Source organism: Aeromonas sp. LsrichE-8G (assembly GCF_022869435.1).
Taxonomy (GTDB): Bacteria; Pseudomonadota; Gammaproteobacteria; order Enterobacterales; family Aeromonadaceae; genus Aeromonas; species Aeromonas caviae.
In genome coordinates this window covers 1-53,250 of sequence record NZ_JALIHH010000006.1, presented here as the reverse complement: position 1 = coordinate 53,250, position 53,250 = coordinate 1, and the positions used below count along the sequence as shown (strand labels likewise).

Here is a 53,250-nt window from a genome sequence, read left to right as displayed (position 1 = left end):
ATCCTGCCCAATCTGGCCACGGCACTGCTGGCGGGGGGCATGCTGGCGTTTGCCCTGAGCTTTGACGAGGTGATCGTCACCACCTTCACCGCGGGCCAGCAGACCACGCTGCCGATCTGGATGTATCAGGAGCTGATCCGGCCACGGGACAGGCCGGTCACTAACGTGGTGGCGCTCATCATAGTGGCCTTCACCACCATTCCCATTCTGCTTGCCTACTACCTCACCCGCGACGGCCAGGACGTTGCCGGCAGCGGCAAATAACGACTCAACGCGTGCGCAAGGATGCAACCATGAAACTCTCTACCCAACTTTTGATCGACGGTCAGTTCGTCACCGGTGACGGCCAGGCCGAGCCCATCCTCAACCCGGCCACCGGGGAGCTCATAGCCTCCGTGCCAGAAGCCTCGTTCGAGCAGGTGAACCGGGCGGTGAACGGCGCCCAGCGCGCCTTCGCCCAGTGGAGCCGCACCACCCCGGCGAGCCGCAGTACCCTGCTGCTGCGCCTGGCCGATGCCATCGAGCGCTACGCCGAGGAGTTTGCGGCCCTCGAATCCCTCAACTGCGGCAAGCCCTATCTGGCGGTGTTCAATGACGAGCTGCCGGCGGTAGTGGACTGCTTCCGCTTCTTCGCCGGCGCCGCCCGCTGCCTGCAGGGGCCGCTGGCGGGGGAGTACATCGAGGGGCACACCAGCATGATCCGCCGCGACCCCATCGGTGTGGTGGGCAGTATCGCCCCCTGGAACTATCCGCTGATGATGGCGGCTTGGAAGATGGCCCCGGTGCTCGCCGCCGGCAATACGGTGGTGCTCAAGCCCTCCGAGCAGACCCCGCTCACCGCCCTGCGCCTGGCGGAGCTCGCCAGCGAGCTGTTCCCCCGCGGCGTCATCAACATCGTCTGCGGCCGGGGCGAGAGCGTGGGGGCGCCGCTGGTGGAGCACCCGCTGGTGCGCATGGTGTCCCTCACCGGTGACATCGCCACTGGCCAGAAGATCCTGCAGAGCGCCGCCCGCACCATGAAGCGCACCCATCTGGAGCTAGGTGGCAAGGCGCCGGTCATCATCTTTGACGATGCAGACTTGGAGGCCGTGGTGGCCGGCATTCGCACCTTCGGCTTCTACAACGCCGGCCAGGATTGCACAGCCGCTTGCCGCATCTATGCCCAGGGCAAGATCTACGACAAGTTCGTCGCCGCCATGACCGAGGCGGTCGCCTCCATCAAGGTGGGCGGTCCGCGCGAGGAGGGGGTGGAGATGGGGCCGCTCATCTCGGACCGGCAGCGCAACCGGGTGGCCAGCTTCGTGGAACGGGCCCAGAGCAGCGGTCACGTGGAGGTGACGGCGGGAGGCAAGATCCGCCCCGGCAACGGCTTCTTCTTCGAACCGACCCTGATCGCCCATGCCCGTCAGGAGGATGAAATTGTGCGCCGGGAGGTATTTGGCCCGGTGGTGTCGGTGACCCGCTTCAGCGACGCCGAGCAGGTGGTGCAGTGGGCCAACGACTCGGACTACGGCCTCGCCAGCTCGGTCTGGACCCGGGATCTCGGCCTTGCCAGCAAGGTAGCCAGCCACCTGCAGTACGGCTGCACCTGGATCAACACCCACTTCATGCTCACCTCCGAGATGCCCCACGGCGGCATGAAGATGTCCGGCTACGGCAAGGATCTCTCCCTCTGTGCGCTGGAGGACTACACGGTACCGCGCCATATCATGGTCAAGCTCTAGGCTCCACTCCGTCCCCCTGAAAACAAGATGGCCCCAAGGGGCCATCTTGTTTTGCATCAGGTCTGTGCATCCCTGCTGTGCACCGACGCAGCGTCACCATTCACCCGACCTCGACCCGCATCAACGTCATGACAACCGCCACAGCCAGTGGTGATCCAGAATCAGCAGACCAAACAGCAACATCAGGTGATAGATGGAGAAACGGAAGGTGCGCATCGCCTGGCCGGGCCGATCCCCGTACTTCAACAGCCAACCATGCCAGCAGAATCCGAGGTTCAACCCAAGGCTGCCGACCAGGTAGACAAGCCCCGACATACCGATCAGATAGGGCAGCAGACAGACGAGCGTCAGGATCAGCAGATAGAGCAGGATGGCGGTCTTGGTGAAATCGGTGCCGTGGGTGACGGGCAGCATGGGAATATCGGCACCGGCATAGTCATCGCGCCGGTGGATGGCCAAAGACCAGAAATGGGGCGGCGTCCAGGTAAAGATGATCATCACCAGCAGCCAGGGCTCGGCCGAAAGCTGCCCCGTGATGCTGGTCCAGCCCAAGAGCGGTGGCATGGCTCCCGCCAATCCGCCGATGACGATATTCTGCGGCGTGGCCCGCTTCAGCAGCAGGGTATAGACGACCGCATAGCCGAACAGGCTGGCCAGGGTTAGCCAGGCAGTCAGGGGATTTACGCCCCAATGGAGCAGAACAAACCCCGACAGTGCCAGACAGATCGCGAAACTCATCGCCTGCCCCGGCGTGATCCGTCCCGTGGCGACCGGGCGCCAGCGCGTTCTTGGCATCCGGGCATCGATGCCGCTATCCAGAGAATGGTTCATGGCTGCCGCCCCGGCAGCGAGCAGTCCAATCCCCGACAGGCCCAGTATCATCTCGTCCAGAGAGGCGCGTGTCGGCTCGGCCAGCAGCATGCCCACCCAGGCGGTCAGGAGCAGCAGGGCGACCACCTTTGGTTTGGTCAACTGACAATAATCGTGCACCCGGCGGAGGGCGAAGCGCTGTGCCCGCCCTCTCCCATTCATGTCCGGCTCCTGACCATCCCAGGGGATGACAAGGGGTCGTGATGATGCAAAGAGAGGCTCCCGCGCGCCAGCACACAACAGGCCAGCAGGTGGGCGGCCACCAGATTGTGTGCAAGGGCGTTGGCCAGCGGCAGGGCCAGATGGACGTTCGCCAATCCCAAGGCAATCTGCACGGTCAGCAGACCCAGCAACAGCCAGCCAAACCCTCTCAGGGGGGTCCGCTGGCAGAGCAGCGCGAGGGCGAAAGCACCCACCAGCAAGGCCGTGGTCAGCGCTCCCAGGCGATGGGCGATGTGAATGGTCTGGCGCGCCTCCTTGCCCAGCACGCCGAACTCATAGCTGGCGTGCCCCAGAGGGAGATGAAAGGCTTGCGCCCAATTCAGCTCTGCCTGCCAGTTGCCCTGGCACAAGGGAAACTCCACACATGCCATGGCCGCATAGTTCGCCGACGTCCAGCCCCCCAGCGCGATCTGCAGCAGCAACACGCCACAGGCCATGCTGCCAAGCCAGGAAACGCCCTGGTGTACGGGCGGGGGTGAAGGGAAACCTGCCAATTCGGCCCGATAGAGCCATAGCAAGGTCAGGATGGCGAAGCCGCCCAGCAGATGAGTGGTCACCACCAGGGGATGCAGGGCCAGGGTCACCGTCCACATACCCAGTGCCGCCTGACCCGCAACCAGCACCAGCAAGATGAGCGAGAGGTGGCGCAGTCGGCCGCCTGTACGCCAGCCCAAGCCGGACAGGAGCACAATCACGCCTCCCAGCACCCCGGCGAAGTAGCGATGCACCATCTCGCTGCGCGCCTTGTGAGGAACAAGCGGGCTGGCCGGATAGCGCTGTGCCGCCAGTTCCGCATGCTCGGCGCGGGGAATGGCCAGGGAACCATAGCAACCAGGCCAATCGGGGCAAGCCAGCCCGGCATCCGTCAACCGGGTATAAGCACCGAGCGCGATGACAAGAACTGCCAGCGCAATGGCCACGGAGGCCAGCCTCTTGTGCATCTTCATATGCCGCCTCGCTGACCGTGCAGTAGCCAGAAGATGCGAGTTCCATGCCGGCTGCATCGTCACTGCACCCCACGCTGATACTTGAGCAGTTGCTGCAGATCCGACAGTACCGCCTTGCCAAGCAACGGCCAGGTCGTCGTGCTGCCGGGTACCTCGTAACGCAAGATGGCCAGCCCGCAGGCGTCCACCAGCAGTATATCCCCCTCCCTCATTTCACTGTTTGCCTCGTGAGGTGGCGTCAACTGGACCAGCTCCAGCTTGTCCAGGTTGCGGCCAAGTGCAGCCTGGATGCGCGCCATCAGCACAGGGACCTGCCGGCATTGCCCCTCGCAGCGAGGGGCCACCAGATAGACCAGTCGCCATTGGTGCTGATGGGCAGGAAGCGGTTGCAACAGGTAGATCTCCTGGTGCAGCCAGTGCCCCTTGCTGTGCGTGCCGGGTTCATACCAGCCCTGGTGAAGAGTCAGAGCCGCCAGCACCACAGGCAGCAGGATCACCGCAGCAAAGAGCGCTGGCACCCGCCAGCGTCGCCATCCACTCATGGGGAGCACCTCCTTGTCAGCATGACCCCCCCTGACAGAACCACCAGCGCCAAGCCGAGCCATTGCACCCCATAGGCCCGGTGTTTTTCAGGAGGCATGACATTGTGCTGGTAGTGATAGAGGAATGGGGTTCGTCTTTGATAGAACACGGCGTCTGCAAGCGGGGCTCCGATTGCCTGTCGCAGGGTCTCGACCCTGATGGATTGCAGCCGGTTCGGGTAGGGGCCTGGTTCTATGTTCTGTCCCAACAGGAAGCCGCCGGGAGCCATGCGCAGAACACCTTCAAGGGTCATTGCGGCGGGGATGGCGGGATTGGGTAATTGCGACCTGTCGGATGGCGCGGGCACCCATCCCAGGTTGACCAGCAACAGTGAGGATCCCCCCTCTGCGCGTACCGGGATGAGCACGTCATAGCCAACCTCCCCGTTGACGATCTGGTTGTCCAGCAACCAGACATAAGGGCTGACCCACTCGGCTTTCCCTTGCAGAGGCTGGCCATCCAGTGACTCCGGGTGTTGCCAGTCGATCTGGGCCAATGTCCTTGGCCCGGCCTGCTGCATCTTTGCCATCTGCGCCAGCCAGGCCGTTTTTTCCATTCCGCGCTGCCACTGCCAAAACGCCAGCTTGCACAAACCGGCCGTCACCACCAGAGTGAACAACAAGACGAACCAGCGTCTGTGATGCCATGGTCGTCGCTTGTCTCGTGCAGCCGAATCGCGCATATCGAGGAGGATCCCAAGATGTTGATCAAGGTCGTGCTGGTACTCATGCTGCTGCTCATCATCGGCCAGCTGTTTCACGCCCTCTGGCTGATGCTCAGTGCAGGCAATACGCAAAAGATGTCGGTACCTCTGGGCCGGCGCCTCTTCTTCTCCCTGCTGGTGGTCATCATGCTGCTGCTCTCTCTCGCGATGGGCTGGCTGGAGCCCAACCCGCGCCCCTACTGAGCACGGCATCAAAGCAGGTAGACAAAGACGAACAGACAGAGCCAGACCACATCGACGAAGTGCCAGTACCAGGCCGCAGCCTGGAAAGCGAAATGACGCTGTGGGGTGAAATGATCCCTCAGCATGATACGCAGCCAGATGATGGTCAGGAAAAGGGTGCCCAGCAGCACGTGCAGTCCATGGAACCCGGTCAGAATGAAGAAGGTATTGCCATAGATGCCGGAATCCAGCCGCAGCCCGAGATCCCGATAGGCATGCAGATACTCATAGCCTTGAAACCACAGGAATGTCAGCCCGAGCACCACGGTTGCCAGCAACATCCCCTTGAGCCGCATGCGTCTGCCGTTTTCCAGACCCATGTGTGCAAACAGCAGGGTCACGGAGGAACCGAGCAGGATCAAGGTATTGATGAGGGGGATCCCCTGCCAGGGCATGGCCTGGGTCGTGGCCCCGCCGGGCGTCTTGAGCAGGGGCCAGTGAGCGGTGAAATCCGGCCACAGCAGCTGGCCCGTCATCACCCTGTGGCCCGCACCATCCAGCCAGGGCACCGCAAGCTGGCGTGCATAGAACAGCACTCCGAAAAAAGCCAGAAAGAACATCACTTCAGAGAAGATGAACCAGACCATGCCCTGCCTGAAGGATCTGTCCATCTGGGCGCTGTAGAGCCCGGTCATGGACTCCCGGATGATGTGACGGAACCAGCCAAACAACATGAATGCCAGCAGGGCGACACCGGCCATCATCATATACCGGCCGAAACCGGTCTGCCCACTCGTCACTTCATTGACCAGATGTCCCGCCCCCAACGCCAGGAAAAACAGTGCAATGGCACCAATGATGGGCCAGCGACTCTGGTCCGGGACATAATAGGTCTGGTTCACCTTGGCCATGGTCATTTCCTCTGTGCGAGTGCCGGTGCAGGTACGGACTCCGTGATGTCATAGAGCGAGTAGGAAAGCGTGATGGTATTGATACTGTCCGGTAGTGCCGGATCGATATAGAACTTGAGCGGCATCAGCTTGCTCTGCCCTGCCCTCAGCTCCTGGCGATTGAAGCAGAAACACTCCACTTTCTTCAGATAGGCTGCGGCGGGACCGGGAGAGACCGACGGGACCGCCTGACCCACCATGGCCCGCTCCGTGGGATTGAACACCCGAAAGTTGACCATCTTCACCTCCCCCGGCCGCACCGACAGCCGAGCCGTCTCACCGCTGAACTCCCACGGCATCCGGGTATCCGCATGAGCAAGAAACTCGATCTGGATGCTCCGCTTGCTGTCGATCACCGCCCGCTCCGTACTGGCCGCTTGATCAGACGTCTTGCCATTGAGGCCGGTGATCCGGCAGAAGACGTCATAAAGCGGCACCAGCGCAAAGGCAAAACCAAACATGACGAGCACGACCAGAGCCAGTTTTCTGAGCAAGGGGGCATGACTGACCTGGGTCATATGACCTCCCTAACGCTCTTCCGACCGGATATCCGGCGGAGTCTGGAAACTGTGATAGGGAGGGGGAGAAGAGAGCGTCCATTCCAGCCCCTCGGCCCCCTCCCATATCCGATCGCTCGCCTTGGCTCCGCCTCTGATGCATTTGACCACGCCCCAGACAAACAGCAGTTGGGACAGGCCGAAGGCAAAACCCCCCAGGCTGATCAGCATGTTGAAGTCGGCAAATTGCAGGGCGTAATCGGGAATGCGGCGAGGCATGCCCGCCAGCCCGACAAAATGCATGGGGAAAAACAGCACATTGACCGAGACGAGCGAACACCAGAAATGCCATTGGCCGAGCCGCTCGTCATACATGTGCCCCGTCCATTTCGGCAACCAGTAGTAGGCAGCGGCCAGGATCGAGAAGACGGCACCGGTCACCAGCACATAGTGGAAATGGGCCACTACGAAATAGGTGTCGTGATACTGAAAATCAGCCGGTGTCATGGCCAGCATCAGCCCGGAGAAACCGCCAATGGTGAACAGAGTGATGAAGGCGATGGCAAACAGCATGGGGGTCTCGAATGTCAGAGAACCACGCCACATGGTGGCAAGCCAGTTGAACACTTTTACCCCTGTCGGCACCGCTATCAGCATGGTGGTGTACATGAAGAACAGCTCCGCCACCACGGGCAATCCGGTGGTGAACATGTGGTGAGCCCAGACCATGAAGGAGAGCAAGGCGATGCTGCTGGTGGCATAGACCATGGAGCGATAACCGAACAGCTTCTTGCGGGAGAAGGTCGGAATGATGCTGGAGACGATGCCGAAAGCCGGCAATATCATGATGTAGACTTCCGGGTGCCCGAAGAACCAGAAAATGTGCTGAAACAGGACAGGATCCCCCCCACCGGCCGCATCGAAGAAACTGGTCCCGAAATACTTGTCCGTCAGCACCATGGTCACCGCAGCCGCCAGCACCGGCATGACAGCGATGAGCAGAAACGCCGTGATGAGCCAGGTCCAGACAAACAGCGGCATCTGCATCCAGCCCATGCCCGGCGCCCGCAGGTTGAAGATGGTCACGATGACGTTGATGGCCCCCATGATGGAGGAGATCCCCATGATGTGAATGGCAAAGACAAACAGGGCCGTGCTGTTGCCGCTGTACTGGGTGGACAGGGGGGCATAGAAGGTCCAGCCAGAACTGGGGCCGCCTCCCTCCATAAACAGGCTCGACAGGAGGATGAGGAAAGCAAACGGCAGGATCCAGAAGCTCCAGTTGTTCATGCGGGGCAGCGCCATGTCAGGGGCCCCAATCATGATGGGGATCAGCCAGTTGGCGAGGCCGGTGAAGGCGGGCATGACGGCACCAAAGACCATGATAAGGCCGTGTACTGTGGTCATCTGGTTGAAAAACAGGGGTTCCACCAGTTGCAGTCCGGGCTGGAACAGTTCTGCCCGGATCACCATGGCCATGGCGCCACCGGTAAAGAACATGGTGAGGGCAAAGCACAGATAGAGGGTACCGATGTCCTTGTGATTGGTGGTGTAGAGCCAGCGCCTCAGACCGGCCGCCGGCTGGTGAGCATGTTCGCTGCGCAGGGTATCCGTGATTCCATCACTCATGCCGACGCCTCACTTGTCCTTGTCCGGGTTGGCCGGGTTGAGAAGGGACTGCACCTCGGCTGGCTGCACAAGGTCGCCGGTCTTGTTATCCCAGGCATTGCGTTCATAGGTGATGACGGCGGCCAGTTCCTGCGCCGTCAACTGTTTGCCAAAAGGCTGCATCGCCGTGCCGCTCTTGCCATGCAGGACGATGTCCAGATGCTGGGCCCGATGTTCCGCCTGTGTGGTCACCTTGCTGCCATTGAGCGCCGGGAAGATGCCGGGCAATCCGGTACCCGCGGGCTGATGACAGGCCGCACAGTGGCCCAGATAGACTTTCTCCCCCTGCGCCATGGCTTGTGGCAACGTCATGGTCTCCGCTGCCTGCGCCTGTTGCTGTGCCTTGGCAGTTGCCTGCTCGTCTCCCTTTCTGGCAATCCACGTCTCGAACTCCTCTGCGGATTTGGCCACCACAACCACGGGCATGAAACCGTGATCCTTGCCGCACAGCTCGGCGCACTGCCCACGATAGGTGCCCGGCTTGTCGATCCGGGTCCAGGACTCGTTGATGTAGCCAGGATTGGCATCTTTTTTCACGGCGAAGGCGGGAACCCACCAGGAGTGAATGACATCGTCCGAGGTCATCAGGAAACGGATCTTCTTGCCGACCGGCAATACCAGAGGGTTATCCACCTCCAGCAGATAATTGCCGCCCTTGGGGGCATCACCGGAGATCTGCTGTTTGCTGGTCGCCAGCAGGGAATAAAACGCCACCGGATACTCGAGGTATTTGTAATGCCATTTCCATTGCGAGCCCGTGACGAGGACGGTGAGATCGGCCTTGGAGGTATCCTCCATCTTCAACAGGGTCGAGGTTGCCGGTGCCGCCATCGCGATCAGTATCAACACGGGGATGGCCGTCCACAGCAACTCGATGCGGGTGCTTTCGTGAAACTGGGCGGCTTTGGCACCGCGCGATTTTCGATGGTGCACGATGGACCAGAACATGATGCCGAAGACGAGCAGACCGATGACGCAACAGATATAGAAAATCGTCATGTGCAGGTCATAGACCTGCTGGCTGATGGCGGTCGCCCCGCGCGTCATGTTGAACCGGATCTCATTGGCAAAGGCGCTGCTGCTGATGAACCACATCATCATTCCGGCACCTGCCTGAGCTGCATCGTTTCTCACATTGCACTCCCTGTGCACGTTGGAGAAGATGGCCTGCATTCAATACGCCCAACGCTAACCATCTGAAAATAATGCATTTATTAAAATTCATTTCACATTCAAGTATTAGTCCATATTCAGAAAAAACCAAAATGCAGACAGCCCTGACCAGGCTCATCAGAGCAGTGGCAATAGGCAAAACGCGAGCAGGGAAGAGGGAGAAACGGGTCCCGGGGTGGCCGCGCCTTGAACGGGGAGAGCTTCAGCCATGGTGAGTCGAATCGATGTGCAGAACCCGGGAGGGGCCATTGGTTCCTCCTGGGCTCCGTGGTTTTCTGCCGTGCCAGAGGTGGGGTCAGCCCGCTGGGGCTTGCTGAGCCAGCAGTCTGGCCAGCAGGGAGCGCAATGCTTTTATCAGCGCGGGTTTGCCCGCGACACCCTGTCGGGCAGCCAGCTCGGACCAGGACGCATATTGCCAGATGGTGGCAATCAGCAACCGTCGTTCATCCTGACTCAACGCATCCAGCATCATCACTCGCCGGAGCAGCCAGCGTTGCAGTGTCGCCTGGCACAATTCGAATGGCTTGTGATGGTGGGCAAAACAATCGAGTTCCCGATGCTCGAATTCATCCAGATCCGGCACATGAGTGACAGGTCCGCCTCTGAGGGATAGCCAGACCAGTTCGGTATCCAGCCTCTTGAGTTCACCCGCCAGCAGGGCCGGCAACTGGCTCATGAAACGCTGTCGCCATTGCGCCAGCTCGGCGTGATATTCCGATTGCAACGGCATCAGCAGCAAAGCTGCATGACTGCCGCTGGCCGCATCGCGCTGCAGACCAAGACGCAGCACCTTCAATCCCGCCTTGAGCCAGAATGGCAGCAGATCTGGACTGGCGGAGAAGGCAGACCCCAGATAATCGACCCCTAATACCCGATAATGTGATACCAGCTTGTCCAGCAACCAAGACCCCAGCCCGAGACGATGAAGGGCAGGATGGATGGCGATGCGCATCACCCTGGCATAAGAGCGCTCCCCCGCCGTCACGAAACCGGCGTGGGCCAGCAGCGACTGGGGCAGCAGATGTCCACGAGGGCGCCTTCGTCCGGCCCAGATCGCATGCGCCAGATCAGGGGGTATATTGCCCTCCCGCGAGACCAGCGCCACCCCGAGCAACTCCTGTCCCTGCTCCATCAGATGAATGTCGAGATCCGGCCCCTCCAGCAAATACCGCAGATCACTTGGGCTGGTCTGGTAGTGAGCCAGCACGAGCAGGCCGAACACCCGATTGAGCAGCGCGTCATCACGGGCCAGCTCATCTTGTCCGACCAGGCGCCAGGTCGGTGATGTCGGGGGATGAGGTGCCGATATGTCGGCATTCAGACCAAGGAGCCGGAAGATCAGAGGCTCCAGCGGATCGCTCAGGCTCCAGCGAATGGGCTCCACCAGGTGCAGCTCCTGCCAATCCGGGGTTTGCTCATCGAGTACCCTCTTGAAGCGCAGATGAAAGCCGCGCCCCGTCCCCTCATAGCCGTGCTCCGTTGTAGCGAAGACAATGCGACTGTGACGGGCCAGCATGGCCTCCAGCAGCGGGGTCGGGATGGCGGCGGCCTCATCCACCAGCAACAGATCCGCCAGCACGTCTCCTTGAGAGGCCCGATCAGGGGACACATAGCTCAGACCGGCCAGCCGCTCAGGCATCTCTGCCAGCGCACGCTCTGCATGGGCAAAAAGTGTCGCCACTGTGGCGTGGGAAGGGGCCGTCACCGCTATCCTCAAGGCCGGATCCCGACTCAGCAAATCGGCGCTCGCCAGCCCCAGCACGGCGCTCTTGCCACGACCGCGATCGGCGCTCAGCACCAGGGGGCGGCGGCGATGGCCGTGCAACACGTTGTGGATGGCGGGCAGCGCACGGGCCTGATCCGCGCTCAGCGGTCGGTCCCCGTCGAGAGGCTGCCAGGTAATATCACAAGAGGCAGGCGTCAGATCTCGCGCCGGATCTTCTTCCAGCAACCGTACTAGACGGGAGATGAACCCCTGCCCGGCACGATCAACCTCCTCTGGCTGGGCGACCAGCCTCTGACGATCTGGGTCTGGGTAGGTCGGCCATGCCTCCCGCGGCGGGGTCAGCAGAAGCAAGAGCCCCCCAGCCCTCAATGTCCCCGCCAAGGCACCGAATGCATCGGGGTGAAAACCACTGAAGGCATTGAATACCAGGGTGTCGCACTCCTGACCGAGCCGTTGAAGCGCCTTGGCGGCAGGCTGCGGAGCATGACGCTCAGGACCCTGCCCCAGCCAGAACACCGCCCCCCACAGCAAGGATTCGGCACGAACGATGCAGTCATCCTGCTCCCCTTCCAGCCAGATCAGACGTCGCTCGCCGGCATGAGCGATAGCGTGGCGCAAGGCGAGCAGCTCGGCTGACATCATGGAGCTGGGCTGGCGTCTGGCTTCACACGGGGTTCAAACATGCGCTCCCCCATCTGGTCGATGAAGGTATGGGCCTTTTGCACCATGAAGCGCTCGGCATCCGCCGGGTTGGCAAAGAGATCGGAGCGGATGAAGCGATGGGTCTGTAATTGCCCGTCGATCTCCCTGGTGATGCGACCTGCCAGCCTGTATTGCCCCCCTTCCGCCATGGGCTCGGGATAGATGAGATAGCCCATGTATTCGATGGGCTCAACCTCGGGGCTCTGGGCGATCTCTCCCTTGAACAGGGCATTGAATAGTTTTTTGAACATGTTCGCATCCTCTCTGATAAAGGCATTCTCCCCAAGGGTGGAATCACTGGCAAGCTCGGGATCTTATTACCATTCGTTCTTTGCACTACGAACCATTCTCATTTAGATTTCATCTCATTCCAGCATGAGGTCCAGATTATGTACGTGTGTTTGTGCCGCGGCATCACAGATAACCAGATCCGCAAGGCGGTACAGGCAGGCAAGACTGAATTCAGACAGTTGAAACAGTCGCTGGAAGTCGGTGCCCAATGTGGTAAATGTGTGCGCATGGCGATGGAGATCATCGCTACCGAAATCGACAAGATGGAGTCAGAGCAGGCACCGCTCTATTACGAAGTGGCGTAAAACCGCCGACTTCTCATCTTCATCTCTCCTTCTGCCCTCCAGGGGACGACTTTCCCCCATCACGTTATGGTCATGTTTCTGGACTAAGCTCTAGTGATCGTTGCCTAGGCTCGAAAACGAGGAGTAATGTCGATGAAAGGAGATCCCAAAATCATTGCCCACCTCAACAAGGTGCTGGCCAATGAGCTGGTTGCCATCAACCAATACTTCCTGCATGCCCGCATCTATGATGACTGGGGCCTCAAGGGGCTGGGGCACAAGGAGTATCACGAATCCATCGATGAGATGAAACATGCCGACGAGCTGGTCAAGCGGGTGCTGTTTCTGGAAGGGCTGCCCAACTTGCAGGATCTGGGCAAGCTGCGCATCGGTGAGACGGTGGAAGAGATGTTGCGCTGTGACTTGTCTCTGGAGATGGACGCCATCCCCGACCTGAAAGTCGCCATCACCTATGCCGAGTCTGTGCAGGACTACGTCAGCCGCGACCTGTTCCAGGAGATCCTGGAAGATGAAGAGGAGCATGTGGACTGGCTGGAAACCCAGCTCGATCTCATCGCCCGTATCGGTCTGGAAAACTACCAGCAATCCCAGCTCCATGCCGAGTCATCCTGAATCGCGATGACATCAAGAGACAATCCCAACCCGCCCAGGCGGGTTTTTTCATGGCGACAGCGGCAGAGATCTTGCCCAACGATAGGGTAGCCAACCTGGTTGCTGACAAGGCAGGCCAGAGGCTGTCAGGATGGCAGGCGCCGGATTGAACCGCCTCCGGGATCACAGTTACGATGCATGGGGCAGCGGCAGGCGCCGCTTTCGATTAGGATACGGCTCTATTCAAACAACACTGCTACGGATAATGTCCATGGAACAGATCGCCCGTGAGATGGCGGCCCACAAGCGAGTGGCGCTGGTGGCTCACGACAACATGAAGACCCCCCTGCTGAACTGGGTGATGCGGCGCAAGGAGGAGCTCAAGCTCCACCACCTCTACGCCACCGGTACCACCGGCACCATGCTTGGCAAGCAGGCACAACTGCCCATCACCTGTCTCTTCTCCGGCCCCATGGGGGGCGACCAGCAGCTCGGCGCCCTGATCGCCGAGGGCAAGATCGACGTGCTGATCTTCTTCTGGGATCCCCTCAATGCGGTGCCCCACGATCCGGACGTGAAGGCCTTGCTGCGCCTTGCGGCAGTCTGGAACATCCCGGTCGCCACCAACGAGGCGACCGCCGATTTCATCATGGACAGCCCCCACATGCGCCAGGCGTTCAGCGTGCAGATCCCGGACTACGTCGGCTATCTCAAGGCGAGAACCCAGTAACGGGGCAGAAACGACAGAGCCGGCCACAGGGCCGGCTCTTTTTATTGGCGGGAACGAAGATCAGCGCTGGAAGCTTTTCTGCGCGAACTTGGGTCTGGCATTCATGATCTGCTCCACCTGCTCGTCGCTCATCTTGCCGCGCGACAGCCCCAGCACCTTGTAGGTGAGCAGCGGTCGGGCCGGCAGGGCGATCATCAGGGCGCGGATCTGGTTCTCGTCCTCTTTCTCGCGCACCGGTTTGCCATAGGCATAGGTCAGTACGCCGGCATCCATCAGGTTTTTGACGGCAGGCTCGGTGATCGGCAAGTTTATGACGCTTTTGCGCTGCAGCACGAACTCGCGCAGCACTGCCTTCTCGTTGAAGTCGAGAAAGGAGATCATCTGGGCCAGCTGATCCTGCTGGCGGCGGGACTGCCACTCGTCGCAGGCCCACTCCCAGGCGATCAGGAAGCCCTGACTGCAGAAGTAGGAGATGGCGATCAGCATGCCGACGCCGAGCCAGGCGGCGTGTGTGGCGGCCCACTGGCTGACGGCTCCCTTCATCAAACCGGCCGGAAACAGCAGGATGATGCTGCAGCAGAGCAGCAGCCAGACCATCAGCCAGTTGAGGCGGTTCAGTTGATAGAAATGTTGGATCCACCGTTTCATCGTTCACCCTTCCCAAATCAGTGTGGACAGTAGTCATCTCATAGCAAACGGTGTGCCAAGGCGAAGCGTTCAGCGGCAGAGGAGTGGGTCCGGACGGCAGAACCGGTGGAGGGCACGGTTACATTCCCTTACAACTTGTTGAGCGAATGATCATTAGTTTGCCTTGTGAGGCGGCACTCAACTTGGTAAAAAGCCCGCACTGTCATAGGGGAGTAGCAACCCGCCCGTGATCCGGGCAGGGCTCATGTCAACATTCTTGGATCCTCAGATCCATGGCATGGGCGGCGATGGCATCCATCGCTCTGCAAGACCTTTGGCCTCGATATGCAAGCCAGCCGGGCGAGCCGTATCGAGTCCATTGGTTGTTCTGCTCGCCTGGCGGTTACTCATCATGCTGATCACCCTGCTGTTATTTCTGCTCTCTGCCGTCACCATCTATCTGGCCTGCGAATATTTCGTCAACGGCATCGAATGGACCGGCCACCACTTCAAGTTTTCCCAGAGCGCTACCGGCTCCCTGCTGGCGGCCCTCGGCACGGCCCTGCCCGAATGCATCGTCACCCTGACCGCATTGCTGATGGGGGATGCCCCCGCCCAGCAGCAGATAGGCATAGGTGCGGCCCTCGGCGGCCCGCTGGTGCTGGCTACCATAGGCTATGCTGCCGTCGGCGTGACCCTGCTGCTGTGCATGAGCCGTGAGCACAGGGCCATCGATGGCGAGGTGCAGCGCGAGATAGGCCGCGATCAGGCCTGGTTCGTCGGCATCTTCCTGGTGGCGGTGGCCCTCGGCATGGTGGCCTTCACCGGTAAAACCTGGCTGGCCCCGTTGTTCGTGCTGGTGTATCTGGTCTATGTGCGGCGCGAGCTGAAACAGACCGACAGCCACGAGGTCGCGTTGCCAGAGCCCCTCAAGCTGGATCCGGGCGCCGAGATCCCGGCGCTCGGCAAGGTGCTGCTGCAAACCCTGGTTGCGCTGGTGGTGGTGGCGCTGGCGGCCCAGCTGTTCGTTCATCAGCTGGAGAGCATGGGCGAGCTGTTTGGCCTCTCGCCGGTGCTGGCGGCCCTGTTGTTGAGCCCGGTGGCGACCGAGATGCCCGAGCTGATTAACGTGCTGATCTGGGTGCGGCAGGGCAAGCACCGGCTGGCACTGGCAAACATCTCGGGGGCCATGATGATCCAGGGCACCATTCCCAAGGCGTTCTGCCTGTTGTTCACCCCCTGGCTGCTGGACAGCACCATGATGGTCTCCTCGCTGGTGACGCTGCTGGCGGTCGTGCTGTTGTGGTGGGGGTTCAGTCGGGAGCGGATGACGGCGGGCAGGCTCGCCTGGGTGGGGCTGATCTATCTTGGCTTCTGCGGCTGGCTGATGGCGAACTGAGGCAGCAACCACACCACATGCAAAAGGGCGGGACCTTGTCCCGCCCTTATTGTTGTCATTACCCCATGCCGGCCGATGCCGGCAAGGGGGTCAGAACTGCTGGAACCAGCGCTGGATCTGGGCCGGATCCTTGCTCTGGGTGAGCGAGAGCATCAACAGGATCCGCGCCTTCTGCGGGTTCAGGGTCTCGGCGGCGACAAAGCCGTACTTGGCGTCATCGATCTCCGCATCCAGGGTGGTGGAGCCGGTCGGCACGCGGGCGGAGCGCACCACGCGAATGCCGTCCTTGCTCGCCTTGGCCAGGGTGTCGAACAGGGTGTGGTAGAGGTTGCCGTTGCCCACCCCGGCACTGACGATGCCGTCAAACTTGGCATCCACCAGGGCCTTGGCCGGCAGGTCCGAGGCGTTGGCGTAGCTGTAGACGATGCCGACCTGGGGCAACTTGTCGAGCTTGCTCACGTCGAACGGGGTCTTGCTGGTGTGCTGGCGGGCCGGGCTGCGCTGGTAGTCGATCTTGCCGTTGTGGATGTAGCCGAGCGGGCCGAAGTTGGGGGAAGCGAAGGTCTGCACTCCTGTGGTGTTTGTCTTGGTGACGTCGCGGGCATCCAGCACTGTGTCGTTCATCGCCACCATGACGCCACGCCCCTTTGAGGCGGGGTCGGAGGCAGTCACCACGGCGTTGTAGAGGTTCATGGGGCCGTCGGCGCTCATGGCGGTGGAGGGGCGCATGGCGCCCACCAGCACCACCGGCTTGTCGCTCTTGACGGTCAGGTTGAGGAAGTAGGCGGTCTCCTCCATGGTGTCGGTGCCATGGGTGATGACGATACCGTCCACGTCATCCCTGGCCAGCAGCGCGTTGACCCGCTTGGCCAGCGTGAGCCACACCTCGTCGTTCATATCCTGGGAGCCGATCTTGACCACCTGCTCACCCTGCACGTCGGCCACGTTTTTCATCTCGGGCACGGCGGCGATCAGCGTCTCGATGGCCACCTTGCCGGCCTCGTAGTTGGACTGGGTGGCGGACTGGCCCGCCCCGGCGATGGTGCCGCCGGTGGCCAGAATGTGCACGCTGGGCAGCGCCATGGCCCGCCATGGCCATGGGGGAGAGGGTCAGGCCGAGTACGGCGGCGATCAGGGTCTTGCGAATGGGAAGGGTCATGCTGCAATCCTTTTGGATGAGGGAATTGCAGCATTTTTATTCTTTTTAAACGGGATTTAAGTGATCATTCTCACCAATAAAAAGAAGTAAACAGAATATTAGTCTGATTTATACCAATTAAGTGATAATTCACTCTACCTGAAAGCCTCTCGCCTCGATCAGGGCGATCAACTCGGCTTTGCTCAGCTCGCTCTCGATGACGGCCTTGCGGCTGGCAAAGTCGACCGTGGCGGTGCGGACTGCTGGCTGGGCCAGCAGGGCCTTTTGCAGGCTGGCAGCGCAACCGCCGCAGGACATGCCGGTAACGGTGAGTTCGATGGTCATGGGCTCTCTCCTCTGTCGATGTGCAATCAGCCTAAAGCTGCCGCCTCCGGCAAGGTCAAGGGCGAATGCCGATCCCGTCAACCCCGGGTCGTGCATCATGGCGGCGCCCCATCACCCCATCAGTCCCAGGTAGTTCATCAGGGTGGCCCCCAGGCTGGTGGTGACGAGCGAGCCCAGGGTGGTGGTGGCGATGATGTTGGCCGCGAGGGCACTGTCACCGCCCATGGCACGGGTCATCACATAGCTGGCGGCGGCGGTGGGGGTAGAGCTGATGAGAAACAGGATGCCGAGGGCCTGCGGGCTGAAGCCGAGCGCCCAGGCCCCCAGCACCAGCAGCACGGGGATGCAGCACAGCCGGTTGACCGTGGCCCAGCCGGTCAGCATGGCGCCGCCGCGCAGGGCCTTGAGGTTGAGGCTGGCACCGGTGCAGAGCAGGGCCAGTGGCAGGGTCATGTTGGCGAAATAGTTGCCCGTGCTGATAACCAGCTGGGGCAGTTCGATGCCGAGCAGACCGAAGGGCAGGGCCGCCAGAATGGCGATGATGAGGGGGTTTTTGACGATCCCCTTGAGTATGGGTGTGAGCCCCTTTCCGCCCCCCAGGCTGCGGGTCAGGGTGATCACCGCGAGGATGTTGTAGAGCACTGTGATGGAGCCCACCAGCAGGGCGGCGGCCCCTATCCCCTCCGGGCCGTAGGCGTTTTGCACATAGGCCAGCCCCATGATCCCCATGTTGCCGCGAAAGCTGCCCTGCACGAAGATGCCCCGCAGTTTCTGCTCGCTGATGAAACGGGCCGCCAGCACCTCCAGCACCAGGAAACCGGCGAGGGTGCCGAGCAGGCCGTAGAGGATGAGCCAGGGGCTCGGCATGGTGGAAAAATCGGTGCGCACCATGCTCAGAAACAAGAGAGCTGGCAGGGTGACCTGGAACACCAGACGGGAGGCTGACTCGACGAAGCTGTCGGGCAAGAGACCCAGCCGCTTGAGCCAGATGCCGAGTACCAGCACCAGACAGATGGGGCCCGTGATGGAGAGAGAGAAGTGCAGACTTGCCAACAGATCCATGATGCGCGTCCTGTGCAACGGCGAAGAAAGTCGCCTGGGAAAGGGCATTCTAACGCCATGGGCTTGTATTCACAGGAGTTAATCACAACAATGTCTGCATCCCGGTTGTCGCCCTCCCCTGTCACGGATCCCCCATGGAAAAGAAACTGACCATCCTCGATATCGCTCGCCTCAGCGGGGTCGGCAAGTCGACCGTCTCCCGGGTGCTCAATCAGGATCCCAAGGTCAATGCCCAGACCAGGGCCAGGGTCGAATCGGTGATCGCCCAGCACGGTTTCGTCCCGAGCAAATCGGCGCGGGCCATGCGCAGCCAGAGCCAGCAGGTGGTCGGCATCGTGGTGTCGCGCCTCGACTCCAGCTCCGAGAACCAGGCGGTGCGCGGCATGCTGGAGACCCTCTACCAGCGTGGCTACGACGCCGTGCTGATGGAGAGCAAGTTCTCCCCCGCCAAGGTGAGCGAGCACCTGGCGGTGCTGGAGCGGCGCGGGGTGGACGGCATCATCCTGTTTGCCTTCAACGATCTGGACTATGCCGCCATGGCGCCGCTCAGGGAGAAACTGGTGCTGATGGCCCGCGAGCGCCCCGGCTTCTCGTCGGTCTGCTTCGACGATGACGGGGCGGTGCGCGCCGTGCTTGCCCACCTCGGAGAGCGTGGCCTGACCGAGGTCGCCTATCTCGGGGTGGAACGCAGCGATCTCACCACCGGGTTGCGTCGGCATCAGGCTTACCTCGACTACTGTCGGGAACAGGGGCGCACGCCCCGCAGCGCCCTCGGGGATCTCGGTCTGCAAAGCGGCTATCGGCTCGCGGCCGAGCTGCTCACCCCCACCACCCAGGCCATGGTCTGTGCCAGCGACACCCTGGCCATCGGCGCCGCCAAATACCTGCAGGAGCAGGGGCGCACCGACATCCTGGTGAGCGGCCTTGGCAGCAATCCCATGCTGACGTTCCTCTTTGCCAACACCCTCAGCCTGGATTTCGGCTACAAGGACGCCGGCATCCTGGCCGCCAGACAGCTGCTCGACCAGATTGAAGAGGGGCAGCCCCCCAGAGCGACCATCGCCCCCTGTCAGCCCCTGTAGTCTATCTTTTCCTCCATTCCCGGCGTTTTGCGCTTTTTGTGACCAGCGCCACGAATTGGGAACGTTCCCATTGCCGATACCAGCCACTGGCTTCATGCTGATTGGGAACGATACCAATAAACGGGCGGTCCTTGGCCAGCCGGTAAAGACACGACCATTATTCATGGAGTCACAGAGGGAAGGCTCATGTCAAAAGTCAACACACAGCATCTGGCGCAGCTGATCGAGCGGATCGGCGGCAAAGAGAACATCACCACTGTCAGCCACTGCCTGACCCGGCTCAGGTTCGTGCTGGCCGATCCGGTCAAGGCCGATCCCAAGGCCATCGAGACCATCCCTTCGGTGAAGGGGAGCTTCACCCAGGGCGGCCAGTTCCAGGTGGTGATCGGCAACGAGGTGGATCAGTGGTACAAGGCGCTCACCCAGGAGATCGGCGTGAGCGGCGGCAGCAAGGAGGCCGCCAAGCAGGCCGCCCGCCACAACATGAACCCGTTGGAGCGCGGCATCTCCCACCTGGCCGAGATCTTCGTCCCCCTGCTGCCCGCCATCATCACCGGTGGTCTGATCCTGGGCTTTCGCAACGTCATCGGCGATATCAAGATGTTCGACGACGGCACCCACACCCTCACCGAGATCAGCCAGTTCTGGGCCCAGGTGCACGCCTTCCTCTGGCTGCTGGGTGAAGCCATCTTCCACTTCCTGCCGGTGGGTGTCTGCTGGTCTGCGGTGAAGAAGATGGGCGGCTCCGAGATCCTCGGCATCGTGCTGGGTATCACGCTGGTGTCGCCGCAACTGATGAACGCCTATGGCATCGGCCAGCAGACCCCGGAAGTGTGGGACTTCGGCCTCTTCGTCATCCAGAAAGTGGGGTATCAGGCCCAGGTCATTCCGGCCCTGCTGGCGGGTGTCTTCCTCGCCTGGGTGGAAACCAGCCTCAAGCGCATCATCCCGGCCTATCTCTACCTGGTGATTGTGCCCTTCATCTCCCTGCTGCTGGCGGTGATCGTGGCCCACGCCCTGATCGGTCCGTTCGGCCGCTGGATTGGTGACGGCGTCGGCTTTGCCGCCAAGGCTGCCATGACGGGTTCGTTTGCCCCCATCGGCGCCGCCCTGTTCGGCTTCCTCTATGCGCCCCTGGTCATCACCGGCATCCACCACACCACCAACGCGGTGGACCTGCAACTGATGCAGAGCATGGGCGGCACCCCCATCTGGCCGCTGATCGCCCTCTCCAACATCGCCCAGGCGTCTGCGGTCGTCGGCATCATCCTGATCAGCCGCAAGGAGAACGAGCGGGAGATCTCGGTCCCGGCCGCCATCTCCGCCTATCTCGGGGTGACCGAGCCGGCCATGTACGGCATCAACCTCAAGTACAAGTTCCCCATGCTGTGCGCCATGGTGGGCTCAAGCTGTGCGGCTCTCATCTGCGGCTTCGCCGGTGTGATGGCCAACGGCATCGGGGTGGGCGGCCTGCCGGGCATCCTCTCCATCCAGCCGCAATACTGGGGCATCTACGCCATCGCCATGCTGGTGGCCATCGTGGTCCCCGCCCTGCTGACCCTGCTGGTCTACAAGCGCCAGCAGGCTGCCGGCAAGCTGGATCTGGCCACGGCCTGATCCACACAACCTCGGCGGAGCCCTGGCTCCGCCCTTTATCGTTGCCCTGTTCCAACTAATCCGGTTTCAACCAATGAGCGAACCAACCATGACACAGACACCCTGGTGGCAAAGCGCCGTGATTTACCAGATCTACCCCAAGAGCTTTCAGGATTCCGGCGCCCGTGGCACCGGTGATCTCAAGGGGATCATGGCCCGCCTCGACTACCTCAAGACCCTCGGCGTCGATGCCCTCTGGCTGACCCCGGTCTATGTCTCCCCCCAGGTGGACAACGGCTACGACATCGCCGATTACCTCAACATAGATCCCGCCTACGGCACCATGAGCGATTTCGAAGCGCTCCTGGCCGCCGCCCATGCGCGCGGCATCCGCATCGTGATGGATATCGTGGTCAACCACACCTCCACCGAGCACGCCTGGTTCAAGTCGGCGCTGGGGGACAAGAACAGCCCCTATCGCGACTACTACATCTGGAAATATCCGGTGGACGGCGGCGTGCCCAACAACTGGCAATCCAAGTTTGGCGGCAGCGCCTGGGAGCTGGACCCGGCCACCGGCCAGTACTACCTGCACCTCTTTGCCCGCGAGCAGGCGGATCTCAACTGGGAGAACCCGGCCGTGCGCGCCGAGGTGAAGAAGATCATCCATTTCTGGGCGAAGAAAGGGGTGGACGGTTTCCGCCTCGACGTCATCAACCTCATCTCCAAGGATCAGGCATTCCCTGACGACGAGGTGGGGGATGGCCGCCGCTTCTACACCGACGGGCCGCGCATCCACGAATTTTTGCAGGATGTGAGCCGCGACGTCTTCGCCCCCGTGGGGGCCATGACAGTGGGGGAGATGTCCTCTACTTCTCTGGAGCACTGCCAGCGCTATGGCGCGCTGGATGGCTCCGAGCTCTCCATGGTGTTCAACTTCCATCACCTCAAGGTGGATTACCCGGGCGGCGACAAGTGGACCAAGGCCCCGTTCGATTTCCTCGAACTCAAGCGCATCTTCAACCACTGGCAGAGCGGCATGCATGGCAAGGGGTGGTCGGCGCTCTTCTGGTGCAACCACGATCAGCCGCGCATCGTCTCCCGTTTCGGCGATGAGGACGAGCATAGGGTGGTCGCCGCCAAGATGCTGGCCAGCACGCTGCACGGCCTGCAAGGCACCCCCTACATCTATCAGGGGGAGGAGATCGGCATGACCAACCCCGGCTATCAGCACATCGACGACTATCAGGATGTGGAGAGCCGCAACATCTTCGCCATCAAGCAGGCGGAAGGGATGAGCGAGGCCGAGATCCTCGCCATTCTCGGCGCCAAGTCCCGGGACAACTCGCGCACCCCGATGCAGTGGAGCGCCGCCTCCAACGCCGGTTTCACCAGCGGGACGCCCTGGCTCAAGCCCGCCGCCAACTACCCCGAGATCAACGCCGAAGCGGCGCTCGCCGACCAGCACTCGGTGTTCTGGCACTATCGGGATCTCATCGCCCTTCGCAAGGCGCACCCCATCTTCACTCAGGGGGATTATCAGGAGCTGCTGACCGGGCACCCGCAGATCTGGGCCTATGTCCGCCGCGCCGACGGTCAGACCCTGCTGGTGGTGAGCAACTTCTACGGCGAGCCGGTGGCCTTCGAGCTGCCTGCCGAACTGGCCAATGGAGAGGGGCGCCTGTTGCTTGGCAACTACCAAGACAGCCCGACCCGGCCGCAATCCTGCAAGCTGCGCCCTTACGAATCCCTGATCTGGCTGATGGAGCAATGATGACTGACGCAACGACAGTGCAGCGGCCCGCTGTGCGTGGCCCCGAGTGGCAGAAGATGGTGGCGGGAGCGCCCTATGATGCAGGGGACCCCGAACTGCGGGCTGCGCGGGAGCAGTGCCGCGCCCTGCTGGGAGAACTGAACCGGGAGCGAACCGATGCCCCTGGTTGGGATGAGCGCCTCACCCGCCTGCTGGGTGGCCGCGCAGAACGCTGTTTCATCACGCCCCCCTTCTTCTGCGACTATGGCGCCAACATCTTTGTCGGCGAGAATTTCTACGCCAATTTCAACTGCACCATCCTGGATGTGTGCGAGGTACACATAGGCGACAACGTGCTGCTGGCCCCCGGAGTGCAGATCTACACCGCTACCCACCCGGTGGCGGTAGCGCCGCGCATCAAGGGGGTGGAGTTCGGCAAGCCGGTGCGTATCGGCAACAACGTCTGGATTGGGGGCAGCGTCGTCATCTGCCCGGGCGTCACCATAGGGGACAACAGCGTCATCGGGGCGGGGTCCGTTGTCACCAGAGACATTCCGGCAGGCGTGGTGGCGGTCGGCAATCCCTGCCGGGTCTTGCGCCCCATGACGGCAGAGGAGCTGGCGCCCGGAGAACCTGGCTGACACAGAAGGGGCAGGCCGTACCTGCCCCTGTTCGTTTCCCTGACGGCGCTCCCGCAATGCCGGCAAGGCTTCGGCGCAACCCCCTCTTTACCCGGGCAGCAAGGCGCCGCAACGCTTGTGCTGTCCCATGACCACCAGAGTCTTGAAACTGCGCACCTGGTCCCTGGCATGGAGCACCCGACGGGTGAACTGCTCGTAACTTTGCATGTCCCTGGCGGCCACTTGCAGCACGAAGTCCTGCTCCCCCGTCACATACCAGAGATCCATCACCTCGGGTTCCCGCTGCAGGCTGGCGATCATCTCATCGACGATGCGGCCATGATCCCGCTCCAGGGTCACCAGCACCAGCATGGTGATGGGCCAGCCCATGGTGGACGGTGCCACCAGCGCCACTTCCCGCTCGATGAGGCCGGACTCCCGCAAGGCGCGGACGCGGCGGTAGCAGGCTGGGGCGGAAAGACCGACCCTGTGGGCCAGCTCCGGCGTGGGCAGACGGGCATCCTGTTGCAGCTCGGCGAGGATGAGCAGATCAAATTTGTCGGTCATGGGGTTCATTAGATAAAAATTATCGCACAAGGCCAGTATTAGACCGGTTTTACCCAAGTCTCCAGATATATTTTACTGCCCATCGTCCTGCTCGGTATGAACACCATGCAACCCAATCCCAATGCCCTCTCCTCTCTTCTGGCCGTCCTGCTCGCCATGTTGTCGATCACCCTCGGCGCCTCCCTGGCCAAATCCCTGTTTCCCCTGCTGGGAGCCGCAGGTACGACCCTGTTCCGGCTGGGGTGCGCCGCCCTCCTTCTCTCCCTGGTGTTTCGCATCTGGCGTGTCCCCCTCGACCGACGCACCCTGCTGGGCGCCATCCCCTACGGCCTGTCGCTTGGGGCCATGAACCTGCTCTTCTATCTGGCCATCGCACGCATTCCCCTCGGCGTAGCCCTGGCCATCGAGTTCATCGGCCCCCTGACGGTGGCCCTGCTCTCCTCACGCCACCGGGCAGACTTCATCTGGCTGATACTGGCCATCGCCGGGCTGCTGCTGCTCTTGCCCCTGCGGGCAACACAGCAGGCCATCGATCCCCTGGGGGCCGCACTGGCTCTCGGGGCTGGCCTCTTCTGGGGGCTCTATATGCTCACCGGAAAGCGGGCCGGAACCTTGCTGGGCGCACAGGCTCCGGCGCTGGGCATGTGGGTGGGCACCCTGCTGGTATTGCCCTTCGGGCTTGAGGGTGCGATCGAGGCTTCATTCACCGTCCCCGTGATCCTCACCATCATCGGGGTGGGGCTGCTCTCGAGCGCCATCCCCTACTCTCTCGAGATGTTTGCCCTGCGCCGCCTTCCCCTCAAGAGCTACGGCATTCTCACCAGCGGTGAACCGGCCATGGGAGCCTTGATGGGACTGGTATGGCTGGGCGAGCAGTTGCCCCCGTCCCAATGGCTCGGGATAACCGCCATCATCGCCGCCTCCATGGGCACCACCTGGCAGGCGGGTCGTCGACAAGCCGGCTCCGCCTGAACCAAAAAAAATCGGGGCCGGCGATGACCGGCCCCGGGGATGGTACGAGCGCGTCAGGACGAGTAGTCGTAACAGCGTTTGAGCTCGCCGAAGTCATAGAAGAAGCTGCCCACAGCAATGGGGGAGCAACCTGCCTTGAAGGCGAGCTCCTTCTCGTTGTAAAGCATCTTCACCAGCACCCGGCCGGCCTCGTTGCGGTAGACATCCCACTGGATATTGGCCGCATAGGGAGAGACCCAGCCGCCACGCCATTCGTTGTTTTCCTGGCTCATCAGCACGCCGGGCTGGGCGCTCTGGCGGCTCCCTGCCAGCTTCATCAGGGCCGCCAGCGGGATCAGGGTCTCCGCATGGGCGAAGCGCAGCTTGGCGACATGCTCGCCCGCCTCTTCCACCACCTGGGTCTGTACCTCGTTGAAGAGGCCGTCAAGCAGGGGCTGGGCCACGGCGTAGGTGGCGCTCTGGCTGGCAAGACTCGGCCCCTTCTCGTAGAAGTCCTCGGCATCGGAAAGGTAGGAGAACCAGGCAGACTCCTCTGGAGTGATGAACTGCTCGAGATCCCAGGACCCGCCTTGTGCCTGCGCCTCCCGGATCATCCCCGGGCCGATGATGAAGAGGTTGTAGAGCATGAGGGCGGCGTCCACCTCGTCGCGCACATGGGTCTTGCCGCCGTCTTCCGGATTCACCGCCACGTAATCCACCCCGGCGGCCAGCTCGTCGACGAAGGCCTTGCTGTAGAGACGCTCGAGCATCTCGCGGGCCATCACCCGGGTCCTGGGCAGGGCCTTGAGCGCATCGAGGGCCTCGGTCAGCTCGGGAGCGGGAGCCACCCCGTTGTCTTCGTCCCCGACAAAGGCCTGATAGGCCTGGAAGGTGGGCAGATACCGGGTGTACTCCCCCTGCGGCTCGGTCTTGTGGAAGTAGAGCTCGAACTTGTTGCGCAGCCCCTTGTCGATCTCGGAAGGGTTCTCCTGGCTGACGTAACAGTCGGGGCTGTCCGTCACCAGAGAGACCCGTTTGGCCAGGCTCTGCATGAAGAAGTAGGCGCTTTCGTTGGCGCGATCCTTGCCCGATGTCTCGACCTTGAGGCAGAGGGGAGTCGATTCAGTGGCCAGCAGGGTGGGCAGCCGTTCGGCGAGCCGGGTCGCCAGGTTGGCGTGCTCCTCCTTGCCGAGCGCACTCAGCAGGCCATAGCCGAGGGTCTGGTTGGCGGCCGTGACGGCGTCCACCTTGGCGCCGAGCCGTTGGCCCAGCTCGGTCAAGGCCCCCTGCCTCGCGGCATCCTCCCACACCAGCTTGGTCAGCACATCATATTTGGGGCTGGACAGCGAGCGGGAGCCATGGCGTGCCACCAGTTCGGTGAAGACGGGACTAAAGCCTTCAGGGGCAACCTCATAGCTGTTCATTGCCTGACGGGCGGCATAGACCGCCTTGGTGCTGTATTGATAGTCGCCGACGGCAGGCGAGGAGGAGTCGTTGCCCGAATTGCAGCCGCTCAGCAGGGTGGCCGCCACGCAGGCGGCAAGGGAAGAGACGCGAAACATAGCCATCCTTGAAGCAGTTTTAAAATGAAACCGCACAGTACGCACCGGATGTGACAATCCGGTGTCAGGTCTGGGACATGCACCTCTCTCCTGAAGGGTGACCCCCCCCAACCCGTCTATGCCCCCCACAAATCATCATTCATATTTTTTGAACGTGTAGGCCAGTTTATCTCGCTAACAATGACCGGGTGAGGCGCTTAATATTCACACATCGCTTAGGCAGGAGCGCCAAGCCGCAAAACAACTGGTCGTTCATGGCAGTCCCCCATACATATGGGCGACAAACATCCGTGACAAAACAACACACCATTTGAATGACCTCTTGCAAGGATGCATTGATGCAGGCCTGTCAGGCCTTGCCAATGACATAAAAACCAAGAGAGTGAATGAACATGAAAAACGTGATCAAGATGCTGGCCGTTGCAGGCCTGATGAGTGCCGGTGTTGCCCAGGCTTCCGTCCCCGCCGACTTCAATGCCACCCCGGGTGTGCTGTTCGTGAACTGGCATGCCAGCGCCGCCATGGCCGGCAAAGCCAACCCCATGCTGGAGGTGCGCGATGAATCCGGTGATCTGGTGGCCTCCGTCCACGCCAACCTGATGGGTACCCAGCAGGTACAGATCCCGAGCCGCGCTCAGGGCAACCTGACCGTCAGCCTCGGCGATCAGAGCAGCGATTACCGCATCCCGTTCGGCATCGGCAGCGGCAATCCCCGCTGATCAACGCAGACGACGTCCCTCCCGGGTCTGGCAAAGACACGCCGACCAGGCGAGAGATCAACGACAAGGGCGCCATCAAGGCGCCCTTGTCGTCGTTGCCGTCGGCATACACGGCTACTGGGTGAAGACGGGACCGAAGCCGGATCCCCACAGGATGGCCGTGGCAGCCAGCACGCAGACCAGCAGCACCAAGCCGACCGTCACCACTGAGCTGGCGTAGATGAATCCCTGCTCCTTGGTGATGTGCATCAAGATGGGCACGCCGATATAGAGCAGGTAGACGGAATAGGTCAGCCCGACCAAACCGATGAGCATCACGAACCAGAGATGCGGGAAGAAAGCGGAGAAGCCCACCATGAAGAGTGGCGTGGAGGTGTAGGCCGCCAGCTCCAGCGAGGTCGTGTAGCTGGGATCCGAGCCGAAGGTATGCCCCATCCAGTGCACCAGATAGGAGAGTGCCAGCACGCCGATGATGAGGGTCACGTACATGGCGACCGACAGCTTGAATGCACTGTTGGCGGTCAGGGTAATGGGATCGCCGACCCCGATGCTCCAGCCGATGTGAACGGCGGAATAGTAGGCGCAGATGGGAGGGATAAGGGCCACGAGCAGGATGTGGGTCAGACTGTTTCTGAAGCTGTCGTGCCGCTCGTCTATGGTATGCCATTCGGTGTGGGGATGGGCATACAATCCCCATAAGTGATTCAATATCATAGCGTTATTCCTTCTCTACATCGGTGGTTGGCGGATCGATACCGGGCTTTCTCCTCTGATTGCGTCATGTCCGGGCGCTGGTGGCGCCATCGCTTGTCATGGCATGCGATGACTTTAAATAAAGTCGCTCCACCGCCGCTGCGTCAAGCAAGGTCGCCGGGACAGCCGGGAGGGATGGGAAGACAGCAGGAGGGCACCGGAGGCGGGCACTGATGGCACCCGCCGTCGGCGCTCCCGTCAATACTGCTTGGTTTTAGAGGCAAAACCCGCGAGGAAGAGACCGGTCAGGAACATGCCGCAGAAGGCTTCGATGGCCGACAGCAGTTGCAGCGGCGAGGAGGTCTGGGAGATGTCCCCATAACCCAGGGTCACGAAGGTGACGATGCTGAAATAGAGGGAGCGCCCCAGATGGCCGTGGGTTGCAGACTCCGGTGCCAGGAAATAGGTCAGGGTCGCCAGCAGGATCACCCCCATCGACATCAGCAGGCTTCTGATGGGACGCTCCCCAAACCCCCAGGTGATGAAGCTGATGAACTTGCCCGCGCACTTGAGATAGCACAACAGGGAGAGCCAGCACTTCGTCATCGGACCGCTGCGCAACCAGCGCTCCCGGAACAGCTCCCGCGGGCTCGCCAGGGACTTCATCTCGTGCAGCTTCTCCTTGTAGTAGCACTCGCCGGCGTCGACGGTGTCACCCACGCTGGAGAAGAGACGCTTGGCATTGCGATAGAGTTTGCTCGCCTCGTTGTGGTCGATCCGCCCATTGTCGTTGTAGACCACCTCCACCTTGTCCAGGTTGGTGTGCTCCATGGTGGCATCGAAGTTCTTGGCGCTGACGCTGAAGTTTTTCAGCACCGCCCGGGAGGAGTGGAAGCGGATCTCCTCGCACTCTATGGTGAAGTCCTGAAAGACCCCGTCCTCCAGCGCCAGCTCCCGCTTTTTGGCCCAGGCCCTGTGGTCCCACAGCAGGGAGTCGAACAGATCGAGCCCGATCACCCCGCCATTGACCCTGACCCCCTTGGCCGAGCAGTGCCACAGATAAACCTTGGAGTTGTTGACGGCCCCATCGAGAGAGAGCTCGTCGAGACAGGTAAAATCGAGCAACCGGCCGGAGATGATGGGGCTTTTGAGGGCAACACCGCCGATGTTGAGCAGACGATGCTTGCCCAGCACCTGGGCCTCCCCCTTGTTGTTCTCCGAGACCGAGAGCAGGCTTTGCACCCGTTTCACCTCGTCATTGCCATGTTTTCCCGCCAGCCACATGCTGTAAGGCTCGAAACGGGTCTCCGAGCGGATGAGGCCGCTCTTGCGCAGGGATTCCAGTGCACTCGAGGCGCTCTCATACAAGCGGACCTTGTCGTCGCTCATGTAGACACAAAGGCTCAGCACGCAGCGGGAGCTGATGAAGCGGGCGATGCCGATCTGGAAGATCACGCTTTTTTCTATCTTCTGCTCCGCCATCCAGTCGTCGAAATGGGGCAACGACGCCACCAGCAGCGCCCAGATACGGGGATAATCGTTCTCACGCCGCCACTCGTTGAATTGCTCGGGGGAAAGCTGCCAAAGCTCTGTTGCATTCATAGATGACCTCAGTAATGGAGATGTTCTCGTCGGTGATTCTCTGTCAAGTGCAACCAATAGAAGCGAGCTTACAACAGCAACGAATGGCCCCTAAGAATCAGGAGAAAAAAAGTTAACCATTTGAAAAAAATGCATAAATGCTTTCTCACACACCAAAAAAATGAACGCTCAGAGATAAAAAAACTCCCGACCGGGAGCTTTTTTTATGGGTAGAACGCGATGGCATTACGCCTCCAGGCTGATGCCGATGTTGGAGACGCCGTCCTGGGCCGCGAAGGCGCGGATGGCAAGGATGCGATCGCTGTCCCGTTCATGGGCCACCCGTTTGAGCAGTTCGACCTGGAACTCCAGCTCGGCCTCCATGTACTCGTGCTCATAGAGCTCCTCATCGCTGAGATCCCGCTCTTCCAGCATCTCTATGAAGCCGGCGACCGTGCCGACAGACGCATGGCTGGCGTCGTTGGCCTCTTCCCCCACCCGGCAGATCACCGAGTTGTAGGCACAACCCAGCGCCACGCAGGCGTCCAGTGCCGGATAGGCGCCGTAGGATTCAAACTTGCGGGGATCGGGAATGTAGACTTCAAACGCTTCCAGAATGGCACCAAGATTGACGCGGGATCCCTTGACCGTCAGGTAGTTCCACATCTGATCCAGCGCGTGACGGAATGCCCTCGCATCCCCGAAACCAGAGGCCTGGGTAAAGAGCACATAGTTGGGGTACATGCGCTCTGCCAGCGCCAGGGTATAGACGGTTTGCTGCCAGGGCTGCAGCTCGGCCAGTCGCTTATAAAACTTGTCACCAAACACTGGAGTCGGATCCTTTGCAAAATGTGGGGCAGATTGTAGCCCACGAGGGCCCCGTCTAAAAATGAAAAAGCGCCCTGCTCGACTATCTTGCCCGATCAACTGGGGTAAGATGGAGACAGCATCCCTCTCGCCTTGCCATAAACACGATAAGGAACAAGAGTATGAGCCAACGTACCCTGCTGCTGTTGAGTCAGGACAACAGCCACTATGAACGCCTGCTCAAGGCGGCCCATCTTCCCCATCTGCACATTCTTCGGGCCGACAATCAGGCCGAGGCCGAACAGCTTATCGGTGACGCTCATATCCTGATGGCCGAGCCTGCCCGGGCCAAGCCGCTGCTGGCCAAGGCCGGCAAGCTCAGCTGGCTCCAGTCGACTTATGCCGGGGTCGATGTGCTGCTGGACGCCAGTTGCCGCCGCGACTACCTGCTCACCAATGTCCGCGGCATCTTCGGCCCCTTGATGAGCGAGTATGTGTTCGGCCATCTGCTCAGCCTGACCCGCCAGTTGCCACTCTATCGCGAGCAGCAGCAACAGGGCGTCTGGCAGAGCCATCCCTATCAGGGCTTGAAGGGAAAGACGCTGCTGCTGCTCGGCACCGGCAGCATAGGGCAGCATATAGCCCACACCGGCAAACATTTTGGCATGAGGGTGCTCGGCATCAGCCACAGTGGCCGTGAACGTGCCGGGTTCGATCAGGTGTACCAGTTGCCGGCACTCAACAAAATGCTGGCCCAGGCCGATGTCATCGTCAGCGTGCTGCCCGCCACCCGCGAGACACGCCATCTCTTCACCGCCGAACGCTTCGGCCACTGCAAACCGGGCGCCATCTTCTTCAACGTCGGCAGGGGCAATGCCGTCCATGAGGGGGAGCTGCTGGCGGCACTGCAAGCCGGCAAGCCCGCCATGGCGGTGCTCGATGTGTTCGAGCAGGAACCCCTGCCCGCTGACAGCCCGCTCTGGCACCAGCCCAATCTCATCGTGACGCCTCACAACAGCGCCTACAGCTTCCCGGAAGATGTGGCCCAGATCTTCATCCGCAACTACATCCGCTTCATCGATGGTCAGCAGCTGGACGGCAGGATCGACTTTGACAAGGGTTATTGAAGCCGTTCTGCAATGAAAAGGCCCCGCCAGTTGGCGGGGCCTTTTTCGTCAGGAGGAAGCCGTTCAGCCCGCCTCCATCTCTTTGCGGTAGCTCTTCACCTTGGCGAGGAACTGACGCTTGTCCTTGCCGGAGAGCGGCTCCGCCATCGGCAGCTTGATCTTCATGGGATCCACCGGGCGGTTGTTGATGCGCACCTCGTAGTGCAGGTGAGCACCGGTGGAGCGGCCCGTGTTGCCGGAGAGGGCAATCTTGTCACCCATCTTCACCTTCTGGCCCGGCTTGACCAGCAGCTTGCTCAGGTGCAGGTAACGAGTCGTCAGGGTCCGGCCGTGCTTGATCACCACATAGGTACCGGCCAGCGGGTGGCGGGTGGCCTTGAGCACCACGCCGTCCCCAGTGGCCATGACGGCCGTCCCGACCGGCAGCGCGAAGTCGGTGCCCTCGTGGGGACGCACCTGGCCCGTGATGGGATGACGCCGTGCCGGGTTGAAGTTGGAACTGACCCGATAGCGGCTGTGGGTCGGGTAACGGCGGAAACCCCGCTCCAGGCTGTTCGCCTGGCCGTCATAGTAGTTGCCATCCTCAGACAACCAGGCCGACGCCGCCTTGCCCTGGCTGAAGACTTCGACCCCGAGCAGCTGGGTGTTGCCCGTGCTCTTGCCCTCTACCGTCTCCTGGCGCACCAATACCTTGAATTTATCCCCTTTTTTCAGATCCTTGGCGAAGTTCAGGCGCCACTGAAACAGGTTGGCAATCTTCTGGATGTGGTTCGCCGGGATCCCCGCGTTGCGGGCGCTGACGTAGAAGCTGCCGTTGATGACGCCTTCATAACTCTTCTTCTGCCACTCCACCTCTTCGTTGAGCATGTTGGCACTGTAGGTGTCATCGGTGCGTTCCAGCACCAGGGTCTGCTTGATGTTCAGACGGATCTTCAGTTGCTGCAGTATGTTGTCCTGATCGATCAGCAGCTCGATGGTCTGGCCGGGCTTGAGGCGGGCCAGATGGTTCTTGGTGTCCGCATCCAGCACCTTGTAGAGGGTGGTGGTGGACAGGCCCAGGGTGTTGAAGATGGTGGTCAGGTTTTCGCCGTTGCGTACCCGGTAGTCCTGCCATTGGGGCGTGGGATCGGCCGGAATGTCGTCCTCCGGAGCTGCGGCCTCCACCAGCTCGTGATCCGGGATGTCGTTGAAGTCGGTATTGTCTTCGTTGGTTGCGGTGCCCGTGGTGGCGATCGGCAACTCCAGACGCAGTGGCCGCTCCAGGATGTCACCCGGGGCTGGCAATACGGCTACCGCTGACAGCGTCATGGCCGTGAGCAATAGCATGGCGTAAAAGTGTTTGCGGGGAACCGGGGGTTCCCAATTGGCAGCCTGTGCTACCAAGGGACGGAGACGTTTCATCCGCTATCCTGTTATTAGATCTAAGGGTGGTGTTTGTGGGTCTGTTTTTATGATTTTTTATTATGAAAACCGAATATCTGGCTTTTAGACCTAAATACTTACAAAAAGTTCATAGCTACATGCACGAAACTCACATTTTATGCATAACCTTCCAGCATGGGCAGAAATGATCGTCGTTTTTAGCCATTTTTTTCTATTTTTAAGAACCTAGTCCGGTTGTTTGGCGCTCCGGATCCGCAAATGTTGCAAAAACATCACCATGGAGTGGGTATGTCGTTGGCAAAATTGTTAAATGTGATCATCCTAATCCTGTTCGCCATCGGTGCCGTCCTGCTGCTCATGCTGGAGATCACCACGGTACGACAATCCATTCTCGACCAGATGTCGGCCAATCTTGAGACCGCCATCACTGCCCTGGGTCTGGTACTCCAGGGCACCCTGCTCAATGATGACAAGGTTCTCGCGGAAACCATCGTCAATGCCATGTTTGACGGCGGCTTCGTCAGCTCGGTGGTCTTGCTGGATCCGGACGGTCAACTGCTGTTCCAGAAGGTCTTCCACACCGCACAACAAAACGTACCCACCTGGCTTCCCTCGGTTATCGACATGCCCCCGGTCAAGATTGAGCAGGAGTTGACCGATGGCTGGCGCATCCTTGGGACTCTCACGCTGGAAGGGCACGAGGGGTATGCCTACCAGCACCTGTGGAACGCCATCAGCCGTACCGGGCTTGCCCTGCTCGCCGGCCTGCTGGTCTTTACTCTGGTCATCACCTGGGTATGCCGTCGCCTGCTGCGTCCGCTTGAACAGATCAGCCAGCAACTGACCCAGATCCGCAAACGTCAGTTCAGCGGCAACCTGCCTCTCCCCTGGCTTCGCGAGTTGCAGGAGGTCGCCACCTCCATCAATCAACTGGTGTCCGAACGCAAGCGGGATCTGCTGCAGCAACGGCTCAAAATCACCCAGCTCGGCAGGCTCGACGTCCCCCTGGCTCACCAGAAGCTGACGGGATTGACCGATACTGCAGGTGACATGTACCTGCAGCATTTCGTCTCCACTCAGGGCAACATCAGACTCTACAGCCGGCTCTTGCCCAAGCCCCCCCCCACCACGGACAGTTCGCCCGATGAGATCAGGGCCCTGTTCAACGACTTTCTTGTCGAGAAAGCGGAAGGGCTTCAGCTGCCCCTCAGCCTGCTGAACCATCCCGACTGGGCACAGTTCGCCCCCTCTCTGGCCAATGCCAGAGGCAAGACCCTGGACTGGCACTGGGATCTGGCCAGCCTGCCCCCCCTCGCCGAAGAGCGGCTGACGGCGCTTCAGACCCAGGGGATCGAGATGGCGTTCAGCAATGTCCCGATGAACAACGACAACCTGGCCAGGCTCGATCCCATCAGGCCTGTCTTCATCAGCTGCCAGCTGACCCAGGCCCCCCTCTATTGGAATCTGCTCTCCCAGTGCCTCCATGCTTCCGGCTACACCCTGCTGGCCGAAGCCAGCGAGGTGAGCGACGTAGACACCCTGCGCAACTGGGGCATCGATGGCTACGCCACTCAGGAGGCATCATGAGAACCCCGCTGTTGTTGCTTGCCCTGTTGTGGCAACCCGCTCCGCACGCCGCCTCCCTGGCCATCAGCACGGGCGGTAAGCAGGGCATCTATTACCAGGTCATCAAGGAGTTCTGCCGGCTGGCCAACAAGAGTGACCCCACGTTGTCATGCAAGCCGCAAGCCAGTTCAGGTTCCATCGAGAATCTGCGCATGCTGCAAGCAGGGGAGACCCCTTATGCCCTCGTCCAGTCCGACTGGCTCTATCAGGCCAGCCAGGGGATCGGGCCGTTCGCCAGGCAACCCCAACCCGAGCTGAGAACCCTCTTCGCCACCCATGCGGAACCTTTCACCATAGTGGTGCGAGCCGATGGCGACATCACCACCCTGGCGCAACTCAAGCTGGCCCCCATCGACATGGGGCTGAAACACTCGGGCACCCGCCAGACGGCATTGGCCCTGTTCCACGCACTGGGCACCAGAGAGCAGGACCTCGACCTGAAGAGCGTGGCCAATCTCTCCGAGGCGCTGTGCAGCAAGCAGATCGATGCCTATGGCCTGGTGATGGGCCATCCCAACCGGATCGTGCTGGCCACGGCGAAGCGCTGCGCCATCCGCTTCCTGCCGATCGAGGGGGAGACGCGGGAGCGACTGCTCAAGGGGGTCAAGTATTATCAGCGCAGCCAGGTACCCGCTCGCATCTATCCCGGCAACCTCAAGGCGACACCGACCTTCGCCATTGCCGCCACTCTGGTGACCAATGCCGCTACACCAGACGAAGACGTCTATCGTCTGACCAAAGCGATGCTGAGCCAGCAGACCGGTTTCAACGAACAGACCTATGGCTATGCCAACCTGTTCCACAAGGCACGCAACAAGACGGGCCCGGTGCTGAGCGTCCCGCAGCACCCGGGGGCGGCAAGATACTTCGAAGAGTTGAACAGCGCGGGCAAGCTATAGCTGGCGGCGGGGGGCACGCAGGTGCTCGCTGGAGAACCGGCTCTGCATCGAGGTCCACTGGGTCAGGCGATCGGCGCTCCCCGCCAGGGTTCCCTCGCGACGCGACTTCATGACCCAGATGCTCTTGGCATCGAAACTGTAAACGGGTTGCAGATCATTGCGCTGGCTGCCCGGCAGGATGCGGCCATTGATGTTGTCGAGCACCAGGGGATCTGACTTGGTGCTCGGGAAATAGAGCGTCACCATGTGAAACTGGTTGTAGCGGATCGCCTTCACATAGGCCAGCCGCAGTTTCTTCTCGTCGACGCCGAGCTCCATCAGGGTGTAGTACTTGGAGATGCTGTAATCCTCACAATCCCCGCCCCGGGCCCCGATGAATTCCAGGGGATTGGCCCAGTAATCCTCGTCACCCCAGAGTCTGGGATCCTCGCTGTAAGTCAGATTGTTGAAGTAGTTGTTGACCAGTTCCAGCTTCTGCTGATCCGTCGTGCCGGCCCTCGGGGTGAGCAGGCGGGAGAAGGCCTCGGCGCGCTGGATCGCCCTGGCACCGTAGACAGCCTGCATTTTTGCCCTGAGTTCCGGGCTGGCGATGTGTTCGGAAAGACCGGATGCCTGTATGCCGGATCCCAGCAGGGTCAGCGTGCAGGCAGAGACGAGCAACCATTTCATGACTGACACTCCATATCAGATGCTGGAGGTCAGTATAGTTGGCCGCGCCGCCTCTATCGTCAATGTCGGGCAAGGCCTAGCGGCACTGGGCGAAGGCATCCGCCAACTGCTGCATGAATTGCGGATAACCGTCCGGACCGAGCGGCACCTGCTCGCCGACCTCATCCAGCAGCAGCACTCTGGCCCCGGTGTTGCGGGCAACCGACTCGATCACCGCTGGCGAGAATTGCGGCTCGGCATAGATGCAGCTCGCCTGCTTCTCTTCCAGCACCTTGCGGATTTCCACCAGGGTCTTGGCGCCGGGACGACGCTCAGGGCTCACGGTGAAGTGTCCCCTGGAACTCATGCCGTAGTGACGCTCCCAGTAGCCATAAGCCTCGTGGAACACGAAGTAGCCCTTCTCGTTCACCACCTTCATCTGCTCGGCGATCACCTTGTCCCGGGCATCGACCTTGCCCTTGAAAGCAGCAAGATTGGCGGCATAACGCGTCTGGTTGGCCGGATCCTGCTTGCCAAGCTCGGTCGCGATCGCGGTGGCGATCACCTTGGCCTGGGCCGGGCCCAGCCAGAGATGGGGATCCACACCTTCGTGATGGTGCCCTTCATGACCATCATCCTGATCACCGTGCTCGTGGGCCTCGTGTTCATGATCGTGGTCGTCGTGGCTCGCCTGGGTTGCGTAGTTGAACAAGGGCATGCCCGGCACCAGAGTCAGGGTCAGTGCATGGGGATGCTTTGCAAGCGGCTTTGCCATGAAGCTTTCCAGCTCGGGGCCTACCCAGACCACCAGATCGGCCTCGTTGATGCTGCGCATATCGGAGGGGCGCAGGGAATAGTCGTGGGGGGAAGCCCCCGTCGGCAGCAATACCTTGGGTTCGCTCACTCCCTCCGTGATGGCCGCCGCGATGAAGCCAAGGGGTTTGATGGTGGTCAGCACCTCGAGGGCACGGACAGGCAGACTCACCGCCAGCAGGGCAGTGATCAGGGCAAGAATTCGCATAGAGGTCTCGTCAGGGAGTGTGTGTGTGATAATATAACAAACCAACGTCGCTGTTATATTATAACTTCCACAGGCTGTAAACCCCGGAGCTGTCATGACCCAACTGGTGGAGCTGAAAGAGGTCTGTCTCTCATTTGACGGACGACTCGTGCTCGACAAGGTCTCCTTTACCCTGAACAAAGGCAAAATCACCACCCTGGTCGGCCCCAACGGAGCGGGAAAGAGCACCCTGAGCAAGCTGGTGCTGGGCTTGCTCAATCCGGACTCGGGCGAAATCATTCGCCGCCGCGATTTGCGGGTCGGTTATGTGCCGCAGCGCCTCTACCTGGACCCCACGCTGCCGCTGACGGTGCGCCGCTTCCTGCAGCTCGGCAAGAACAGCCGCCTCTCCATCGAGGAGGCCCTCAGCCGGGTCGGCGCCCAGGATCTGCTGGACAACCGGATGCAGAAGCTCTCCGGCGGCGAGATGCAGCGGGTGCTGCTGGCCCGCGCCTTGCTGGTCAAGCCCGAGCTGCTGGTGCTGGACGAACCTGTCCAGGGAGTAGACATCACGGGGCAGATCGAGCTCTACGCCCTCATCGGCCAGCTCGCCGCCGAATTCCACTGCGCCGTGCTGATGGTCTCCCACGATCTGCACCTGGTGATGGCCAGCACCCACGAGGTGATCTGCCTCAATCGCCACGTCTGCTGTCACGGCGAGCCGGAGAGCGTGGCACGCCACCCGGAATTTGCCCGCCTGTTCGGGCGGCCGGAGCAGGAGGTGCTGGCGGTCTACACCCACCATCACCACTGCGATGGCGAGCATCACCACCATAAACCGCAGGCGCCCGTCATCCGCCTGCCCTCCCGCAACCCGTAACGCACGCAACAGGATCATCAAGTGGACAGCTTTCTGTTATACGCCCTCGCGGCCGGGCTCGGCATCGCCGTGCTGGCCGGCCCCCTCGGCAGTTTCGTGGTGTGGCGCAAGATGGCCTATTTTGGCGACACCCTCTCCCACGCCTGTCTGTTCGGCATCGCCCTCGGCATCCTGCTGCAGGTAGACCTCACCCTGGCGGTGGTGGTCTGCTGCCTCGCCATGGCCATGTTACTGGTGATCATGAGCCGCAACCAGCAGGTGGCCACCGACACCCTGCTCGGCATCCTGGCCCACAGCGCCCTGTCGCTCGGCCTGGTGACCCTTAGCTTCATGGACAATGTGCGGGTGGATCTGATGGCCTACCTGTTCGGCGACCTGCTCTCGGTACAACCCATGGATCTGCTCTGGATCTACGGCGGCGGCGCCCTGGTGCTGCTCACCCTGTGGCGGCTCTGGGATCCTCTGCTCTCCATGACCATCTCGGAAGAGTTGGCGCGAGTGGAGGGAGTGCGGGTCGATGTGCTGCGCTGCGTGCTGATGCTGTTGATCGGACTGGTGATCGCCGTGGCGATGAAGTTCGTCGGCGCGCTGATCATCACCTCCCTGCTGATCATCCCCGCCGCCACCGCCCGCCGCTTCAGCCAGACCCCGGAGCAGATGGCCGGCTTTGCCGCCCTGATCGGGTGCTTGGCGGTGCTGGGGGGGCTCTCGCTCTCCTGGTATCAGGACACCCCGGCCGGTCCCTCGGTCGTAGTCTGCGCCACCACCCTCTTTGTACTGAGCCAGTTCAAGCGCACCTGACCCGCTCCTGATGGCCCTGGTCTCGCCAGTGCCATCAGGCCCCCCCGAAGCAGACTCCTGCGTCGTGGGCTGCGCCGTCCATTCTGCATAGGGCCCCCAGCCCGTTCAGACGCGCCTGAGAGGCTCGTTTTCCCCGGGTCTCAGGCTCGCCTGCGACTCCTGCCACAGCCACTGACGCAACCGGCTGATGGCGGGTTCATGGGCGCGCGAGCGTTTGAAGACGAAATAGAAGTTGTCGCCGGTCTCGAGGGCGTGCAGGGGCAGTCGCACTAGACGCGGATCCTCCGGCTGCAACATGTAGTCATTGATGAGCGCCATTCCCTGGTCCCAGTTCGCCGCCTCCAGCGCGAGCAGGATATGGCTGAAATGGTGCACCCTCGCCTCGGGGGGAATGGTCAGTCCCCCCATTTCGGCCCAGCGCCGCCAATCTTCCCCCTTCTCGCGGTAGATAGCCTGGATGGAGAGCAGCGGCAACTGCCACAGGGTGGCGGGCCACTCCCCTTCCACCTGCTGCCACATCCGCCGACTGCACACCGGCATCAGCCGCTCCCGATAGAGCAGATCGTGCATGTAACCCGGCCCTTCGGGGGAGACGGTGATGAAACCGTCCGCCACCCTGTCGGAGAGCTCGGGATCTTCCGCCACCATCTCCAGGCTGAGATCCAGCTCGGGATAGAGCTGGCGCAGCCCGGCCAGGCGCGGTATCAGCCACTTCACCGCAAAGGAGCTGTAGACCGCGAGCCGCACCCGCATCTCGCCGCCACCGCGCAACTGCTCGCTGCTCTGGGCAATCTGGACCAGCCCGGCGGCGATCCCCTCGAAATAGATCTCCCCCTGGGGCGTCAGGGAGAGCAGCCGCCCCTGGCGCAGCAGCAGCCGCTCCCCCAGAAAATCCTCCAGCAGACGGATCTGGTGACTGACCGCACTCTGGCTGACATTGAGCTCCAGGGCGGCGCGGGAAAAACTCAGCAGGCGGGCAACCACCTCGAAATATTGAACGGCGCGCAGGGGGGGCAGCTTCATTATCCAAATTTCTCATGCGTGATGATTTTTTATCATTTTACTGGATAACAGGCCGCGGGCTACCCTCCCCTCATCTGAATCTGGAGGTGGTATGAATGCAGTCGGGATAGGCATCCTCTATCTGGTGCTCGGCAACATGGTGGCGGTCTTCTCCGATGCCCTGGTCAAGGTGCTGGAGCCGGACCAGCCCATTTTCCAGTTTGTCTTTTTCCGCCAGCTCTCCGCGGCCCTGTTGCTCACCCCCTGGCTGCTCTGGTCCTGGCGGCGCAACCCGCCGGTAGCCCTCAAGTGGCACCTGCTGCGGGCCCACATCTGGGCCGTCGGCGTCTGCCTGATGGTGGTCGCCCTCACCCGACTGCCGCTCGCCACCGCCAACGCCCTCTTCTATGCCGCCCCGCTGCTGATGGTGCCGCTCGCGGTCTGGCTGGCGGGGGAGGCACTCTCGCGCCAGAAGGTGCTGACGGCGCTGCTCGGCTTCGTCGGGGTGCTCATCGTGCTGCGCCCGACCGAGGTAAACTGGGCTGCCCTGGCGGCGCTCGGGGTGGCGCTCTCTCTGGCGGTCAACAACCTGCTGATCAAGCGCATCCCGCTCCAGCAGCCCATCGCCCAGACCCTGTTTTTCACCAATGTGCTGAGCATGCCCTTCATCCTGGCGCTGGCCTGGTGGGAAGGGGGCGAGTGGCAATGGCAGATGTGGTGGCCCGCCTTCGGCTCCTCGGCGCTCATCATGGTCTACGCGGGGCTGTGCGTGATGGCCTATCGCAAGGCGGAGGCGAGCAAGATCGCCTCGGCGGAGTACACCGGGCTGCTGATGGCGGTCGCCATCGGGGTCTGGCTGTTTGACGAACAGCCGGGGCTGCCGCTGCTGTTGGGGTGCCTGTGCATCATACTGCCGCTGGTCGCCATGGCCCGCAGCAAGCCCAAGCCCCAGGCCGAGCCGGCGCTCTAGCCTGCCGGGTCAAGCAGGGGGGCGACCCTCTGCTGCAGATGGGGGATCACTGCCTGCTCGAACCAGGGGTTCTTCCTGAGCCAGAGGGTGTTGCGCGGGGACGGGTGCGGCAGCGGCAACCAGGCCGGGCCATAGTCCGCCCAGTGTCGCACCGTCTCGGTGAGCGATCCTTTCGCCGCCGCCCTCAGGTAGTAAGCCTGCGCATACTGGCCGATGAGCAGGGTCAGCTCGATGTTGGGCAGCAGCATCAGTACCTTGTCGTGCCAGGTGGGGGCACATTCCGGGCGCGGCGGCAGATCCCCCGACTTGCCCCTGCCGGGGTAACAGAGCCCCATGGGCATGATGGCGATGCGGGATTCATCGTAAAAGGTGGCCTTGTCCACCCCGAGCCACAAGCGCAGCCGATCGCCGGAGGGATCGTCCCAGGGGATGCCGCTGGCGTGTACCCGGGTGCCAGGGGCCTGGCCGATGATGAGCAGACGGGCGCGCTCGTTGCCGCGGATCACCGGCCTTGGGCCGAGCGGCAGGTGGGCCTCGCACAGGCGGCAGGCCCGGATCTGTTCAAACAGGGGATCGAGTCGGTTCATGGGCCAGATAGTACCAGAGTTTTCTCCCCGCTCCCGCTTGTGAAAGGGGCGGCGGATACTTATCATGCAGCCGCCATTGTTTAGTTTAATAAACGGAGAGAGATGAAGAACTGGATGGGCACCGGCAGCGCGGCCCTCTCATTCGTGCTGTGGGGCATGCTGCCCCTCTATTACCAGTTCATGCCCGAGATCAACATGTGGGAACTGCTCTCCCACCGGGTGCTCTGGTCCGTGGTGCTGCTGGGAGGCCTGCTTCTGCTCCTCGGCCAGCGGGTGCCCTGGGGGGCCCTGCGCGGCGATCCCCGGCAGCTCGGCCTCGTGCTGCTGGCAGGCCCCGTGATGTCCATCAGCTGGTGCATGTTCACCTGGTGCCTGACCACGGGCCAGGTGCTGGCCACCAGCCTCGCCTTCTTCATGACCCCGCTGTTCAACATCGCCTTTGCGGTGCTCTTCCTCAAAGAGAAGCTCACCCCGCAAAAACACCTGGCGGTGGCGCTCGCCCTGGCGGGGCTCGCCTACATGCTCTTCTCCTACGGCCAGCTGCCCTGGTTCTCCCTCGTGATGGGTGCCAACTTCGCCCTCTACGGCCTCATCAAGAAGAAGGTGAGACTGGACGCCGGTACCAGCCTCTATCTGGAGTCCCTGGTGCAGTTGCCCGTCGCCCTTCTCATCATCGGCTGGCTGACCTTGCAGGGCACCAGCCAGTTTATGGCCGGTGACTGGACCGATCGCCTGCTGCTGATGGGCAGTGCCCCCGCCACCCTGCTGCCGGTGGGGCTGTTCTGCTATGCGGTGGCGCGCACGCCCATGAGCACGGTGGGGCTGTTGCAATACATAGAGCCGAGCCTCGCCTTCCTGCTCGCCCTCTTCTGGTTTGGCGAGATCCCGGATCCGGTGAAATCCGTGGGCTTTGCCTTCGTCTGGGCCGGCCTGCTGGTGAGCCTGCTGCCCCTGCACCGGCTTGGGCGCCAGCGGGCCAGGTGGCGCACCTCGTGACCCTCGCCACCCCCACTCCCTCCCGCTGGTTTGTCTATCTGGTGCGCACTGGCGCCGGGGCACTCTATGCGGGGATCAGCACGGATCCCGAGCGGCGACTGCGTCAGCACCAGAGCGGCAAGGGGGCCAGAGCCCTGCGCGGCAAGGGCCCCCTCTCCCTGGTATGGCAGCAGGAGGTCCCTGGCAAACGCGAGGCGCTGCGCCTCGAGTACCGCCTCAAGCAGCAGAGCAAGGCGTTCAAGGAGCGCCTGGTACACGAGCCGGCGTTGTGGCACGGCTGGAGCCTTTCCTGGCTTGCCACCCCGCACACCGACCCTGTGTCGCCCCCATAAAAAGGGCCACTGCAAGCAGTGGCCAAGGAAGGATACGAAATCAGGGAGGCTTAACGGTAGGTGTTCGACTGCTTGCGCCTGTTGCTGAGGAGCCAGCACACCACCAGCACCACCAGCAACCAGGGCGCCAGCTTGATGATGAGGGCAAACATGCCGGCCAGGGCGCCAAACAGCACGAAGGCCCCGCTCACCAGCAGCATGGCCAGCACGGTGAATCCGGTCAGCGCCATGCCGATCAGCACCAGGATCAAGACGATAAATTCCAGCATGTTGTGCTCCTCACGGGCTTGCACTTGCCGACGGGGCGATCCGGAGATCACTCCAGCCAGCGTTGAAGTTCACGGCGGGGAGGCATGACGAGCACCCCCACCAGATAGAGCGCCAGGGCCAGCGGCGGCATCAGGATCAGGGCGAGCAGGGCCACCACCCGCACCGTCACTCTGGACACCCCCAGCCCTCTGGCAAGACCGGCGCAGACCCCGGTCAGCTTGCGATGGGCGAGATCCTTGGGCCAGGGTGTCATGGTTATGCCTCCACCTTCTGACCCTTGAGGCGGGCCAGCTCCCGCTCAATCTCGTCGTTCAGCTCCAGCTCGCGGAACTGGGCCTCGAGGGACGGATTCTGCCCCAGGGTCGCCGCCTCCAGCTGGGCCTCCAGCTGATCGACCCGGTTCTGGAAGCCGTCGAAGCGGGCCACCAGCTCGTGCATGCGCTGGTTGTCCACCTGGGCACGGGCGCGGATGCGGCTGTGGGCGGTCTGCTCGCGCAGGGTCAGCATCTTCTGCTTCTCCCGCGCCTCGGTCAGCTTGGCCGCCAGTCGCTCGCTGTCGGCGGTGAGCTGGGCCAGCACCTCGGCCACCCGCGCCTTGTCCTCTTCCAGCCGCTCGCACTGCTTCATCTCCGCCAGCTTCTCGGTGAGGGCGGCACGGGCCAGATCTTCGCGGCCCTTCTGGATGGCGAGTTCGGCCTTGGCTGCCCACTCCTGGATCTGGTTGCGCAGCGCCTGCTGATGGCGCTCCAGCTGTTTCTGTTCGGCGATGACGCGGGCGGCCTGGGTTCTCATCTCGACCTGGACCTGCTCCATCTCCTCGATCATCAGCCGCAGCATCTTCTCCGGCTCTTCGCTCTTGTCGAGCAGGCTGTGCAGGTTGGCATTGATCACGTCGGTCAGGCGGCTGAATACGCTCATGGTCTGGCTCCTTGTTGATGGGGTGTCACTCTCTTCCCATGACATTACAAGAGCCGTGCCAGAATATTTTTTCCTTTATTTACAATTAGATGAAAGTTGACGATGGATGTTTATTGGATACGGCGTGGTGAAAAAAACCAACAAGATGGTGATTTTCACCAATAAAAAAGGGAGCCAGCGGCTCCCTCTCTTCTCTCCAACCGGGCTCAGGCCGCCGGCCGATGGCCAAGCTTGCCATCCAGCTCCGCCAGCTTGGCTTCCATCTTCTCCCGGCAGGTGTCGGAGAGCTCGCGGATGCCGGCGGCGCCGTGCTCCTTGCTGCACACCGGGGCCATCACCTCCAGCAGCACCTCGCCGTTGTCCCAGCGGTTGAGATCGACCTGACCGAAGTAGCTGGAGCAGACGATGGGCACCACGGGCACCTCGGCCTGGACGGCAGTGTGGAAGGCCCCCGCCTTGAACGGCAGCAGACCACGCCCCTGGGAGCGGGTCCCCTCCGGGAACATCCAGATGGAGGTGCCGCGATGCTTGATGCGATCCACCACTTGGCCGATGGTGCCGATGGCGCGGGAGCGGTTGGAGCGGTCGATCAGCACGTTGCCGGAGAGCCAGAAGATGAGGCCGAAGAAGGGGAGCCACAGCAGGCTCTTCTTGCCCACCGCCACCACGCCGGGCTGCACGGCGCCGGTCACGGTGAAGATGTCGTAGTTGCTCTGGTGATTGCAGACATAGACCGCCGGCCCCACCGATTTGACCTCGTCGGCCACCGTCACCCGGACCTTGAGGCCGATCAGCGGGCAGACAGCATGATACATGCGGGCGAAGACATAGACGTTGTTCGGGTGGCGCGGGCGCACCAGACAAAGCAACAGGCCGAACAGGAACCAGAAGACGAGCAGCAGTGCCAGCAGCAGCACACGGGCAAGTTTGAGCATCGAACACCTCGGAATTTGACTCGGCGCAGTATACTGGTCCCCCTTTTAGCGAACAAGCGTTCGCCAGACAGAACCGACCAGCCCCGGACGCCACCGGCCACCCCGGCTTGCCCCACCCGCCATTGCCCGCTAGGATGTGGCCATCTTGATGAACGGGGCGAGCATGATTTTGCAACAACGCGCGGCGACACGACTCCTGCTGCTGGTCTGCCTGCTGGTGCTCAATTGCGCGGCCCAGCCGCTGGCCCGCCTCGCCCTGCTCGATCACGCCGTGAGTTGCCAGACCCAGCCCCAGTTCGCCTCGGCCGACGACCAGGCCGACAAGAGCACGCCCGCCAGTGTGCAGCCCAATAGCTGCCAGCTCAACGGCAAGTGGCTGAGCGCCGCCAGTCTGCTGTGCGTGGAGCAACTCTTCTTCGCCATCGCCTTCGTGATTGCCCTGCTGGTGCCCCTGTCACGGCGCGCACCGGCACTGCCTCCCCCCATCAATGTCTCGCCGCCAGAGCGGCGACTGCACCTCACCCTCTGCGTCTGGCGGGAATGAGTTCAGCCGCGCTTTTTCAGCCTGCTGTCACTCATTTTTTTGCGAGACCCAACACATGTCGAATCTCTTCAAGGCGGCCCTGCTACTGGGCAGCCTGCTGTGGCAATCCAGCGGATTGGCCAGCGATACGGGGTGGCTCACCCGCCCCCAGAACAGTCACGCCAAGGTCAGGCTGCAAGCCGACCGCAGCGTCCCGGATCAGACCCGCATCCTGCTCGATGTCCAGCTGGAGTCAGGCTGGAAGACCTATTGGCACAGCCCGGGTGAAGGGGGCATAGCGCCCCAGATCCTGTGGGATGAGCCGGTCGGCGACTTCCAGTGGCACTGGCCCACGCCGCGTCCCTTCGAGGTGGCCGGGCTCAGCACCCAGGGCTATCAGGAGCAGGTACGCTTCCCCCTGAGCCTGGGCTACCCGGCCGGGCAGCCGCTCAAGGGCACCTTGCGCCTCTCCACCTGCAGCAATGTCTGCATTCTGACCGACTACCCCTTCACCCTGGCGGCGGATGGGCAGGCGCCGGCCGGTTTCGACTTCGCCTGGGCCCGGGCCATGAGCACCCTGCCACAGACGCTGCCCGCCGACACCCGGGTCGAGCTCGGCTACCAGCACAACCTGCTGCAACTGCGGGCCGAGCGGGCAGAAGGCTGGCAGGAGCCTGCGCTCTTCATCGATGCGCTGGAGGGGGCCGAGTTCGGCAAGCCCGCACTCGAGGTAAGCGGCACCACCCTGATTGCCCGGGTGCCGGTCAGCGATGGCTGGCAGGGGGATGCCCCTGACTTGCGTGGCCAATCCCTCGGCCTGCTGCTCGGTAGCGGCGAGCAGGCCTGGCAGACCCGCGCCACCATCGCCGGGCCCCTCGCCCTGCCGGCCCCGGGGCAGCCACTTCTCTGGCTGCTGGGGGCGGCGCTGCTCGGCGGTCTCATCCTCAACCTGATGCCCTGCGTGCTGCCGGTGCTGGCCCTGAAACTCGGCACCGTGTTGCAGCAGCAGGAGCGCGAACAAGGAGGCGTGCGCAAGCAGTTCCTCGCCGCCAGCGCCGGGATAATCACCTCATTCTGGGTGCTGGCGGCCATGAGCAGCCTGCTGCGCGCTACTCAAGGAGCCGTCGGCTGGGGGATCCAGTTCCAGAGCGCCGGTTTCATCGGCTTCATGGTGGCGGTGACCCTGCTGTTTTGCGCCAACCTGCTGGGGCTGTTCGAGATAAGGTTGCCCAGCAACCTCAACACTCGCCTCGCCACCCGCGGCGGCAAGGGGCTCGGTGGCCACTTCCTGCAGGGGAGTTTCGCCACCCTGCTCGCGACCCCCTGCTCGGCCCCCTTCCTCGGCACCGCGGTGGCCTTTGCCCTGGCGGCGCCCCTCGGCCAGCTCTGGCTCATCTTCACGGCCCTCGGCCTTGGCATGAGCCTGCCATGGCTGCTGGTGGCGGCCCTGCCGCGCCTCGCCCTCTGGCTGCCCAAACCGGGGCGCTGGATGGGGCGACTGCGCATCCTGCTCGGGCTGATGATGCTGGGCTCCAGCCTCTGGCTGGCGAGCCTGCTTGGCAACCATCTGGGCAGCACGGCCACCGGCTGGCTGATGGCCGCCATGGTGCTGGCGCTGCTGATGGGCATCCTCTGGCGTTATGGTCTGCGCGGTTTCACGCTGGCCCTCTCCCTCTCGGCACTCATCGGCGGCGCCCTGCTGCTGGGGGGCGCCCTCACGGTGAAAGGGAGTGGCAGCGTCGATCGCATCGCCTGGCAGCCGCTCTCCGAGCAGGCCATCGCCGACGCCCTGGCCCAGAACAAGCGGGTCTTCGTGGATGTCACCGCCGACTGGTGCGTCACCTGCAAGGCCAACAAATACAACGTGCTGCTGCGTGACGAGGTGCAGCGAGCCCTGTCGGCCCCGGACGTGGTGGCCCTTCGCGGCGACTGGAGCCGGCCGAGCGATGCCATTTCCGCCTTCCTGCGCCAGCGTGGCGCCGCCGCCGTTCCCTTCAACCAGATCTACGGGCCCGGCCTGCCGGAAGGGGAGATCCTCTCTCCCCTGCTGGACAAGGCCGACTTGCTCGACAGCTTGCACAAGGCTGGCCTCGTTCAGGCCGATACCACCCATTTCTAAGGAGAATGCCATGAGAATGCGAACCCTGACCCTCTGCACCGCCCTGGTAGCCGCCACCCTGGGCACCCCCACGCTGCACGCCGCCCCCTTCACCCCGGAGCAGGAGGCCCGCATCAAGGAGCTCATTCGCGAGACCCTGATCGCCAACCCCGGGATCCTCGACGAGGCAGCCGAATCCTGGGAGAAACAGAACGCCGCGACCCAGCAGGCCCAGATGGGTGACTTCATCAAGGGCAACCAGGACGTACTGTTCAACAGCCCCACCAGCCCGCGCCTCGGCGCCAAGCATCCCAAGCTGACCCTGGTGCTGTTCACCGACTACAACTGCCCCTACTGCAAGCAGTTCGACCCGGCGGTCGCCAAGCTGCTCGCGGCCTATCCGGACGATCTGGGGCTGGTGATCAAGTTGCTGCCGTTCAAGGGACAGACCTCCGCCAAGGCAGCCCAGTACAGCCTGACCCTGTGGCAACAGGATCCTGCCCGCTTCCTCCCCCTGCACGACAAGCTCATGAGCAAGCAGGGGATGCTGACCGAGACGGACATCAACAAGGCGCTGGCCGCCACCGACAACCTGACCCTCAAGCCCGCAGGCAAGGCCACCGAAGAGCTGCGCAACAGCCTGCGCATCGGCACCCTGCTCGGCGTGCAAGGCACCCCGGCGACCCTTATCGGCAACCAGCTGGTGCCAGGTGCCATTCCCTATGACGAGCTGGAGCAGCTGGTCAAAGCCGAGCTGGCCAAGCGGAGCTAAGCCATGGCCGAGGATGCAGGCATAAAGGCCCCCCGCTGGCGCCGCTGGGGCAAGGAGGCGCTCTGGCTGCTGCTGATGGCGCTTGTCATCACCACCCTGGTGGATCTGTGGCGCAGCCCCACGCTGCCGGCGGGGGCCATGGAGGCCCCCTTCACCCTGCAGGACGGCACCACCACCACTCTGACCGAGCAGAGCCGCGGCAAGCCCCTGCTGGTCTACTACTGGGCCAGCTGGTGCGGGGTGTGCCGCTTCACCACTCCCACGGTGGAGCAGCTCTGGCAGGAGGGTGAAAATGTGCTGACGGTGGCACTGCGCTCCGGCAGCGATGACCAGTTGCGCGCCGGGATGGCGAAGAAGGGGCTGACCTTCCCCACCCACAACGACGAGTCCGGGGATCTGGCCGCCCGCTGGCAGGTGGGGGTGACGCCGACCTTCCTCGTCATCAAGGATGGGGCTCTGGTGAGCAGCACCACCGGCTGGAGCAGCGCCTGGGGGCTCAGGTTGCGGCTGCTCTGGGCAAGCTGGTAGCCCCCCTTCATGCCAGAGATGCAAAGAGCCCGGTATCGCTACCGGGCTCTTTTTCATCGGAGGGCTGACAACCCGCCCTATTGGGCGGCCTCCATCGCCCGCTTCTCCAGATTGGCCTTGATGTCGAGACGCTCAGACTCCCCGATCACCCCGTCACCGTTCTTGTCCAGGCGAGAGAAGAGCGCCTCCTGCCGCGCCATGAACTGGGCCCTGGTGGTCTCCCGCGACGGCTTGAGCTGGCTCATCCGCTCCGGGACCGGCTTGCCAGCCTGTTGCATCACGCCAGCCAGCTTTGCCAGGTTGGCCTCTTTCTCGGCAACCGACAGCACGCCGTCACCGTTCTTGTCCTGCAAGGCGAAGCGCTGGGCGGCGCGCTCCATGAACTGGGCCCTGGTGACATCCCCCATCAGCGGCGAGGCGGGCAATATGTCGCTGGCAGAGGCGCCACTGCCTGCCAGCGCGAGCACGAAAAACGCGGACTTGACCATGGCGATGACTCCTTGTGACGGCAGAATCCGGATGGTTCGGACAAGAGGGGGCCGGGCAACGCCGGGGCCTGCCGCCCCCCTCTGCCAGTGTAGCCCCGCCGCCATCTCGCACCGCCCGCTCTTTTCGTACAGAAAGACCGCACTTTCATGGCAGAGGCGCCGGCTTTCCGTTAAAATCTCCGGTTTTTGCCGAGCCTGGTTTGCCGACGTTCCGCCACCAGGTCGACACAGGATGAATTCCACCATGCCAGTGAGGCAGGATCCGTCATGAACAACTACTTCCGGGTGTTGGGCGTCAAGTCCAATGCCAGTGAAAACGACATCAAAAAAGCCTATCGACGGCTGTCGAACCAGTACCACCCCGACAAGCTGCACGGGGCGAGCGAAGAAGAGAAAGAGCAGGCAGCCGCCCGGCTGCACCAGGTAAAGCAGGCTTATGAAGTGCTGTCCGATCCGAAACAGCGGGCCGCCTTTATCAAGGATTTCAACAACGTCATCGTGACCGATCCTGCTGCTGCCATGCAGGAGATGTGGGACCAGTTCTACCCCTGAGCCACCAGGCAAGAAGAGCAACTATGCAAAAAAAATGGGACCAGGCACGGCTCAAGGCCCTGCAAAGCGATGCCAGCGAGAACATCGAATCCTACCGGGATCAGGACGACCCCAAGGGGCTCGAGCAGTTCACCGACCAGATGAAGGCCCTGCTGCTGGCCGACATGAGCATGCTGGAGTTCATGCCCGAATACCTGCCGCTCGCCCTCTATGGCCGGGTGCAGTTCCCGGCCAAGGCCAAGGGGCAGTGGAACAAGTGGCTCGCCAGCGGCGAGCAGCCCTCCTGGGACGAGTTCAAGGTGAGCGTCGGCTTCAACAACGCCGCCCTGCCGCTGGTCAAGGCGGTGCGGGCCCAGAGCGAAGATCAGCTGATGGAAGCCTGCGCCGTGCTGTTCCTGCTCGACAACCCGCTGCCGCGCGGCAGCCACCGTGCCGATGACGACTACGAGCTGCGCGACGAGGAAGAAGATGACGGGGAAGATGCCGACGCCGACTACCACGGCGGCGGCCGCCGCGATCGCTATGGCGACGACCAGGGCGAGCAGGATATGTACGACGAAGTCCGTTTCTAATTGGGGCAAGGCATGAGCAACAGTCTGATAGAAATTACCGCCATCGAGATCAAAGAGCTGGCCGTCATCGAGCCGAAGCAGGCCAGCGAGAAGTTCGAGCTGATCGCCAAGACCATGTCTGACGACCAGCTGGCGGAAGTCATTGAAAATATTGATATCGTTACCCTGACCCAGATCAACGGCCAGCACGACATCTCCTTCCCCTCCATCATCTCCGAGCTGATGACCCCGGAGCGGATCCGCGACATCGTCTGCCAGCAGCCCCTCTACTGGGAAGAGGCGATCAAGAACAACGCCGACGAGCTGCAACAGCACACCTTCGACTTCCTCAACTACCTGATCCGCACCCAGGAGAGCGAAGCCAAGCAGCGGGAGATCCTCGAGTGCGTGGCCGAGGATCCGGCCGGTCTCTTCTACCTCGCCATCCCCTTTATCGAGTTCTATCGCGGCGATCGCTATGAAGAGGAGGAAGGCTATCGCGACGTGCTGCACGCCGAAGAGGAAGATCTCGAAGAGTCCCTGCGCTACAGCGAACGCCAGCAGAGCGAGGATGTCCACGACTACGCCCTGGACGACCCGCGCAGCCTCTTGATGCTGATCCGCGAGCTGGCCCCCGAGGTGGAGAAGTCCATCAAGTCGCTGCTGCGCAATGAGCACTCCACCTGGGACGGCATTATCAACAAGTTTGCCGCCGAGCTGGTGATGCAGGCCAAAGAGAAGAACAAGGTCGAGGAAGACGAGTACGGCGACGTCGACGACATGTTCAGCTTTCTGGATTAAGGAGCCCATTCATGCAGTTAGTCATTCGCGATGCCAACCAGGGCCCCTATCTCACCCAGGTGCTGCGCTTTGGCCGCGACAATGAACTCTTGAGTCAGCAGCAGCTCGCCGCCATCAAGGGCAAGGCGGTGCTGATGAGCCTGAAATTCGCCGACAAGTACTACAACAAGTACAAGATGCACCTGCTGGAGCAGGCCGCCCACGACGTCATCGGCGTGGTGAGCCTGGGGTTGCAGGAGCTCTCCCAGCGGGATCCGGCCAAGGCGCTGGCGCTCTTGCTGGCGCCGGAAGGCCCCATCAAGCCGTTCCAGAAGGGCTGGTCCATGCTCATCACCGTCAGCCCCAAGCAGGCTGGCAACAGCCTCTACGGTGACGTGGATGCGCGCCTGCTGGACAAGATCTCGAGCCCCCCCGACATTGAGGAGTGGCAAGGGTGGCAGGAGTACGAGAAGGCACTGACCGAGCACAACAAGAGCCGCCTGATGGGGCTGATCGACCAGCACTTCTTCGCCAGCGAGAGCGACCACCCCACCATGGAGGACAAGTTGGCCGAGGCGCTGCTCTATCGCATCCTCTGCGGCAAGGGCAGCGGCGCCGCCCCCCTCAAGGTGAAGCAGGATCTCAAACGCCGACTGGCGCGAGAGATTGCCCTCGACGAGGCCTGGTTCGACACCGACCATCTGGCCACCCAGCTCGCCCTGATGCTGAGTGAGCTGCCCGCCGACATGGCCGCGGCCCTGCGCCAGGAGCTGAGCCCGGGCTTCGTGCCGAACCTGCTGCACACCCTGGGGTTTGTGCGCCAGTACCAGCAGCTGCAAAAAGAGGACGCCTCCCCGGAGAAGCTCGACAACATGGAGATGCGCGCCGGTCTCAAGCATCCCCTGCTCGGCTGGCCCCTCTACCACGACTTCTGATGACGGGCCTTTCCCTTCTGCGTATTCCAACGCCCGGCTTGCCGGGCGTTGTGCTATCCAGCGCCCCGTTTTCAACACAAGCCCTGGCCGTGAACACCGATCTCGGCAGAAAACTACCCCGTAAGCGTCATTGGCCACATTTTTGACAGGGATATAATCACTCCCCCATACCAGAGCCGGGGAGCAAGGCCGTGAGCAGAAAGCCCGACAGGATCACCGCGATGCAACAGATCATCGACGCCGTGAAGGCGGAGTTTCCGCTCTATCAGCCGGATACCTTCAAGTGCGGACCTGACAACACCTGCATCGGCTGCCCCAAGAAGCTGATGGAGCTGGTGGATACGGACCTCTGCTACTGGCAATATCAGATCGATCGCGGCATCCTGCCCACCTTCGACGAGCTCTACAACTTCGGCAAGATGTGCAAGAACATCCGCCGGGCCCTGGTGCGCAATGGCCGCATTCCCGCCTGAGCGCCCCATCACAGCCAGGACTAAGGCCCCCGCCGGCAACACCAGAGAGGTAGAGAGCATGACCCAGGAGAGGATACAGACCCGCTACACGCTGGATGGCCCCCTTGCCAGCCGCGCCGAGCTGGAGCAGGCCATCACTCGGGCCATCGAGGCGAACAAGCAGGACTTCTTCCCCCTGCTGGAGCGGCTGGTGGACGTGGGGGACAGCCGGGTCAAGCTCAGTCAGAAAGACCCGCTGCGGGTACTGGGGGTGGAACTCGACGGGGCTAACACCGGCGGCAGTGCGCGCCTCAGCTACGAATCCAACTTCGCCGAGAGCTGCCGTCTTATCGATGAATACGACCAGCACCAGACCAGCCTGGCCTTTACCCTCGACGGGGATCAGCTGATATTCGATCTTGAGCTGCCCATTGCCTGGAACGTCGACAACTAGGGCCACTCCCCGCCTTCGCCCTGCCCATCACAAGAAAGGAGCCTTGCCGGCTCCTTTGTTACTGACTCACCGCATCGCGCGGCTCGTCCCGCCCTCTGCGTCACCCCTCGGGTGAGCTCAGGTAAGATAGTAACGCCACGACCGGACCGGCTCGGCGTAACCGACCCGGATGCAGAAGGGCGCCAGATCGTGATTGGCCTGCTCCAGGCTGAGGGTCTGGTGGGTATCCTCGTAACCGTTCACCGGGACGGTGTTGACAGCACCAACTCCTCCGGGAACGGGTAGTCGGTTTTCTCGATGCAGGACCTGACAACTGCCCTCAGCCACTCCTGCGGGCAGCGGCCCAATCGCTTGGCCGTCTCCACCAACGATAGGAT

The 53,250-nt window shown here is 62.1% G+C and carries 60 protein-coding genes, 1 pseudogene and 1 riboswitch (1 of these 62 only partly in view); of the genes and pseudogenes, 31 read left to right on the top strand and 30 right to left on the bottom strand.

From position 1 onward, the window contains the following. A protein-coding gene (locus MUW49_RS01415) for an ABC transporter permease (protein ID WP_045522104.1) crosses the window boundary here: on the top strand, nucleotides 1-264 show its 3' end. The gene continues 552 nt to the left of window position 1, outside the view; the window shows 264 of its 816 coding nt (coding positions 553-816); its start codon lies off the left edge, out of view; the stop codon is at nucleotides 262-264. 29 nt (nucleotides 265-293) lie between these two features. After that, nucleotides 294-1,724 (top strand): gamma-aminobutyraldehyde dehydrogenase, encoded by a 1,431-nt coding sequence (locus MUW49_RS01410; protein ID WP_244812343.1) that lies wholly within the window; start codon nucleotides 294-296, stop codon nucleotides 1,722-1,724. A gap of 126 nt (nucleotides 1,725-1,850) precedes the next feature. Here the strand turns inward: MUW49_RS01410 and cyoE are convergent, their stop codons facing one another. The 4 genes from cyoE to MUW49_RS01390 are packed head-to-tail and all read right to left on the bottom strand — an operon-like array spanning nucleotide 1,851 to nucleotide 5,027. Further along, a complete protein-coding gene (gene cyoE / locus MUW49_RS01405) occupies nucleotides 1,851-2,756 on the bottom strand; it encodes a heme o synthase (protein ID WP_280520589.1) in 906 nt (301 codons plus the stop codon). After that, nucleotides 2,753-3,763: a COX15/CtaA family protein gene (locus MUW49_RS01400; RefSeq protein ID WP_103243761.1), complete on the bottom strand. Its 1,011-nt coding sequence runs from the start codon at nucleotides 3,761-3,763 to the stop codon at nucleotides 2,753-2,755. Before MUW49_RS01400 ends, cyoE begins: the two co-directional genes overlap by 4 nt. A 59-nt stretch (nucleotides 3,764-3,822) precedes the next feature. Continuing rightward, nucleotides 3,823-4,305 (bottom strand): hypothetical protein, encoded by a 483-nt coding sequence (locus MUW49_RS01395; protein ID WP_103243762.1) that lies wholly within the window; start codon nucleotides 4,303-4,305, stop codon nucleotides 3,823-3,825. After that, a complete protein-coding gene (locus tag MUW49_RS01390) occupies nucleotides 4,302-5,027 on the bottom strand; it encodes an SURF1 family protein (RefSeq protein ID WP_233720918.1) in 726 nt (241 codons plus the stop codon). Before MUW49_RS01390 ends, MUW49_RS01395 begins: the two co-directional genes overlap by 4 nt. A gap of 18 nt (nucleotides 5,028-5,045) precedes the next feature. Here MUW49_RS01390 and MUW49_RS01385 point away from each other — a divergent pair, with 18 nt between their 5' ends. Further along, complete coding sequence (locus tag MUW49_RS01385; protein ID WP_244812341.1) at nucleotides 5,046-5,252, top strand: DUF2909 family protein; 207 nt, start codon at nucleotides 5,046-5,048, stop codon at nucleotides 5,250-5,252. An 8-nt stretch (nucleotides 5,253-5,260) separates the two neighbouring features. Here MUW49_RS01385 and MUW49_RS01380 read toward each other — a convergent pair whose 3' ends face one another. From MUW49_RS01380 to MUW49_RS01355, 6 genes are all read right to left on the bottom strand, one after another. Continuing rightward, nucleotides 5,261-6,142 (bottom strand): cytochrome c oxidase subunit 3, encoded by an 882-nt coding sequence (locus MUW49_RS01380; protein WP_103243765.1) that lies wholly within the window; start codon nucleotides 6,140-6,142, stop codon nucleotides 5,261-5,263. A 2-nt stretch (nucleotides 6,143-6,144) separates the two neighbouring features. Continuing rightward, complete coding sequence (locus MUW49_RS01375; protein ID WP_045522117.1) at nucleotides 6,145-6,699, bottom strand: cytochrome c oxidase assembly protein; 555 nt, start codon at nucleotides 6,697-6,699, stop codon at nucleotides 6,145-6,147. A 9-nt stretch (nucleotides 6,700-6,708) separates the two neighbouring features. After that, a complete protein-coding gene (ctaD, locus tag MUW49_RS01370) occupies nucleotides 6,709-8,307 on the bottom strand; it encodes a cytochrome c oxidase subunit I (protein WP_201871841.1) in 1,599 nt (532 codons plus the stop codon). Between the two features lie 9 nt (nucleotides 8,308-8,316). Continuing rightward, nucleotides 8,317-9,447 (bottom strand): cytochrome c oxidase subunit II, encoded by a 1,131-nt coding sequence (gene coxB / locus MUW49_RS01365; RefSeq protein WP_233720920.1) that lies wholly within the window; start codon nucleotides 9,445-9,447, stop codon nucleotides 8,317-8,319. A gap of 367 nt (nucleotides 9,448-9,814) precedes the next feature. Continuing rightward, nucleotides 9,815-11,887 (bottom strand): GNAT family N-acetyltransferase, encoded by a 2,073-nt coding sequence (locus MUW49_RS01360; protein WP_244812340.1) that lies wholly within the window; start codon nucleotides 11,885-11,887, stop codon nucleotides 9,815-9,817. Then, a complete protein-coding gene (locus MUW49_RS01355) occupies nucleotides 11,884-12,198 on the bottom strand; it encodes an HlyU family transcriptional regulator (protein WP_041211748.1) in 315 nt (104 codons plus the stop codon). Before MUW49_RS01355 ends, MUW49_RS01360 begins: the two co-directional genes overlap by 4 nt. Nucleotides 12,199-12,336: 138 nt before the next feature. Between MUW49_RS01355 and MUW49_RS01350 the strand changes: the two genes are divergently transcribed. The 3 genes from MUW49_RS01350 (at nucleotide 12,337) to MUW49_RS01340 (ending at nucleotide 13,864) form a co-directional block, all read left to right on the top strand. Further along, the gene (locus MUW49_RS01350) at nucleotides 12,337-12,543 is read left to right on the top strand and encodes a bacterioferritin-associated ferredoxin (RefSeq protein ID WP_010675777.1); all 207 of its coding nucleotides are present in this window, start codon (nucleotides 12,337-12,339) and stop codon (nucleotides 12,541-12,543) included. A 132-nt stretch (nucleotides 12,544-12,675) separates the two neighbouring features. Next, nucleotides 12,676-13,155: a bacterioferritin gene (bfr, locus tag MUW49_RS01345; protein ID WP_010675778.1), complete on the top strand. Its 480-nt coding sequence runs from the start codon at nucleotides 12,676-12,678 to the stop codon at nucleotides 13,153-13,155. A 250-nt stretch (nucleotides 13,156-13,405) separates the two neighbouring features. Then, complete coding sequence (locus MUW49_RS01340; RefSeq protein ID WP_199767268.1) at nucleotides 13,406-13,864, top strand: methylglyoxal synthase; 459 nt, start codon at nucleotides 13,406-13,408, stop codon at nucleotides 13,862-13,864. A 60-nt stretch (nucleotides 13,865-13,924) separates the two neighbouring features. Here the strand turns inward: MUW49_RS01340 and MUW49_RS01335 are convergent, their stop codons facing one another. Then, nucleotides 13,925-14,512 (bottom strand): superinfection exclusion B family protein, encoded by a 588-nt coding sequence (locus MUW49_RS01335; protein WP_010635988.1) that lies wholly within the window; start codon nucleotides 14,510-14,512, stop codon nucleotides 13,925-13,927. Nucleotides 14,513-14,707: 195 nt separating this feature from the next. Further along, nucleotides 14,708-14,814: riboswitch (yybP-ykoY riboswitch) on the top strand. A gap of 89 nt (nucleotides 14,815-14,903) precedes the next feature. Between MUW49_RS01335 and MUW49_RS01330 the strand changes: the two genes are divergently transcribed. Then, nucleotides 14,904-15,890, top strand: a complete 987-nt coding sequence (locus MUW49_RS01330; protein WP_244812339.1) for a sodium:calcium antiporter — start codon at nucleotides 14,904-14,906, stop codon at nucleotides 15,888-15,890. A gap of 90 nt (nucleotides 15,891-15,980) precedes the next feature. On the opposite strand, the pseudogene ansB reads toward MUW49_RS01330, so the two are convergent. The 3 genes and pseudogenes from ansB to MUW49_RS01315 form a co-directional block, all read right to left on the bottom strand. Beyond that, nucleotides 15,981-17,049, bottom strand: a pseudogene (gene ansB / locus MUW49_RS01325) (L-asparaginase 2). A gap of 129 nt (nucleotides 17,050-17,178) precedes the next feature. After that, the gene (locus tag MUW49_RS01320) at nucleotides 17,179-17,373 is read right to left on the bottom strand and encodes a heavy metal-associated domain-containing protein (protein WP_045522127.1); all 195 of its coding nucleotides are present in this window, start codon (nucleotides 17,371-17,373) and stop codon (nucleotides 17,179-17,181) included. Nucleotides 17,374-17,484: 111 nt separating this feature from the next. Beyond that, nucleotides 17,485-18,435: an AEC family transporter gene (locus MUW49_RS01315; protein ID WP_010675784.1), complete on the bottom strand. Its 951-nt coding sequence runs from the start codon at nucleotides 18,433-18,435 to the stop codon at nucleotides 17,485-17,487. 134 nt (nucleotides 18,436-18,569) lie between these two features. Between MUW49_RS01315 and treR the strand changes: the two genes are divergently transcribed. The 4 genes from treR (at nucleotide 18,570) to MUW49_RS01295 (ending at nucleotide 23,507) form a co-directional block, all read left to right on the top strand. Continuing rightward, nucleotides 18,570-19,517: a trehalose operon repressor TreR gene (gene treR / locus MUW49_RS01310; RefSeq protein WP_041211765.1), complete on the top strand. Its 948-nt coding sequence runs from the start codon at nucleotides 18,570-18,572 to the stop codon at nucleotides 19,515-19,517. Nucleotides 19,518-19,703: 186 nt separating this feature from the next. Next, nucleotides 19,704-21,134: a PTS trehalose transporter subunit IIBC gene (treB, locus tag MUW49_RS01305; protein WP_244812338.1), complete on the top strand. Its 1,431-nt coding sequence runs from the start codon at nucleotides 19,704-19,706 to the stop codon at nucleotides 21,132-21,134. Between the two features lie 88 nt (nucleotides 21,135-21,222). Further along, complete coding sequence (treC, locus tag MUW49_RS01300) at nucleotides 21,223-22,887, top strand: alpha,alpha-phosphotrehalase (protein ID WP_244812337.1); 1,665 nt, start codon at nucleotides 21,223-21,225, stop codon at nucleotides 22,885-22,887. Next, nucleotides 22,887-23,507 (top strand): sugar O-acetyltransferase, encoded by a 621-nt coding sequence (locus MUW49_RS01295; RefSeq protein WP_029314833.1) that lies wholly within the window; start codon nucleotides 22,887-22,889, stop codon nucleotides 23,505-23,507. The genes treC and MUW49_RS01295 overlap by 1 nt, the downstream gene beginning before the upstream one ends. A gap of 87 nt (nucleotides 23,508-23,594) precedes the next feature. Here MUW49_RS01295 and MUW49_RS01290 read toward each other — a convergent pair whose 3' ends face one another. Continuing rightward, complete coding sequence (locus tag MUW49_RS01290) at nucleotides 23,595-24,053, bottom strand: Lrp/AsnC family transcriptional regulator (protein WP_039039724.1); 459 nt, start codon at nucleotides 24,051-24,053, stop codon at nucleotides 23,595-23,597. Nucleotides 24,054-24,149: 96 nt separating this feature from the next. Here MUW49_RS01290 and MUW49_RS01285 point away from each other — a divergent pair, with 96 nt between their 5' ends. Then, a complete protein-coding gene (locus MUW49_RS01285) occupies nucleotides 24,150-25,025 on the top strand; it encodes an EamA family transporter (RefSeq protein WP_244812336.1) in 876 nt (291 codons plus the stop codon). A gap of 53 nt (nucleotides 25,026-25,078) precedes the next feature. Here MUW49_RS01285 and MUW49_RS01280 read toward each other — a convergent pair whose 3' ends face one another. After that, entirely contained in the window at nucleotides 25,079-26,572 is a 1,494-nt protein-coding gene (locus MUW49_RS01280) for a histidine-type phosphatase (protein WP_335829854.1), read from the bottom strand. A 380-nt stretch (nucleotides 26,573-26,952) separates the two neighbouring features. Here MUW49_RS01280 and MUW49_RS01275 point away from each other — a divergent pair, with 380 nt between their 5' ends. Further along, on the top strand, nucleotides 26,953-27,285 hold the full coding sequence (locus MUW49_RS01275) for a hypothetical protein (RefSeq protein ID WP_039039727.1): 333 nt from the start codon (nucleotides 26,953-26,955) through the stop codon (nucleotides 27,283-27,285). Nucleotides 27,286-27,399: 114 nt separating this feature from the next. Here the strand turns inward: MUW49_RS01275 and MUW49_RS01270 are convergent, their stop codons facing one another. From MUW49_RS01270 to MUW49_RS01260, 3 genes are all read right to left on the bottom strand, one after another. Further along, nucleotides 27,400-27,999 carry a Yip1 family protein gene (locus MUW49_RS01270; protein WP_029314835.1) on the bottom strand — a complete coding sequence of 200 codons (600 nt, stop codon included), beginning with the start codon at nucleotides 27,997-27,999 and terminating at the stop codon, nucleotides 27,400-27,402. A 237-nt stretch (nucleotides 28,000-28,236) separates the two neighbouring features. Beyond that, the gene (locus MUW49_RS01265; RefSeq protein WP_010675794.1) at nucleotides 28,237-29,580 is read right to left on the bottom strand and encodes a potassium channel family protein; all 1,344 of its coding nucleotides are present in this window, start codon (nucleotides 29,578-29,580) and stop codon (nucleotides 28,237-28,239) included. A 225-nt stretch (nucleotides 29,581-29,805) separates the two neighbouring features. Beyond that, entirely contained in the window at nucleotides 29,806-30,387 is a 582-nt protein-coding gene (locus MUW49_RS01260; protein WP_042864483.1) for a YjaG family protein, read from the bottom strand. Nucleotides 30,388-30,548: 161 nt separating this feature from the next. Between MUW49_RS01260 and MUW49_RS01255 the strand changes: the two genes are divergently transcribed. Beyond that, complete coding sequence (locus MUW49_RS01255; RefSeq protein WP_045523137.1) at nucleotides 30,549-31,493, top strand: D-2-hydroxyacid dehydrogenase; 945 nt, start codon at nucleotides 30,549-30,551, stop codon at nucleotides 31,491-31,493. Nucleotides 31,494-31,556: 63 nt separating this feature from the next. Here the strand turns inward: MUW49_RS01255 and mepM are convergent, their stop codons facing one another. Beyond that, the gene (gene mepM, locus MUW49_RS01250; RefSeq protein ID WP_244812334.1) at nucleotides 31,557-32,894 is read right to left on the bottom strand and encodes a murein DD-endopeptidase MepM; all 1,338 of its coding nucleotides are present in this window, start codon (nucleotides 32,892-32,894) and stop codon (nucleotides 31,557-31,559) included. 270 nt (nucleotides 32,895-33,164) lie between these two features. Here mepM and MUW49_RS01245 point away from each other — a divergent pair, with 270 nt between their 5' ends. Together MUW49_RS01245 and MUW49_RS01240 are read left to right on the top strand one after the other, a co-directional pair. Next, entirely contained in the window at nucleotides 33,165-34,463 is a 1,299-nt protein-coding gene (locus MUW49_RS01245; protein ID WP_052814388.1) for a LapD/MoxY N-terminal periplasmic domain-containing protein, read from the top strand. Beyond that, entirely contained in the window at nucleotides 34,460-35,401 is a 942-nt protein-coding gene (locus tag MUW49_RS01240; protein WP_052814387.1) for a TAXI family TRAP transporter solute-binding subunit, read from the top strand. The genes MUW49_RS01245 and MUW49_RS01240 overlap by 4 nt, the downstream gene beginning before the upstream one ends. Here MUW49_RS01240 and MUW49_RS01235 read toward each other — a convergent pair. Further along, nucleotides 35,396-36,070, bottom strand: a complete 675-nt coding sequence (locus tag MUW49_RS01235; protein WP_244812333.1) for a transglutaminase-like cysteine peptidase — start codon at nucleotides 36,068-36,070, stop codon at nucleotides 35,396-35,398. The genes MUW49_RS01240 and MUW49_RS01235 overlap by 6 nt on opposite strands. Nucleotides 36,071-36,146: 76 nt before the next feature. Next, nucleotides 36,147-37,070, bottom strand: coding sequence for a zinc ABC transporter substrate-binding protein ZnuA (znuA, locus tag MUW49_RS01230; RefSeq protein ID WP_244812332.1), 924 nt, complete (start codon nucleotides 37,068-37,070; stop codon nucleotides 36,147-36,149). A gap of 94 nt (nucleotides 37,071-37,164) precedes the next feature. On the opposite strand from znuA, the gene znuC reads away from it, so the two are divergent. Together znuC and znuB are read left to right on the top strand one after the other, a co-directional pair. Then, nucleotides 37,165-37,929, top strand: a complete 765-nt coding sequence (gene znuC / locus MUW49_RS01225) for a zinc ABC transporter ATP-binding protein ZnuC (protein ID WP_052814384.1) — start codon at nucleotides 37,165-37,167, stop codon at nucleotides 37,927-37,929. 21 nt (nucleotides 37,930-37,950) lie between these two features. Then, a complete protein-coding gene (gene znuB, locus MUW49_RS01220) occupies nucleotides 37,951-38,730 on the top strand; it encodes a zinc ABC transporter permease subunit ZnuB (RefSeq protein ID WP_052814383.1) in 780 nt (259 codons plus the stop codon). A 105-nt stretch (nucleotides 38,731-38,835) separates the two neighbouring features. Here the strand turns inward: znuB and MUW49_RS01215 are convergent, their stop codons facing one another. Beyond that, nucleotides 38,836-39,753 carry a LysR substrate-binding domain-containing protein gene (locus tag MUW49_RS01215; RefSeq protein WP_042014956.1) on the bottom strand — a complete coding sequence of 306 codons (918 nt, stop codon included), beginning with the start codon at nucleotides 39,751-39,753 and terminating at the stop codon, nucleotides 38,836-38,838. Nucleotides 39,754-39,844: 91 nt separating this feature from the next. Between MUW49_RS01215 and MUW49_RS01210 the strand changes: the two genes are divergently transcribed. Continuing rightward, a complete protein-coding gene (locus MUW49_RS01210; protein WP_041214395.1) occupies nucleotides 39,845-40,702 on the top strand; it encodes a DMT family transporter in 858 nt (285 codons plus the stop codon). On the opposite strand, the gene MUW49_RS01205 is transcribed toward MUW49_RS01210, so the two are convergent. After that, nucleotides 40,699-41,289 carry a uracil-DNA glycosylase family protein gene (locus MUW49_RS01205; RefSeq protein WP_010672800.1) on the bottom strand — a complete coding sequence of 197 codons (591 nt, stop codon included), beginning with the start codon at nucleotides 41,287-41,289 and terminating at the stop codon, nucleotides 40,699-40,701. The two genes, MUW49_RS01210 and MUW49_RS01205, sit on opposite strands and share 4 nt — an antisense overlap. Before the next feature lie 102 nt (nucleotides 41,290-41,391). On the opposite strand from MUW49_RS01205, the gene rarD reads away from it, so the two are divergent. Both rarD and MUW49_RS01195 read left to right on the top strand, forming a co-directional pair. Then, nucleotides 41,392-42,285, top strand: coding sequence for an EamA family transporter RarD (rarD, locus tag MUW49_RS01200; protein ID WP_113069038.1), 894 nt, complete (start codon nucleotides 41,392-41,394; stop codon nucleotides 42,283-42,285). After that, a complete protein-coding gene (locus tag MUW49_RS01195; RefSeq protein WP_050498264.1) occupies nucleotides 42,282-42,617 on the top strand; it encodes a GIY-YIG nuclease family protein in 336 nt (111 codons plus the stop codon). The genes rarD and MUW49_RS01195 overlap by 4 nt, the downstream gene beginning before the upstream one ends. Nucleotides 42,618-42,667: 50 nt before the next feature. Here the strand turns inward: MUW49_RS01195 and pspG are convergent, their stop codons facing one another. From pspG to MUW49_RS01175, 4 genes are all read right to left on the bottom strand, one after another. Next, complete coding sequence (pspG, locus tag MUW49_RS01190) at nucleotides 42,668-42,886, bottom strand: envelope stress response protein PspG (RefSeq protein WP_244812331.1); 219 nt, start codon at nucleotides 42,884-42,886, stop codon at nucleotides 42,668-42,670. Nucleotides 42,887-42,933: 47 nt separating this feature from the next. Next, on the bottom strand, nucleotides 42,934-43,140 hold the full coding sequence (locus MUW49_RS01185) for a PspC domain-containing protein (RefSeq protein ID WP_210599883.1): 207 nt from the start codon (nucleotides 43,138-43,140) through the stop codon (nucleotides 42,934-42,936). A 2-nt stretch (nucleotides 43,141-43,142) separates the two neighbouring features. Further along, nucleotides 43,143-43,805 (bottom strand): phage shock protein PspA, encoded by a 663-nt coding sequence (gene pspA, locus MUW49_RS01180; RefSeq protein ID WP_010672795.1) that lies wholly within the window; start codon nucleotides 43,803-43,805, stop codon nucleotides 43,143-43,145. Nucleotides 43,806-44,011: 206 nt separating this feature from the next. Then, on the bottom strand, nucleotides 44,012-44,740 hold the full coding sequence (locus MUW49_RS01175; RefSeq protein ID WP_039039739.1) for a 1-acylglycerol-3-phosphate O-acyltransferase: 729 nt from the start codon (nucleotides 44,738-44,740) through the stop codon (nucleotides 44,012-44,014). 163 nt (nucleotides 44,741-44,903) lie between these two features. Here MUW49_RS01175 and MUW49_RS01170 point away from each other — a divergent pair, with 163 nt between their 5' ends. Genes MUW49_RS01170 through MUW49_RS01155 form a run of 4 tightly spaced genes read left to right on the top strand, consistent with a single transcriptional unit; the run spans nucleotide 44,904 to nucleotide 48,661 of the window. Beyond that, nucleotides 44,904-45,284, top strand: a complete 381-nt coding sequence (locus MUW49_RS01170; RefSeq protein WP_045523195.1) for a hypothetical protein — start codon at nucleotides 44,904-44,906, stop codon at nucleotides 45,282-45,284. A 55-nt stretch (nucleotides 45,285-45,339) separates the two neighbouring features. Continuing rightward, nucleotides 45,340-47,382 carry a protein-disulfide reductase DsbD domain-containing protein gene (locus MUW49_RS01165; protein WP_244812330.1) on the top strand — a complete coding sequence of 681 codons (2,043 nt, stop codon included), beginning with the start codon at nucleotides 45,340-45,342 and terminating at the stop codon, nucleotides 47,380-47,382. A 10-nt stretch (nucleotides 47,383-47,392) separates the two neighbouring features. Next, the gene (locus MUW49_RS01160; protein WP_244812329.1) at nucleotides 47,393-48,133 is read left to right on the top strand and encodes a DsbA family protein; all 741 of its coding nucleotides are present in this window, start codon (nucleotides 47,393-47,395) and stop codon (nucleotides 48,131-48,133) included. Between the two features lie 3 nt (nucleotides 48,134-48,136). Next, nucleotides 48,137-48,661: a protein disulfide oxidoreductase gene (locus tag MUW49_RS01155; RefSeq protein WP_052814378.1), complete on the top strand. Its 525-nt coding sequence runs from the start codon at nucleotides 48,137-48,139 to the stop codon at nucleotides 48,659-48,661. A gap of 77 nt (nucleotides 48,662-48,738) precedes the next feature. Here the strand turns inward: MUW49_RS01155 and MUW49_RS01150 are convergent, their stop codons facing one another. Continuing rightward, on the bottom strand, nucleotides 48,739-49,149 hold the full coding sequence (locus MUW49_RS01150) for an EF-hand domain-containing protein (protein WP_052814377.1): 411 nt from the start codon (nucleotides 49,147-49,149) through the stop codon (nucleotides 48,739-48,741). 267 nt (nucleotides 49,150-49,416) lie between these two features. Here MUW49_RS01150 and MUW49_RS01145 point away from each other — a divergent pair, with 267 nt between their 5' ends. From MUW49_RS01145 to MUW49_RS01120, 6 genes are all read left to right on the top strand, one after another. Beyond that, entirely contained in the window at nucleotides 49,417-49,701 is a 285-nt protein-coding gene (locus tag MUW49_RS01145) for a DnaJ domain-containing protein (protein WP_024943298.1), read from the top strand. Between the two features lie 23 nt (nucleotides 49,702-49,724). Continuing rightward, nucleotides 49,725-50,273 carry a hypothetical protein gene (locus MUW49_RS01140; protein ID WP_017778352.1) on the top strand — a complete coding sequence of 183 codons (549 nt, stop codon included), beginning with the start codon at nucleotides 49,725-49,727 and terminating at the stop codon, nucleotides 50,271-50,273. Between the two features lie 12 nt (nucleotides 50,274-50,285). Then, a complete protein-coding gene (locus MUW49_RS01135; RefSeq protein WP_041212370.1) occupies nucleotides 50,286-51,053 on the top strand; it encodes a hypothetical protein in 768 nt (255 codons plus the stop codon). 11 nt (nucleotides 51,054-51,064) lie between these two features. Further along, nucleotides 51,065-51,967: a hypothetical protein gene (locus MUW49_RS01130; protein ID WP_052814376.1), complete on the top strand. Its 903-nt coding sequence runs from the start codon at nucleotides 51,065-51,067 to the stop codon at nucleotides 51,965-51,967. A 221-nt stretch (nucleotides 51,968-52,188) separates the two neighbouring features. Then, nucleotides 52,189-52,440 carry a hypothetical protein gene (locus MUW49_RS01125; protein WP_052814375.1) on the top strand — a complete coding sequence of 84 codons (252 nt, stop codon included), beginning with the start codon at nucleotides 52,189-52,191 and terminating at the stop codon, nucleotides 52,438-52,440. A 58-nt stretch (nucleotides 52,441-52,498) separates the two neighbouring features. Continuing rightward, nucleotides 52,499-52,873: a hypothetical protein gene (locus MUW49_RS01120; protein WP_052814374.1), complete on the top strand. Its 375-nt coding sequence runs from the start codon at nucleotides 52,499-52,501 to the stop codon at nucleotides 52,871-52,873. A 117-nt stretch (nucleotides 52,874-52,990) separates the two neighbouring features. Here the strand turns inward: MUW49_RS01120 and MUW49_RS21880 are convergent, their stop codons facing one another. Beyond that, entirely contained in the window at nucleotides 52,991-53,116 is a 126-nt protein-coding gene (locus MUW49_RS21880) for a hypothetical protein (protein ID WP_260395816.1), read from the bottom strand. Between the last annotated feature and the right edge of the window lie 134 nt (nucleotides 53,117-53,250).

What these genes read in the sequence shown, in the direction of transcription:
- MUW49_RS01410 (WP_244812343.1), top strand. Translation starts at nt 294, where the DNA reads ATGAAACTCTCTACCCAACTTTTGATCGACGGTCAGTTCGTCACCGGT.
- cyoE (WP_280520589.1), bottom strand. Translation starts at nt 2,756, where the DNA reads ATGAATGGGAGAGGGCGGGCACAGCGCTTCGCCCTCCGCCGGGTGCAC.
- MUW49_RS01400 (WP_103243761.1), bottom strand. Translation starts at nt 3,763, where the DNA reads ATGAAGATGCACAAGAGGCTGGCCTCCGTGGCCATTGCGCTGGCAGTT.
- MUW49_RS01395 (WP_103243762.1), bottom strand. Translation starts at nt 4,305, where the DNA reads ATGAGTGGATGGCGACGCTGGCGGGTGCCAGCGCTCTTTGCTGCGGTG.
- MUW49_RS01390 (WP_233720918.1), bottom strand. Translation starts at nt 5,027, where the DNA reads ATGCGCGATTCGGCTGCACGAGACAAGCGACGACCATGGCATCACAGA.
- MUW49_RS01385 (WP_244812341.1), top strand. Translation starts at nt 5,046, where the DNA reads ATGTTGATCAAGGTCGTGCTGGTACTCATGCTGCTGCTCATCATCGGC.
- MUW49_RS01380 (WP_103243765.1), bottom strand. Translation starts at nt 6,142, where the DNA reads ATGGCCAAGGTGAACCAGACCTATTATGTCCCGGACCAGAGTCGCTGG.
- MUW49_RS01375 (WP_045522117.1), bottom strand. Translation starts at nt 6,699, where the DNA reads ATGACCCAGGTCAGTCATGCCCCCTTGCTCAGAAAACTGGCTCTGGTC.
- ctaD (WP_201871841.1), bottom strand. Translation starts at nt 8,307, where the DNA reads ATGAGTGATGGAATCACGGATACCCTGCGCAGCGAACATGCTCACCAG.
- coxB (WP_233720920.1), bottom strand. Translation starts at nt 9,447, where the DNA reads ATGATGATGTGGTTCATCAGCAGCAGCGCCTTTGCCAATGAGATCCGG.
- MUW49_RS01360 (WP_244812340.1), bottom strand. Translation starts at nt 11,887, where the DNA reads ATGATGTCAGCCGAGCTGCTCGCCTTGCGCCACGCTATCGCTCATGCC.
- MUW49_RS01355 (WP_041211748.1), bottom strand. Translation starts at nt 12,198, where the DNA reads ATGTTCAAAAAACTATTCAATGCCCTGTTCAAGGGAGAGATCGCCCAG.
- MUW49_RS01350 (WP_010675777.1), top strand. Translation starts at nt 12,337, where the DNA reads ATGTACGTGTGTTTGTGCCGCGGCATCACAGATAACCAGATCCGCAAG.
- bfr (WP_010675778.1), top strand. Translation starts at nt 12,676, where the DNA reads ATGAAAGGAGATCCCAAAATCATTGCCCACCTCAACAAGGTGCTGGCC.
- MUW49_RS01340 (WP_199767268.1), top strand. Translation starts at nt 13,406, where the DNA reads ATGGAACAGATCGCCCGTGAGATGGCGGCCCACAAGCGAGTGGCGCTG.
- MUW49_RS01335 (WP_010635988.1), bottom strand. Translation starts at nt 14,512, where the DNA reads ATGAAACGGTGGATCCAACATTTCTATCAACTGAACCGCCTCAACTGG.
- MUW49_RS01330 (WP_244812339.1), top strand. Translation starts at nt 14,904, where the DNA reads ATGCTGATCACCCTGCTGTTATTTCTGCTCTCTGCCGTCACCATCTAT.
- MUW49_RS01320 (WP_045522127.1), bottom strand. Translation starts at nt 17,373, where the DNA reads ATGACCATCGAACTCACCGTTACCGGCATGTCCTGCGGCGGTTGCGCT.
- MUW49_RS01315 (WP_010675784.1), bottom strand. Translation starts at nt 18,435, where the DNA reads ATGGATCTGTTGGCAAGTCTGCACTTCTCTCTCTCCATCACGGGCCCC.
- treR (WP_041211765.1), top strand. Translation starts at nt 18,570, where the DNA reads ATGGAAAAGAAACTGACCATCCTCGATATCGCTCGCCTCAGCGGGGTC.
- treB (WP_244812338.1), top strand. Translation starts at nt 19,704, where the DNA reads ATGTCAAAAGTCAACACACAGCATCTGGCGCAGCTGATCGAGCGGATC.
- treC (WP_244812337.1), top strand. Translation starts at nt 21,223, where the DNA reads ATGACACAGACACCCTGGTGGCAAAGCGCCGTGATTTACCAGATCTAC.
- MUW49_RS01295 (WP_029314833.1), top strand. Translation starts at nt 22,887, where the DNA reads ATGACTGACGCAACGACAGTGCAGCGGCCCGCTGTGCGTGGCCCCGAG.
- MUW49_RS01290 (WP_039039724.1), bottom strand. Translation starts at nt 24,053, where the DNA reads ATGACCGACAAATTTGATCTGCTCATCCTCGCCGAGCTGCAACAGGAT.
- MUW49_RS01285 (WP_244812336.1), top strand. Translation starts at nt 24,150, where the DNA reads ATGAACACCATGCAACCCAATCCCAATGCCCTCTCCTCTCTTCTGGCC.
- MUW49_RS01280 (WP_335829854.1), bottom strand. Translation starts at nt 26,572, where the DNA reads ATGGCTATGTTTCGCGTCTCTTCCCTTGCCGCCTGCGTGGCGGCCACC.
- MUW49_RS01275 (WP_039039727.1), top strand. Translation starts at nt 26,953, where the DNA reads ATGAACATGAAAAACGTGATCAAGATGCTGGCCGTTGCAGGCCTGATG.
- MUW49_RS01270 (WP_029314835.1), bottom strand. Translation starts at nt 27,999, where the DNA reads ATGATATTGAATCACTTATGGGGATTGTATGCCCATCCCCACACCGAA.
- MUW49_RS01265 (WP_010675794.1), bottom strand. Translation starts at nt 29,580, where the DNA reads ATGAATGCAACAGAGCTTTGGCAGCTTTCCCCCGAGCAATTCAACGAG.
- MUW49_RS01255 (WP_045523137.1), top strand. Translation starts at nt 30,549, where the DNA reads ATGAGCCAACGTACCCTGCTGCTGTTGAGTCAGGACAACAGCCACTAT.
- mepM (WP_244812334.1), bottom strand. Translation starts at nt 32,894, where the DNA reads ATGAAACGTCTCCGTCCCTTGGTAGCACAGGCTGCCAATTGGGAACCC.
- MUW49_RS01245 (WP_052814388.1), top strand. Translation starts at nt 33,165, where the DNA reads ATGTCGTTGGCAAAATTGTTAAATGTGATCATCCTAATCCTGTTCGCC.
- MUW49_RS01240 (WP_052814387.1), top strand. Translation starts at nt 34,460, where the DNA reads ATGAGAACCCCGCTGTTGTTGCTTGCCCTGTTGTGGCAACCCGCTCCG.
- MUW49_RS01235 (WP_244812333.1), bottom strand. Translation starts at nt 36,070, where the DNA reads ATGAAATGGTTGCTCGTCTCTGCCTGCACGCTGACCCTGCTGGGATCC.
- znuA (WP_244812332.1), bottom strand. Translation starts at nt 37,070, where the DNA reads ATGCGAATTCTTGCCCTGATCACTGCCCTGCTGGCGGTGAGTCTGCCT.
- znuC (WP_052814384.1), top strand. Translation starts at nt 37,165, where the DNA reads ATGACCCAACTGGTGGAGCTGAAAGAGGTCTGTCTCTCATTTGACGGA.
- MUW49_RS01215 (WP_042014956.1), bottom strand. Translation starts at nt 39,753, where the DNA reads ATGAAGCTGCCCCCCCTGCGCGCCGTTCAATATTTCGAGGTGGTTGCC.
- MUW49_RS01210 (WP_041214395.1), top strand. Translation starts at nt 39,845, where the DNA reads ATGAATGCAGTCGGGATAGGCATCCTCTATCTGGTGCTCGGCAACATG.
- MUW49_RS01205 (WP_010672800.1), bottom strand. Translation starts at nt 41,289, where the DNA reads ATGAACCGACTCGATCCCCTGTTTGAACAGATCCGGGCCTGCCGCCTG.
- rarD (WP_113069038.1), top strand. Translation starts at nt 41,392, where the DNA reads ATGAAGAACTGGATGGGCACCGGCAGCGCGGCCCTCTCATTCGTGCTG.
- pspG (WP_244812331.1), bottom strand. Translation starts at nt 42,886, where the DNA reads ATGCTGGAATTTATCGTCTTGATCCTGGTGCTGATCGGCATGGCGCTG.
- MUW49_RS01185 (WP_210599883.1), bottom strand. Translation starts at nt 43,140, where the DNA reads ATGACACCCTGGCCCAAGGATCTCGCCCATCGCAAGCTGACCGGGGTC.
- pspA (WP_010672795.1), bottom strand. Translation starts at nt 43,805, where the DNA reads ATGAGCGTATTCAGCCGCCTGACCGACGTGATCAATGCCAACCTGCAC.
- MUW49_RS01175 (WP_039039739.1), bottom strand. Translation starts at nt 44,740, where the DNA reads ATGCTCAAACTTGCCCGTGTGCTGCTGCTGGCACTGCTGCTCGTCTTC.
- MUW49_RS01170 (WP_045523195.1), top strand. Translation starts at nt 44,904, where the DNA reads ATGATTTTGCAACAACGCGCGGCGACACGACTCCTGCTGCTGGTCTGC.
- MUW49_RS01165 (WP_244812330.1), top strand. Translation starts at nt 45,340, where the DNA reads ATGTCGAATCTCTTCAAGGCGGCCCTGCTACTGGGCAGCCTGCTGTGG.
- MUW49_RS01160 (WP_244812329.1), top strand. Translation starts at nt 47,393, where the DNA reads ATGAGAATGCGAACCCTGACCCTCTGCACCGCCCTGGTAGCCGCCACC.
- MUW49_RS01155 (WP_052814378.1), top strand. Translation starts at nt 48,137, where the DNA reads ATGGCCGAGGATGCAGGCATAAAGGCCCCCCGCTGGCGCCGCTGGGGC.
- MUW49_RS01150 (WP_052814377.1), bottom strand. Translation starts at nt 49,149, where the DNA reads ATGGTCAAGTCCGCGTTTTTCGTGCTCGCGCTGGCAGGCAGTGGCGCC.
- MUW49_RS01145 (WP_024943298.1), top strand. Translation starts at nt 49,417, where the DNA reads ATGAACAACTACTTCCGGGTGTTGGGCGTCAAGTCCAATGCCAGTGAA.
- MUW49_RS01140 (WP_017778352.1), top strand. Translation starts at nt 49,725, where the DNA reads ATGCAAAAAAAATGGGACCAGGCACGGCTCAAGGCCCTGCAAAGCGAT.
- MUW49_RS01135 (WP_041212370.1), top strand. Translation starts at nt 50,286, where the DNA reads ATGAGCAACAGTCTGATAGAAATTACCGCCATCGAGATCAAAGAGCTG.
- MUW49_RS01130 (WP_052814376.1), top strand. Translation starts at nt 51,065, where the DNA reads ATGCAGTTAGTCATTCGCGATGCCAACCAGGGCCCCTATCTCACCCAG.
- MUW49_RS01125 (WP_052814375.1), top strand. Translation starts at nt 52,189, where the DNA reads ATGCAACAGATCATCGACGCCGTGAAGGCGGAGTTTCCGCTCTATCAG.
- MUW49_RS01120 (WP_052814374.1), top strand. Translation starts at nt 52,499, where the DNA reads ATGACCCAGGAGAGGATACAGACCCGCTACACGCTGGATGGCCCCCTT.